Origin of the sequence: Acrocarpospora pleiomorpha (genome assembly GCF_009687885.1) — a bacterium.
Taxonomy (GTDB): Bacteria; Actinomycetota; Actinomycetes; order Streptosporangiales; family Streptosporangiaceae; genus Acrocarpospora; species Acrocarpospora pleiomorpha.
This window is the reverse complement of sequence record NZ_BLAF01000046.1, coordinates 1-57,671: the sequence shown is the minus strand read 5'-3', so window position 1 is coordinate 57,671 and position 57,671 is coordinate 1. Positions and strand designations below refer to the sequence as shown.

The 57,671-nt window shown below is 65.8% G+C and carries 44 protein-coding genes and 1 pseudogene (1 of these 45 running past the window's edge); 17 read left to right on the top strand and 28 right to left on the bottom strand.

Annotation, left to right across the window (positions count from 1 at the left end; translation table 11 throughout):
* Positions 1–96, bottom strand: the 5' end (the start) of a protein-coding gene (locus Aple_RS33745; protein WP_155348782.1) for a DUF397 domain-containing protein. 108 nt of this gene lie to the left of the window's left edge; the window shows 96 of its 204 coding nt (coding positions 1–96); its start codon is at positions 94–96; the stop codon falls past the left edge of the window.
* A 104-nt stretch (positions 97–200) separates the two neighbouring features.
* Between Aple_RS33745 and Aple_RS33740 the strand changes: the two genes are divergently transcribed.
* Genes Aple_RS33740 through Aple_RS33725 form a run of 4 tightly spaced genes read left to right on the top strand, consistent with a single transcriptional unit; the run spans position 201 to position 5,013 of the window.
* Positions 201–1,217, top strand: coding sequence for an AfsR/SARP family transcriptional regulator (locus tag Aple_RS33740; protein ID WP_155348781.1), 1,017 nt, complete (start codon positions 201–203; stop codon positions 1,215–1,217).
* The gene (locus tag Aple_RS33735) at positions 1,217–3,457 is read left to right on the top strand and encodes a hypothetical protein (RefSeq protein WP_155348780.1); all 2,241 of its coding nucleotides are present in this window, start codon (positions 1,217–1,219) and stop codon (positions 3,455–3,457) included. Before Aple_RS33740 ends, Aple_RS33735 begins: the two co-directional genes overlap by 1 nt.
* A gap of 5 nt (positions 3,458–3,462) precedes the next feature.
* Complete coding sequence (locus Aple_RS33730; protein WP_218038624.1) at positions 3,463–4,269, top strand: hypothetical protein; 807 nt, start codon at positions 3,463–3,465, stop codon at positions 4,267–4,269.
* A gap of 9 nt (positions 4,270–4,278) precedes the next feature.
* The gene (locus Aple_RS33725; protein WP_155348778.1) at positions 4,279–5,013 is read left to right on the top strand and encodes a hypothetical protein; all 735 of its coding nucleotides are present in this window, start codon (positions 4,279–4,281) and stop codon (positions 5,011–5,013) included.
* A gap of 3 nt (positions 5,014–5,016) precedes the next feature.
* On the opposite strand, the gene Aple_RS33720 is transcribed toward Aple_RS33725, so the two are convergent.
* The 3 genes from Aple_RS33720 to Aple_RS33710 form a co-directional block, all read right to left on the bottom strand.
* Positions 5,017–6,198, bottom strand: coding sequence for a zinc-dependent alcohol dehydrogenase (locus Aple_RS33720; RefSeq protein ID WP_155348777.1), 1,182 nt, complete (start codon positions 6,196–6,198; stop codon positions 5,017–5,019).
* A 36-nt stretch (positions 6,199–6,234) separates the two neighbouring features.
* Positions 6,235–6,792, bottom strand: a complete 558-nt coding sequence (locus tag Aple_RS33715; RefSeq protein ID WP_155348776.1) for a hemerythrin domain-containing protein — start codon at positions 6,790–6,792, stop codon at positions 6,235–6,237.
* Between the two features lie 159 nt (positions 6,793–6,951).
* Complete coding sequence (locus Aple_RS33710; protein ID WP_155348775.1) at positions 6,952–7,839, bottom strand: metallophosphoesterase family protein; 888 nt, start codon at positions 7,837–7,839, stop codon at positions 6,952–6,954.
* Positions 7,840–8,112: 273 nt separating this feature from the next.
* Between Aple_RS33710 and Aple_RS56425 the strand changes: the two are divergent.
* The 4 genes and pseudogenes from Aple_RS56425 to Aple_RS33695 form a co-directional block, all read left to right on the top strand.
* Positions 8,113–8,865 (top strand): annotated as a pseudogene (locus Aple_RS56425) (serine/threonine-protein kinase); the annotation flags it as partial.
* A 543-nt stretch (positions 8,866–9,408) separates the two neighbouring features.
* The gene (locus tag Aple_RS54905) at positions 9,409–10,464 is read left to right on the top strand and encodes a WD40 repeat domain-containing protein (RefSeq protein ID WP_246264968.1); all 1,056 of its coding nucleotides are present in this window, start codon (positions 9,409–9,411) and stop codon (positions 10,462–10,464) included.
* Positions 10,465–10,786: 322 nt separating this feature from the next.
* Positions 10,787–11,428, top strand: a complete 642-nt coding sequence (locus Aple_RS33700) for a hypothetical protein (protein ID WP_155348773.1) — start codon at positions 10,787–10,789, stop codon at positions 11,426–11,428.
* 36 nt (positions 11,429–11,464) lie between these two features.
* A complete protein-coding gene (locus Aple_RS33695; protein WP_155348772.1) occupies positions 11,465–11,824 on the top strand; it encodes a hypothetical protein in 360 nt (119 codons plus the stop codon).
* A gap of 81 nt (positions 11,825–11,905) precedes the next feature.
* On the opposite strand, the gene Aple_RS33690 is transcribed toward Aple_RS33695, so the two are convergent.
* The 11 genes from Aple_RS33690 to Aple_RS33640 all read right to left on the bottom strand — a co-directional run bounded on the left by Aple_RS33690 (position 11,906) and on the right by Aple_RS33640 (position 23,545).
* The gene (locus Aple_RS33690) at positions 11,906–12,457 is read right to left on the bottom strand and encodes a hypothetical protein (protein ID WP_155348771.1); all 552 of its coding nucleotides are present in this window, start codon (positions 12,455–12,457) and stop codon (positions 11,906–11,908) included.
* Positions 12,454–14,136 (bottom strand): PHP domain-containing protein, encoded by a 1,683-nt coding sequence (locus Aple_RS33685; protein WP_155348770.1) that lies wholly within the window; start codon positions 14,134–14,136, stop codon positions 12,454–12,456. Before Aple_RS33685 ends, Aple_RS33690 begins: the two co-directional genes overlap by 4 nt.
* 177 nt (positions 14,137–14,313) lie before the next feature.
* The gene (locus Aple_RS33680) at positions 14,314–15,450 is read right to left on the bottom strand and encodes a Gfo/Idh/MocA family protein (protein ID WP_170321784.1); all 1,137 of its coding nucleotides are present in this window, start codon (positions 15,448–15,450) and stop codon (positions 14,314–14,316) included.
* Positions 15,451–15,470: 20 nt separating this feature from the next.
* Positions 15,471–16,235 (bottom strand): triose-phosphate isomerase family protein, encoded by a 765-nt coding sequence (locus Aple_RS33675; RefSeq protein WP_155348768.1) that lies wholly within the window; start codon positions 16,233–16,235, stop codon positions 15,471–15,473.
* Positions 16,213–16,698 (bottom strand): ribose-5-phosphate isomerase, encoded by a 486-nt coding sequence (locus Aple_RS33670; RefSeq protein WP_281361634.1) that lies wholly within the window; start codon positions 16,696–16,698, stop codon positions 16,213–16,215. Before Aple_RS33670 ends, Aple_RS33675 begins: the two co-directional genes overlap by 23 nt.
* Positions 16,677–18,347 carry a dihydroxyacetone kinase family protein gene (locus tag Aple_RS33665; protein ID WP_246264967.1) on the bottom strand — a complete coding sequence of 557 codons (1,671 nt, stop codon included), beginning with the start codon at positions 18,345–18,347 and terminating at the stop codon, positions 16,677–16,679. Before Aple_RS33665 ends, Aple_RS33670 begins: the two co-directional genes overlap by 22 nt.
* Positions 18,322–19,443 (bottom strand): serine hydrolase domain-containing protein, encoded by a 1,122-nt coding sequence (locus Aple_RS33660; protein ID WP_155348766.1) that lies wholly within the window; start codon positions 19,441–19,443, stop codon positions 18,322–18,324. The genes Aple_RS33665 and Aple_RS33660 overlap by 26 nt, the downstream gene beginning before the upstream one ends.
* Positions 19,436–20,398: a sugar phosphate isomerase/epimerase family protein gene (locus Aple_RS33655; RefSeq protein ID WP_170321783.1), complete on the bottom strand. Its 963-nt coding sequence runs from the start codon at positions 20,396–20,398 to the stop codon at positions 19,436–19,438. Before Aple_RS33655 ends, Aple_RS33660 begins: the two co-directional genes overlap by 8 nt.
* Positions 20,399–20,443: 45 nt before the next feature.
* Entirely contained in the window at positions 20,444–21,718 is a 1,275-nt protein-coding gene (locus Aple_RS33650) for an ABC transporter substrate-binding protein (protein ID WP_170321782.1), read from the bottom strand.
* Between the two features lie 52 nt (positions 21,719–21,770).
* On the bottom strand, positions 21,771–22,619 hold the full coding sequence (locus Aple_RS33645; protein ID WP_246264966.1) for a carbohydrate ABC transporter permease: 849 nt from the start codon (positions 22,617–22,619) through the stop codon (positions 21,771–21,773).
* On the bottom strand, positions 22,616–23,545 hold the full coding sequence (locus Aple_RS33640; protein WP_155348763.1) for a carbohydrate ABC transporter permease: 930 nt from the start codon (positions 23,543–23,545) through the stop codon (positions 22,616–22,618). The genes Aple_RS33645 and Aple_RS33640 overlap by 4 nt, the downstream gene beginning before the upstream one ends.
* A gap of 279 nt (positions 23,546–23,824) precedes the next feature.
* On the opposite strand from Aple_RS33640, the gene Aple_RS33635 reads away from it, so the two are divergent.
* The gene (locus Aple_RS33635; RefSeq protein WP_170321781.1) at positions 23,825–24,631 is read left to right on the top strand and encodes a DeoR/GlpR family DNA-binding transcription regulator; all 807 of its coding nucleotides are present in this window, start codon (positions 23,825–23,827) and stop codon (positions 24,629–24,631) included.
* An 8-nt stretch (positions 24,632–24,639) separates the two neighbouring features.
* Here the strand turns inward: Aple_RS33635 and Aple_RS33630 are convergent, their stop codons facing one another.
* Genes Aple_RS33630 through Aple_RS33605 form a run of 6 tightly spaced genes read right to left on the bottom strand, consistent with a single transcriptional unit; the run spans position 24,640 to position 30,045 of the window.
* Entirely contained in the window at positions 24,640–25,317 is a 678-nt protein-coding gene (locus tag Aple_RS33630; RefSeq protein ID WP_155348761.1) for a GntR family transcriptional regulator, read from the bottom strand.
* Complete coding sequence (locus Aple_RS33625) at positions 25,314–26,087, bottom strand: enoyl-CoA hydratase/isomerase family protein (RefSeq protein WP_218038623.1); 774 nt, start codon at positions 26,085–26,087, stop codon at positions 25,314–25,316. The genes Aple_RS33630 and Aple_RS33625 overlap by 4 nt, the downstream gene beginning before the upstream one ends.
* The gene (locus tag Aple_RS33620) at positions 26,072–26,599 is read right to left on the bottom strand and encodes a VOC family protein (protein ID WP_170321780.1); all 528 of its coding nucleotides are present in this window, start codon (positions 26,597–26,599) and stop codon (positions 26,072–26,074) included. Before Aple_RS33620 ends, Aple_RS33625 begins: the two co-directional genes overlap by 16 nt.
* Before the next feature lie 16 nt (positions 26,600–26,615).
* On the bottom strand, positions 26,616–27,452 hold the full coding sequence (locus Aple_RS33615; protein WP_218038622.1) for a DUF6282 family protein: 837 nt from the start codon (positions 27,450–27,452) through the stop codon (positions 26,616–26,618).
* Positions 27,449–28,894 (bottom strand): class I adenylate-forming enzyme family protein, encoded by a 1,446-nt coding sequence (locus Aple_RS33610; protein WP_155348759.1) that lies wholly within the window; start codon positions 28,892–28,894, stop codon positions 27,449–27,451. The genes Aple_RS33615 and Aple_RS33610 overlap by 4 nt, the downstream gene beginning before the upstream one ends.
* A complete protein-coding gene (locus Aple_RS33605; protein WP_155348758.1) occupies positions 28,891–30,045 on the bottom strand; it encodes an acyl-CoA dehydrogenase family protein in 1,155 nt (384 codons plus the stop codon). Before Aple_RS33605 ends, Aple_RS33610 begins: the two co-directional genes overlap by 4 nt.
* Positions 30,046–30,122: 77 nt before the next feature.
* Between Aple_RS33605 and Aple_RS33600 the strand changes: the two genes are divergently transcribed.
* Positions 30,123–31,055, top strand: a complete 933-nt coding sequence (locus Aple_RS33600; RefSeq protein ID WP_155348757.1) for an NAD(P)-dependent oxidoreductase — start codon at positions 30,123–30,125, stop codon at positions 31,053–31,055.
* A gap of 98 nt (positions 31,056–31,153) precedes the next feature.
* Here the strand turns inward: Aple_RS33600 and Aple_RS33595 are convergent, their stop codons facing one another.
* From Aple_RS33595 to Aple_RS33585, 3 genes are all read right to left on the bottom strand, one after another.
* Positions 31,154–32,218, bottom strand: coding sequence for a small ribosomal subunit Rsm22 family protein (locus tag Aple_RS33595; RefSeq protein ID WP_218038621.1), 1,065 nt, complete (start codon positions 32,216–32,218; stop codon positions 31,154–31,156).
* A 234-nt stretch (positions 32,219–32,452) separates the two neighbouring features.
* Entirely contained in the window at positions 32,453–32,938 is a 486-nt protein-coding gene (locus Aple_RS33590; protein WP_155348756.1) for an RloB family protein, read from the bottom strand.
* Positions 32,939–32,965: 27 nt separating this feature from the next.
* The gene (locus Aple_RS33585) at positions 32,966–34,207 is read right to left on the bottom strand and encodes an AAA family ATPase (protein WP_246264974.1); all 1,242 of its coding nucleotides are present in this window, start codon (positions 34,205–34,207) and stop codon (positions 32,966–32,968) included.
* A gap of 142 nt (positions 34,208–34,349) precedes the next feature.
* Here Aple_RS33585 and Aple_RS33580 point away from each other — a divergent pair, with 142 nt between their 5' ends.
* The 6 genes from Aple_RS33580 to Aple_RS52890 all read left to right on the top strand — a co-directional run bounded on the left by Aple_RS33580 (position 34,350) and on the right by Aple_RS52890 (position 52,189).
* A complete protein-coding gene (locus Aple_RS33580) occupies positions 34,350–34,751 on the top strand; it encodes a VOC family protein (protein WP_246264965.1) in 402 nt (133 codons plus the stop codon).
* A 58-nt stretch (positions 34,752–34,809) separates the two neighbouring features.
* Positions 34,810–35,382, top strand: a complete 573-nt coding sequence (locus tag Aple_RS33575) for an RNA polymerase sigma factor (RefSeq protein ID WP_155348754.1) — start codon at positions 34,810–34,812, stop codon at positions 35,380–35,382.
* Positions 35,379–35,990: a hypothetical protein gene (locus Aple_RS33570; RefSeq protein ID WP_155348753.1), complete on the top strand. Its 612-nt coding sequence runs from the start codon at positions 35,379–35,381 to the stop codon at positions 35,988–35,990. The genes Aple_RS33575 and Aple_RS33570 overlap by 4 nt, the downstream gene beginning before the upstream one ends.
* A gap of 59 nt (positions 35,991–36,049) precedes the next feature.
* Positions 36,050–37,264, top strand: a complete 1,215-nt coding sequence (locus Aple_RS33565; protein WP_246264964.1) for an ROK family transcriptional regulator — start codon at positions 36,050–36,052, stop codon at positions 37,262–37,264.
* A 129-nt stretch (positions 37,265–37,393) separates the two neighbouring features.
* On the top strand, positions 37,394–50,395 hold the full coding sequence (locus Aple_RS33560; RefSeq protein WP_155348751.1) for a hemopexin repeat-containing protein: 13,002 nt from the start codon (positions 37,394–37,396) through the stop codon (positions 50,393–50,395).
* A 474-nt stretch (positions 50,396–50,869) separates the two neighbouring features.
* Complete coding sequence (locus Aple_RS52890) at positions 50,870–52,189, top strand: T3SS effector HopA1 family protein (protein WP_174889912.1); 1,320 nt, start codon at positions 50,870–50,872, stop codon at positions 52,187–52,189.
* Positions 52,190–52,249: 60 nt separating this feature from the next.
* On the opposite strand, the gene Aple_RS52350 is transcribed toward Aple_RS52890, so the two are convergent.
* Complete coding sequence (locus tag Aple_RS52350) at positions 52,250–52,675, bottom strand: BBE domain-containing protein (RefSeq protein ID WP_170321779.1); 426 nt, start codon at positions 52,673–52,675, stop codon at positions 52,250–52,252.
* A gap of 471 nt (positions 52,676–53,146) precedes the next feature.
* Between Aple_RS52350 and Aple_RS33545 the strand changes: the two genes are divergently transcribed.
* Entirely contained in the window at positions 53,147–54,094 is a 948-nt protein-coding gene (locus Aple_RS33545; protein WP_155348749.1) for a hypothetical protein, read from the top strand.
* Here Aple_RS33545 and Aple_RS33540 read toward each other — a convergent pair.
* From Aple_RS33540 to Aple_RS33530, 3 genes are all read right to left on the bottom strand, one after another.
* Entirely contained in the window at positions 54,091–54,543 is a 453-nt protein-coding gene (locus Aple_RS33540) for a very short patch repair endonuclease (protein ID WP_155348748.1), read from the bottom strand. The genes Aple_RS33545 and Aple_RS33540 overlap by 4 nt on opposite strands.
* Before the next feature lie 28 nt (positions 54,544–54,571).
* Entirely contained in the window at positions 54,572–55,384 is an 813-nt protein-coding gene (locus tag Aple_RS33535; protein WP_218038619.1) for a GIY-YIG nuclease family protein, read from the bottom strand.
* A 71-nt stretch (positions 55,385–55,455) separates the two neighbouring features.
* Positions 55,456–56,634 carry a DNA cytosine methyltransferase gene (locus Aple_RS33530; protein ID WP_246264963.1) on the bottom strand — a complete coding sequence of 393 codons (1,179 nt, stop codon included), beginning with the start codon at positions 56,632–56,634 and terminating at the stop codon, positions 55,456–55,458.
* Between the last annotated feature and the right edge of the window lie 1,037 nt (positions 56,635–57,671).

Below are 57,671 nucleotides of genomic sequence, written 5' to 3'. Positions count from 1 at the left end.
CGAATCGCGAACCGCGATCGTGTTCAGCACCGCGACCTCCACGCACTCGCCGACGGACCCGCTGAAGGTGCTCTTGCGCCAGCCCTTGCTTTCCATGATGTTTCCCCTTCCACGGCCGGTCCTTCCGGCCGTGGCACCAGCATCGACGCCGTGGTTAGCCGAAAGGCTCGCGGAAACCTCGCCTTGGATGGTGGATTCGTATGACCGACCTCAACAAAAGTCCCCTGCTTGACGTTTCGCTCCTCGGACGGGTCAAGGTTCACGTCTGCGGCGAACCGGTTGACCTGCCGCCCAAGTCCCAGCTGCTGCTGGCTTCCCTGATCGAACTCCGGGGTGGCGCGCTCTCCGCCGCGCAGCTGACGGAACGGCTCAGCGAGGAAGGCCGAAGGAAGGCGGACAATCCGATCGGGTTGTTCTACAGCCATATGGACAAGCTGCGCACGAAGCTGCGTGTCGCGCATCCGGCCGCGGGGGCTCTGATCCCGGACAACCACAAGCGGGAGGGGTATCGCCTGCTCGTCGGCCCCGAGGTGGCGGTTGACGCCTACCGGTTCGAGGATCTGGTGAAACTGGCCCAGGCCGCCAAGGACAAGGGTGAGTTCGTCCGGATCGCCGAGCAAGCCCTGCGGCTGTGGGGCGAGATCCCCCAAGGGCTGCGCGGGGGTGAACCGCTGGAGGGTCTCACTGGTCTGTGGGCGGCCGGTTACCGGGGCTCGCTCCAGCAGAGCTACCAGAACATCCTGATCGCCTGGCTGGAGGCCCGGACCGAGATGGGCCACCACGTGGCGCTGCTTCCCGCGCTCACCCAGCTCTCCAGCGAACCGGTGCCGAACGACATCGTCACCGGCCTGTACATGCAATCACTCAGCCGGACCGGTGGCGCCGGTGACGCTATCCGCGCGTTCGAGCAGATCGAGGACCGCCTGACCGACCTCGGCCTGGTCGCCGCGCCGGAACTCCGACGCCTCAACCGTCAGCTCAAGACCCAAGGCGCCACCATCACCCTGGTCGATCAGCCAAAGGAGCGTTCCATGACCGAAAACGAATCCGAGCAGACCGCGGAGACGATCCAGCCGACGATCGAGAAGGTGGACGTGCTCGCCACCGGGGAGCACGGCACCGCCATCAGGAACCAGTGGAACGTGCCCGGAACGCACGCGCGGATCAACTACAGCGAAGGCTCCATGGAGGTCACCGAAACGCAGGCGGACGAGTAATGAACGAGATCGACCCGCCCCCAAAGGACCCGGATCCCGATAAGCCAGAGCCGGATAAGCCGGACTCGGATAAGCGGGGCTCCGATGAGCCGCGGCTTGAGGCCGAGAAGGGCGAATCCTCGCGGCAGGACGAGCAGTTGGCGCAGGAGATCCGCGAACGCCTGCTCCGCCTGGAAGGCCTGTCCCGGCTTTATCCGGAATCCGTCGGAGCGGCGGCTTTCGGCGACGGCACCGCGATCAAGAACCAGTTCAACGTCCCCCAGGGCGGGCGGATCTATCACGCGGACGGCGATATCACCTTCGGCCCGACCGCCCAGGAGCAGCGGCCCGAGCCGATCCCGCTGACCGAGGACGAGCTGGCCCGCCTCGACCCGGAATACCTCGTCGTCACCGACACTCTCACCACCCTCGTCGAGGCCATGCGACCCGGCCGGGTCTACGGGCTGGCCGGGCCGCCGGGCTCGGGCCGCACCACGCTCGCCCGGGCGGCCCTGGCCCGGTTCGGAACCCGGCCCCAAGTCGTCACCCTGCCCGGCGGCACCGATCCCCGGCGGCTCCGCCTCGCCGACGCGAAGGCCGAGACCGGCTACCTGATCGACGCCGGCGACGCCGACTGGACCAGGAGCAAGAACCAGGCGGTCTTCCAGCACCTGACCCACCTGGCCACCCAGGCCAAATGCGTCTTCGTGGTGCTCCTGGACGAGCGCGCCCACCTCACCCCCGTCCAGCGCTCGACCTACGTGGTGAGCCACCTCGCGCCGCACGCGATCCGCGTGTTCGAGCGCTGCCTGGCGTACGGGCTGCGCGACCAGGGCCGCTTCGAAGCCGACCGGCAGGCCAGGCGGCTGGCGGAGCATCAGCGCATCCGGGAGGAGCTCGACAGCGATACCCGGCCGCGGGAGGCGTACGCGCTGGCCATGTCGGTTCTGAAACGGCTGCGCCAGGGCCGGGACCTGGACGAGGTGATCAACGAGGTCTGCGACGAGCGGCCGTTCCGGCTCCGCGAGCGCGCCCAGAGCCTGCTCGCTCCCGGCGGCCCGGCCGTATCGGCCGACAAGGACCTCTGGTCGCAGGCCAGGGAGTCCATCTACCGCCGGAGCTTCCTGCTGGCCCTGGCCGTCCTGGACGGCAAGTCCATGGTCACGATCACCGCTGCCGCGCTCCGGCTGGCCAAGAAGGTCGACGCCGAGCGGGAGAGCCCGGCGTCCGCGGAAACCACCTGGTCGGCGTTCGACGAGACCCTGTCCGGCTGGCTCGAGTACGCCCACGCCGAGGACGACCACGTTAAGGACGATCATCAGGACGAGGGCGCCGAGCGCCGCATCCGGCTGCGCGTGCCCGCACTGGTCCCGGTGATCCTCGACGTGGCATGGCACAACCATCCGACCGTGCGCGGGCCGCTCATCGACTGGCTGTCCGATCTCACCCAGGATGATGACACCCAGGTCAGGATCGCGGCCGCGCAGGCCATCGGCAAGCTCGCCGGCTACGACTACACGGCGATCGACGAGGAGTTCATCCAGCCGTGGGCGCGCGCCTACCGCGTGGCCGGTCACCGGCTGGCGGCGTGGGCGCTGGAGACCGCCGCCCTGGAGGCCAGGTCCGCCGCCCCCCGGGTGCGGAAGCGGCTGCGGACGTGGGCCCGCGGCACCCTGCCGCAGCGGTCGGTGGCCGTGCGCGCCTACGCCACCTCACTCGGGCTCATGGACATCGGCGACACGCTGTCCGGCCTACGCGGAATCGCCGGCACCGCCCACGCCGACCTGCGCACGCAGGCCGCCCGCGCGATGGCGGAACTCGCGCTCAGCGGGGTACATCGCGAGATCGTCCGGGAGCTGGCCGACTGGACCAGGGCCGGGAACACCGGCCTGCGCGTGGCCGCCGTCGAAGCCATGCTTCGCCTCGCCGTGGCCACCCTGGATCACGAGCCGGACCGGCCGTTGCTGCTCGGCATGCTCGTCGAGGGTGAGGCCCGGGTCCGGGCCGAGATCGCGCAGCTGTGGCGGAACGCGCTCGCCGACCAGCGCGGCCGGGCCTGGCCATCCTTCGGCATGTGGGCGCGACACGCCGACACCGATCCGGAACTGATCCCGCTCCTGGGCGACCTCGTCGCCGGACTCGGCGCCGACCCGCGGCTGCGCCGGGCGCTGCGCTTCTACCTCAGCTGGTGGCGGGACCGGGTGATCTCCGCGGCCACCGCGAACACCTTCCTCGCCTACCTCGATCGGAGAAGTCCCTGATGTCCATGACGCGCCAGGAAAGGACCGGGTGGACCAGCGTCATCCGGTCCTGGTTCCGGTCCACCCCCATTCTGGAATCGAGCTCCACCCATGTGATCGATCCGCCGTTCACCTTCGAGACGCCCGCGTTCAACGACAGCTTCCACTTTCCGGTGTCGGTCCGGCTCCAGTGGCGCGCGACCGGCAACTGCCCGGAGGGCACGCTGTCCAGCGAGGTCAACCTCTGCCGCGAGCGGTTCCGCTACTTCGTGGAGGACACCATCCGCTTCTACGCCCGCGGTTTCGAGCCGCATCGGGCGGCGGATGCGGAGGCCACGGTCAACGAGAAGCTGAAGGGCGTCCGGGTCGTCGACCACGGGGTCCAGCTGGAATGCACGGCGGTGATCCGGCTGCTGCCGCCGCTGCCGGTGGTCCAGCAGCAGCAACAGTTCCTGCACCAGCGGCTGGAACGCGAGGCCGGCCATGAGGCGACCAAGCGGCAGATCGAGGTGATGACCGACCTGCGCCGGCGCTGGCGGGAGTTCCTGTCCGAGGGCCTGGACGACTGGATCACCCCGCACGCGGTCCGTCTCGCCGAGACCTCGACCGGGATCGCCAACGTCACCGACACCATGCTCGGCGAGCGGCGCGACGAGGCCGAGGCGTTCCTTGGCATGGTCCAGCGAGTGGTCGAGGCGCAGCGGGCCGCCAACGTCTTCGACTTCGTCACGAGCAGCGAGACGGTCATGCGCAACACGCTGAAGATGATGGGGCTCCCCGTGCCCGATCTTGTTCCCGGGTCGGTGTTCGGCGACCCGGACGATGCCAGGTAGGAGGATGTTGTGGCGATTGCGCAAACCACCGGCTGGCTGTGCGGGCAGTGCGGCAACGACGCGGGCGAGCAGACCACCTGCCCGCACTGCGACGCGGCGCTGCTCGTCGCCGAACTGCCCGCGTTCCGGCGGCGCGCGGCCCCGGCTGTTCCCTTCCTGGTGACCCTCACGCTGCTGGGAGTCCTCGTCACCGCGATCCTGCTGAGCGGCGACGAGACCCCCGTCACCTCCGTCGCTCCCGTTACGACTGGTTCGCTGGTGAGCGAGACCAGTCCGGCGCCCGTGCCGTCGCCGTCACCCTCTCCGCCGGACTTGTCCGTTGAGCAGGCCACGGCGATCGACGACCTGCTCGCCAACAGCCAGGCCAGCCGGCTGGATCTGGGTGCGGCGATCGCCGACGTGACCAGGTGCCGGTCCAGCGCGATCGGCGTCATCTCCGACATCACCGACGCGCGCCGGGCCCAGCTGACGTCGGCCCGGGACCTGCGGGTCGACTTCCTGCCCGATGGCACGGTGCTCAAGGGGCATCTCGTCAGCGCGCTCGACTCCTCGTACAAGGCCGATGCCGCCTACCAGGCGGCGGCTGAGGACTTCCTCGCCGCCGGGTGTTCGGGCAGTCCCGCCTTCGGCGCGGGCAACTGGAACTCCGAGCGGGCGACCACGCACAAGACGCGATTCGTGGCGATCTGGAATCCGATCGCGTCGAGCTTCGGGCTGCCCACCCGGAAGGTGGGCGAGATCTGACCCTTACGGCTTGAGCATGATCTTGATGGCGCCGTCCTGCTTCTTCTGGAAGATCTCGTAAGCGTGCGGGGCCTGGTCCAGGGGCAGCTGATGGGTGGTGAAGTCCATCAGGCCCAGCGGGTCGGTCTCGTCGTTCACGAGCGGGAGCAGGGCGTCGGTCCAGCGCCGGACGTGGGCCTGGCCCATGCGTACGGTGATGCCCTTGTCGAACATCCGTTGCATGGGAAGCGGGTCGGCGGTGCCGACGTACAGGCCGGAGATGGACAGGGTGCCGCCGCGGCGGACGATGTCGATGCCCAGGGTGAGGGCGGCGATGCGGTCGACGCTCGCGTTGGTCATCAGGGTCGCGGCGAGCTTGTCCGGGAGCAGGCTCGTGATCGTGTGGGCGAACTTGGCGGCCGGTGAGCCGTGGGCTTCCATGCCGACGGCGTCGATGACGGCGTCGGTGCCCCGGCCGTCGGTGAACTCGCGCACGGCGTCGGCGACGTGGTGGGTCTCGCTGGCGTCGATCAGCTCGGCGCCGTGGCGGCGGGCCATGGCCAGGCGTTCCATCACGCCGTCCACGGCGATGACGCGGTAGCCGAGGTGGCGGGCGATCCTGGCCGACATCTGGCCGATCGGGCCGAGGCCGAGGACGGTGACGCTGCCGCCGTCCGGGATGTTGGCGTACTGCACAGCCTGCCAGGCGGTGGGCAGGACGTCGGAAAGGTAGAGGTAACGCTCGTCGGGCGGGCCGTCAGGCACCTTGATCGGGCCGAACTGGGCCTGCGGGACACGAAGGTATTCGGCCTGGCCGCCGGGGACCTGGCCGTAGAGCTTGGTGTAGCCGAACAGGGCGGCGCCGGTGCCATGCTCAGGGCTCTGGGTGGTCTCGCACTGGGCGTACAGGCGGTTGTCGCACATCACGCAGTGCCCGCACGAGATGTTGAACGGGACGACCACCCGGTCGCCGGGCTTGAGGTTGGTGACATCGGAGCCCACCTCTTCCACGATGCCCATCGCCTCGTGGCCGAGAATGTCGCCTTCGGCCAGGAACGGGCCGAGCACCTCGTAGAGGTGCAGGTCGGAGCCGCAGATCCCGCTCGAGGTGACCCTGATGATCGCATCGTTGGGTTCCTTGATCGCCGGGTCCGGGACTTCGTCGACGCGGACGTCGCGCTTTCCGTGCCAGGTGAGAGCCTTCACGTCTCCTCCTCGGTTAGCTCAGGTAGCTCAGACGGCTCAGGACTTGCCCATCGCGGCCCGGATGGCGTCTCGGGTGCGGTCCATGATCGCGGTCGGCGGGCCAAGCAGTACGTTCTTGGTGGCGGACTCGACGCCCGGGTGGGGGCGGGTCGGGGCCAGGGCCTCGGCGGCCTTCACGCCCGCGGTCATCGCGCGCAGCTGCGGGCCGCTGGCCTTCTCGCGCAGCTTGGCGAACTCGAACTTCTCCTCGGCTTCGGCGTGGGCGAGCACGTCGGTGCGGAGCTCGTCGAAGTATTTGAGGAAGTCGGGGTGGTCGGTGCCCATGTCGTCGAGGCGGCTCAGCAGTTCCTTCGCCGAGTTCTCCTCCTGGAGCCGCTGGTCCACCACCTTGTCGCCGCCGGGGAAGGCCTTGCGGGCGTACGGGTGGACGAGTTCCTCCTCGGCGGTCTCGTGGATGGCGAGCAGGCGGACGAGATGATGGAAGACGTCCCGCTGGCCGGGACCCTTGGTGTTGACGACTTCCTCGAACAGTTCCCGGATCTCGTCGTGCTGGCGCATGAGGAACGTAATGACGTCCATGTCGGTGTCCTTCATGACCCTTCTTCCCTATTCGCGTTATTTGCAGTTAAGGGTCACGCATGCCCAGGTATGTCGGATCGAACCGGGTGGGCACCGCTCCCACGCCCGAATTGGGTACGCGTTTGGGGAAGTTTGGGGGAGTGCGCATCATCCGGTGGGTGTGGCTTGAGGAGTTCAGCCGTGATCTTCCGGGTTGTGGATGAGCTTGGTCAGGTCGAGGTCGTCGCCGCTGACCTCGGCCAGCCAGGGGTCGTGGATGTAGTCGAACGCGCCGGTGTCGGTGTCGAGGAGGGCGATGCTGCCGGGGGCGACTTGTTGCCGGGGGTTGACCGGGTTGGGGTCCCATCGGGTGATCTTGGGTGGGACGAGTTGGGCGAGGGCGTACGAGATGGTTCGGCCGTAGTGGCGGTGGCCGTTTTCGTGGTGGTAGTGGCCGCTGACGTGCAGGCTTGGTTGTAGATGTTCGATTAGCTTGGTCAGTTTCGTGGATCCTTGGATGTGGCCGTGGGCGTTGCGCGACATGCCGTGCGGGCCCTCGTGGGTGATCAGGATGTCCACGCTGGCCGGTTCGGCGGTGAGGAAGTGCGCGTACGCGTCGGGGTCGAAGTCCATTTTGCCGGGCACGTCGACCATGCCGAGGAAGCCGACCCGCTGACCGGCGAGGTCCAGGACCTGGCCGCAGGCGACATGGTGGTAGGCGGCGAGCGGATCCACGGGGGTCACGTCGGCGCCGGATGTTTGGTGCAGGGTGGCGAGCCACTCGTGGTCTTCGTGGTTGCCGCTGACGAACAGGAATGGCGGGAGTTCCGCGAGCGCGAGCCGTACTCCGTCGGCGAGGTGGGGTGAGGGGTCGAGCAGGCGGAAGAAATCGCCCTGGGCCGGGGAGTCCGCGCCGAAGCGGCGGCTGGGCTCGTCCCAGCGTTCTGGCGAGGGGAACGCGCCCAGGTCGCCGACCTGGATCAACGCGTCGAGGGTGATTCCCCGCCGGTTCTGGAGCAGGACCGCCGCGCCCAGCGCGTGCAGCACATAGCCATGGACATCACCAAAGAATGCGATCTTCATCGCTGTCCTCCAACGTTCGAGGACCCGGCGACGCGGGAGTGGCGCAACGATACGGCGTCAGCCACCGGTTCACGCCCGGTAACTCACGTCCAACCGCTCCACCGCTCCTCAGCGGCCAGGCCTGATCTTTCGTGCTTCTTGCGATCAGTGTATGCGTGGGCGGCCGGCCATGCCATTGATGTACGGACGAACAATTCTGAGCCAATCGGAGGTGAATTAACGGGTAATGGAGGATTCGGCGACTGACTGTCGCGGGATGGTCGGCGCGTATTATTGGGTGGCCGATCGACCGGTTTATTGAAGAGGTGGCTCTTGCCCAGTGCCGAACCCCGTGACCTGGGTGACTATCGGCTGACCAGCCGGATCGGGAGCGGCGGGCAGGGCGAAGTCCATCGGGCCATCGCGCCGTCGGGGGTCGAGGTCGCGGTCAAGATATTGCATGCGACGCTTTCTGAGGACGATGGTGCGCGCCGCCGATTCTTCCGGGAAGTGGAACTCGCGCGGCGGGTGGCGCCTTTCTGCACGGCCCGGGTTCTGGATGTGGGCGTCCATGACAATCAGCCGTTCATTGTCAGCGAATTCGTGCCCGGGGCGTCGTTGCATCATGTCGTACGGCAGGAGGGGCCGCGCACGGGCGGAGGGCTCGAGCGGCTTGCCGTGGCTACCGCGACCGCGCTGGCCGCTATTCATCGGGCCGGGGTCGTGCATCGGGATTTCAAGCCGAGCAATGTCATCATGGGTCCGGAGGGACCGGTGGTCATTGACTTCGGTATCTCGCGGGCGCTTGACCATACGGTCACGCATACGGGGTCGATGGGGACGCCCGGCTACATGGCGCCCGAGCAGGTCGCGTCCGGCGAGGTGGGTCCGGCCGCCGACGTCTTCAGCTGGGGCGCCACGATGGTGTACGCGGCGCCCGGCCGCCCGGCCTTCCAGGGCGACTCGGTGCCGGTGGTTTTACACGCCCTCCTGTACGGCAACCCGGACATCTCCGGCGTCCCCGACAGCCTGCGCCCATTAATTACGAAATGTCTGGATAAATCCCCCGAGAACCGGCCTACGGCGGCCGACCTCGTCAGAACTTTGACTGGCGACGACACCCCTGCCCCTCCCGCGAGCGCTGCGCCTTTCCCGGGTGCCGCGCCTGTCCCGAGCATCGCTCCGGTCGCGGGTGCTTTCCCGGTCGCGGCTCCGGTCGAGGGTGTTTCCCGGGGCGCCGCTCCGGTCGCGGGTGCTTTCCCGAGTGCCGCTCCGGTCGAGGGTGCTTTTCCGGGCGTCGCGCCGGGCGCGGGCACCGCACCTCCCGGAAGCGCCCCGCCCGATATTTCATCTCTTTCGACCGCGAACCTTCCCCCCACGGATCGACCTTCCGCGCACGTTTCCCCCACGGATCGGTCTTCCGCCAACCCGTCCTCCATGGATCGGCCCTTCCCGGATCTCCCCTCTACGCGCGTTACGTCCACAGATCTCGCGTCTACGTATGCTTCGTCCGGGCACCCCCCGCCCGCGAATGGCCTTCCGTACACCCAGCCGGTTCGTAAATCCCGGCGCACGCCGATCCTGCTCGTCTTGGGCAGCATTCTCGTGGTCGCCGCCGTCCTGGCAGCCGTCACCCTGTGGCCGAAGAACAACACCCCCGCAAACCAGTCCCGCACCAGCACAACCCTCGAACCCTCCACATTCGGCACCCCCGTCGGTGACCCCATCCGCGTCCACACCGACGACGTTCGCTCGATCGCGATCGGCCAGCTCGACGGCCCCATCTCCGTGAGCGGCTCCGACGACGACACCGCCCGCGTCGTCGACCTGGTCCAAGGGGTAGAACTCACCCCCACCCTCACCGGGCACACCAAATGGGTACGCTCCGTCGCCATCGGCACCCTCGACAACGAACCGATCGCGCTCACCGGCAGCGACGACGGCACCGCCCTGGTCTGGAATCTCAACACCCGCCAGCGCACCGGCCCATCCATCGCCGGAAACCCCGGCGGCATCAAAGCCGTCGCCCTGGGCGACCTCGACGGCACCCCCATCGCCATCACCGCCGGAGTCGACAAAACCGCCCGAATCTGGGATCTCCGCACCCGCGAACAGATCGGCGCCCCCCTCACCGGCCACACCAGCACTATCTGGTCCGTAGCCCTGACCATGCTCAACAACACCCCGATCGCGGTGACCACCAGCGACGACAGCACGGTACGCCTCTGGGATCTCCGTACCAGAAAACAGCTCGGCGCCCCCATGACCGGACATCAAGGATGGGTACGCTCCGTCGCCGTAGCCGACCTCGACGGCAAGCCCATCGCCCTCACCGGCGGCGAAGACAACACCGCCAGAATCTGGGACCTCACCACCCAAACCCAACTCGGCACCCCCCTCACCGGCCACACCGGCTGGATCTGGTCGGTAGCCCTCACCAAAACCGGCGACAACCTCATCGCTCTCACCGGCAGCGAAGACGACACCGCCCGCGCCTGGGACATCTCCACCCGAAAGCTCCTCGGCCCCCCACTAACCGGCCACACCGACTGCATCTGGACCGTCACCTTCGCCGAACTCAACGGCAAACCCATCGCCGTCACCGGCAGCAAAGACGAAACAATCAGACTCTGGAACCTCAGTTAGCGTGGCGCCGGTGCGGCGAGAACTATCCGCGTGAACGCCGCCAGAGAACGGTGTGCAACCCGGCGACCTGCCCACTGTGTTAGGCGTTTTCGCATCACGGCAAAACTGGACGTCCCAAATCTTTAAAGTGCGGTGGTTGAGGCACTTCCGCACCGTGCATTAGCGTGGACAGGGCCCAGCCCAGACGGAGCGAAATTCCGGCTCACGATCCCTGAAACCTAGGGCGGGTCAGCAAGATTGGGGCATGGCTCGACATATCGAGCGAATGGGTCCCCACCGTCGCATTGGGCTAGTCCTTCGTATAGACGAGCTGGCGATATTCATGTTTGAAGCAACCAGCAAACGAAGATATGCAAAGAGGGCGACGGCCGTTTTCACCACCACGGTGGCATCGGTTCTGCTGGGATTGGGTCCATGTGATGCGGCCTCACTTGATCACGCGGTGATCGGGAGTACCTCGGGTGCGGCGGCGGAGTTCTCCTCTACCCTTGACCGCTCCGCGAAGCACATGACACCGGGCTTCGAGCAGGCCATGGCGGTCAACGCCATACTGCTCAGCATGAGCGGCACGCGTTCTGAACTCGCCCCTGCGCTGGATCAGATACGGAGCTGTGGAGCGCCTCAGGCTGGGATGGCAACTCTCAGCATGGTCGCGGAATCTCGGCGCAACCAACTCGACACCGTCCGGGCCCTTCAAGTAGACGCACTTCCCGGAGGGGCCATCCTTCGATCTGCTTTGGACGATGCGTTGACTATGTCACTCAATGCCGACGAAGCCTTTGTTGAGTGGGCTCGACACCGATCAACCGGCGGCTGCTCCGCGAGCCTGACAGAGGACTCCGCCTACCAAAGCGGCCTCTCCTTCTCCGAACGTGCCACCCAGGCGAAACAGAGATTCGTGGACCTATGGAATCCAGTTGCCCAACTGTACGGTCTCTCGCAGCGGACAGCGGATGACATCTGACCGATACCGGACCTTCTCGATAAAGGAGGAATCGACATGCGTGACGTTCGCGCGACAATTGGCTGCGCCGTAATCGTCACTGCCACCCTGTGGCCGATCGCCAGTTCGGAGGCGTCGACCGACTCTACGCCGTCCAAGGCCATCACCTCGATGACGGCGGCTCCGAGCACCGATCCACCATCGCCTTACCAAGAGGGCTACGCGGAAGGGACACGCAACGGTAGGGCGGCCGCCGATCAGGATGCTTGGCAACGTTGCCAGTACGACACGAACAAGGCGTACGCCATGGCTTATGCGGACAAGGAGGGTGCTTGGTGGGTGGGGTACAGAGCAGGCTACGGCTCTGGATACGTCGAGGGATACGAGACCTCTTCCAAGAAGCACTGCGTCCCATGAGGTCGGCGCGGCGCTCGTAGCGACGGTGAAGACCCATGAACGCCGTCACGACGATAGATCACCAACAAGGCACGGTCTTAGTTAGTGCCCTCCGCAGCACGCTCGCACATCGAGAATTTCAAACGGCACCAGCCCTACAGAGCCATCCGGCAACAATCCTGGCGTCGTGGCGAGGGTCAGGACTCCGCCCTTCCGTTCTGGCCGCAGATATCCGCGCGTGTCCAGCACGACCTCCGGTCCGGCCGGGGACGGCGACGCCAGCACTGACACCTGGTCGATCGCTGATCGCTCGACCAACTCGGCTACCGTCAGCACGCCACTGATTCCAGCGGATCCGGCGAAAACCACCGCTCGCCCGCCTCCGGCCTCGAATTCGGCCACCGCCTGCGACGCCCCCGCCGCCAGCTCCTCCGGCCCGGTGCGCCGGTCGCCCCACGCAACGCCGTACTCCGCCAACTGCTCGGGGCGGACATCAGGGTCCACGACGAGGGTGACCGCCACGTGGGGGCGGCCGGTGCGCACGAAGTGCGTGCAGGCCAGGGCCGGCGGGCCGAGCATCGTCACCAGGTCGTGGATCAGATGCTCGGCCGCCGCGACGTCGGGGGTGCCCGCGTCGATTCCCAGGATGGTCATCCGCGCGGACGCACCCAGAGCGGGTTGCTGTAGAACCACAGGTCAAGCCACGGGTCGGCGTCGCCGAGCACGTCCATCTGGGGCCCGGCCGGGTCCACGCCCGCGCCGAGCAGGCCGACCGCGGAACGTTTGCCGTCCGTGCCGCGCACCCGCAGGTAGATCGGCCGATCGACCGGCCCGATCCCGTACACGAACCGGACGGATCCCTTCGCCCCGGACGTGACCTCGAAGGACTTGGCGACCTTCGTGCTCGGCGTGGTGAACACGTCGGGATTGGCGGCCGGTCCGGTGACGTCGCCCTGGATGACGTCCACCTGGGCCAGCACCGGCACGAACTGCGCCCAGTTCGGCTCGGAAGCCAGATCGATCTCGATGACCAGCTCGACCGGCGTGCCCTTGCGGACCACCAGCGTGTCGCCGAGCGTGATGCCCGAGTCCGACCGGTTCCCCGCGACGCGGGCGCGTACGTTCAGGCCCTTGATGAGGTGGCCGTGGTCGACCCAGACCCTGCCTGCGCGCAGGCCGCGCATGACGGCGGCGTAGGAGAAGTCCTCGGCGCCGACGTTGGTGCGGCTGTAGAAGCCGGGCCAGAAGTCACCCGCCGTGACCTGCGTGGGCTGCCCGTAGACGGGGTCGTTGTAGCGCCCGTTGGCCTCGAAGTCGCTGTTCGGGCCGCGCGTCGCGGTGTCCCCGTACACCGTGTGCGAGTCCGAGTTCGCGCTGATCCACCACGGTTTGCCCTCAGCGAGCAAGCTGTCCCAGAGCCCGCCGACGGTGGAGGTCATCCAGTCGAAACCGCCGAACGTACGGTAGCTCTCGACCGGATACGCCGGGAACGAGGCCGCGCTCGGGCTGCCGCTGTAGAAGCCACGCCCGCTGCCCGGCCCGAGCGGCGCCTTGATCCCTGCGGCCTGGTGGCCGGGCGCGCCCTCGAAACCGACCGCGATCGACGGGTCCGAGTCCCGCCAGGCGCGGATCTCGTGCGGCGAGTCGACGCCCCGCCGCGCCGGGTGGTTGGCGAAGAACAGCGCGTCCGGAATACGCCGCCGCCGCACCTGCTCACCCAGGAACGCGATCCCCGCCACAGCCAGCGCCTCGTTGGCCGGCGTGCTGTCGTTGGCGTTCTTGACCGACCCGTCGTAGGAGTTCTCGAACTCCTTCAGCACCGCGACCTCGTTGCGGCCCGGGTGCACGAAAACGGTGGCATGCTCAGCCGCCGGAATGTTCCACTCCAGCCCCTGAAAAACCAGCACATCCTCGTACGCCTCACGCGCCTGGACGATGTCCGGATTCACCTTCTCCACACCGATCCTGGCATGCGCCGCGCCACCATGGTCGGTGATGACCATCCAGTCCAGCCCGTACGCGTTGGCGTGCCGCACGTGGTCGATCACGCGGTATACCGCGTCACTGCTGTACTGCGTGTGAATGTGGTGATCGCCCGCCAGCCACTGGTACCCGTGCCGCGGCTCCCGCCCCGGATGGTGAGGCGTCGCCGCGGCGGCCGGACTCGCCGTCGCCCCCGCTGCCACCGCCGCCGCACCGAGCAACCCCGCCCGCCGCATCAGCGACCGCCGGTTCAACTCACCCGGCTCCAGTTCCCGCTCCGGCACGGACAGGTCGCCCGCATGATCGTGCTCGTGCTCGTGCTGGTCATGATGGTGGTGATGGTGGCCCATCGTCGCCTCCGTATCCGTCTGGTACGGAACAGACCATGGGCCACCTGAAAAAACGCCCGGTGACGCTAATCAATCCACCGAGTGAAGCGTCACCACCCGAACCACCCGATTCCCGGCCATCACCCCTCGCCGTACACGCTCACACCAGCACCGACTCGTTTAAGATCACGTGCGATGTCACGGCGAGGGCGGAACGTCCACCCACTGGCCCGTCGAAGCGGACCGCGAGATGGCCTCGACCACCTCCTGGACGTGCGTAGCTTCCGCGGCACTCGGATGTGCCTGCTCTCCCTTCACGATGGCGCTGAAGAATGAATGGAACTGGCTCGCGCTCACATCGACGTATCCGCTGCCGAGGCCTGCGAGCTTCCAATGGCCGTTGGGGTGTTCGAGACTCGTGTGCACGGTCTTGAAACCGGCGTCGACGGGCGCGTCGGCGACGCGCGAGATTCGGAACTCCTCACGATGGTTCCAATCGAAGTCGACCGCGGCCTTCGTCGCGTCGAAGGAGAAGCGGTACTGGTTCTTTCGACCGGACGCGTAGAAGCTCACTGCGAAGCTGCCGATAACGCCGTTCGCGAATTCCGCGATCCACACGGCGGCATCATCGAGAAGGTCTTCGGAGATCCGTGTGCTCTCGGGCATCCACCCCTGCGAGCGATCTTCATGCATGGCGCGCGCAAGGGCGTTGAGTCGAAGGATCGGTCCGTTGAAGAACTCGGCGACGTCGACGATGTGCGAGCCGATGTCCCCCGACGCACCCGAGCCACCGGTGCCGCGCGAGTTGCGCCAGCGTCCAGGCGTCTTCCCCCAGAGCAGCCCCGTTTCCTGCAGGTACGTTGCCCGGAACTGCAGCGGCACGCCCAGTTCACCTGCTTCGAGCAGTGCTTTGGTGTATTGCACGGCCGCCGTATGCCGGTAATTGAAGCCCACCTGGACGAGGACGGCCGCCTCCTCCGCGGCGCGAGCTATCCGCCACCCCGAGGCCGCATCGTTCGTGATGGGTTTCTCGCAGAAGACGTGCTTGCCCGCGGCGATCGCCGCGAGCGTGACCTCCTCGTGCAGATCCGGCGGGGTGACGATGTCGACGACGTCCACGTCCTCGCGTGCGACGACCTCTCGCCAGTCGGTGGACGCCTCGCTCCAGCCGAGCTCCTCGGCAGCCGAGCGCGCGACACCGGGATCGGGCTCAACGAGAACGTGTCGATTGATCCGCACACCGAGACCGGATAGATCCGCCAACCCGAGCGCCGAGCTGTGGGCATGACCCATGAAGCCAGCACCCCCGATGATGGCAATGTTGATCTTGTCCATGGATAGATCACACCTCTCCCTCATGCCGCCAGCTCCCGCACTTCGTCCATGATCCGTTCCAGTTGCCGTGTGTCGTGGGCGAAACGTCCGAGGAAAAGGCCATCCGCCGCGCGCAATCCCGTCATTGTTCCGATGCCCGCACTCCCGCCATAGAGAAGGGGCGCGTCATTGTTCCGATCATCCAGCCGTGCGCGTAGGTGCCGGAGCACGCCATCCACGTAATCGGCTGGTGCCGGCGATTGCGTGCCGATGGCCCACGCGGGCTCATATGCCACGATCAGCGGTGCTGTTTCCGGCACGACCTTGAGCACGGTGTCGAGCTGGAGAGAACAGATCTTTGCCGCCCCGGCCGGAGTCATCTTCGTGGTTTCGCCCACGCATAGCAGAGGCGTGAGGCCTACTTCCGCCGCTAACCGCGCCTTCGCGGCGATTATCGAGTCCGTCTCCCCAAAGAGTGTTCGTCGTTCCGCGTGACCGAGCTCGACTGAGCGGCAACCGAGCTGGGCGAGACTGCGAGCCGATACTTCCCCGGTAAAGGCGCCGGACAATGCCGCCGCCGCGTTCTGCGCGCCGACCTCCACACGCGATCGGCGGGTGAGCGCGAGAGCCGCGGGAACCTCGGTAAGGCTGGGGAAGATCAGCACGCGTAGCGACCCGAATCGGTCGTGATCGCTCAGCTGTACGACTCGGCGGATCCAAGCGAGGGTTTCGGGGCGGTCGAGGTACATTTTCAGCGAGATCGCCACCATCGGGTTTCTCACGTCACACCGCAGGATTGTGCTCATAATTGGAGATCGCCGCGACCTTTGGGGCCGACGCCGATTGTGGATCGAAGGTGTAGTCGAGCCATTCCCGCGCCAGCCTTCGGGCGAGTTCGAGGCCGATCACGCGCTGCCCCATGCACAGCATCTGCGCGTTGTTACTCAGGACTGAGCGTTCCACGGAATAACTGTCGTGTGCGGTGACAGCGCGGATGCCCGCGACTTTGTTGGCCGCGATCGCAACGCCCAGTCCGGTGCCACAGATAAGGACTGCCCGATCGGCCTCCCCACGGGCGACCATGCGCGCGGCCTGCACAGCGATATGGGGGTACGGGGTGTCGTCACCCGGTGGCACGCCCAGATCGACAATGCTGACGACCCTCGCGTCGCTCGCATAATCTCGGGCGATCGCCAGCCTGTAGTCGGCTCCTGCCGAGTCGCTCCCCACGACAATCCGCCAACCCATCACGACCTGCTTTCCATCCATCGACCAACCTCTTCAACGATGAGGGCAAAGGACATCGCTCCGGCGTCTGGATGTCCCAGGCTCCGACCCGGATGCGTCCTGGCGCGACCCAGTCGCGGTATCAGTTCGCTCGTGCGCTCGGCCGCGTTCCGCGCAACCGCCGCCGCCTGCCGCCAGACCACAGCAGGTGGGCCCGGAGCATCCAGCGCGGATGCGAAGGGGGCGACGGCGTCGAGCATGGTCTTGTCTCCCAGCCGGGCGCCGCCCTGTTCAGCAAGCTGTGTGGCGGCCGCCGCGGCGGCCGCCTTGAGAGAGAAGTGCGGGCGGGACGGGTCGACGGACTTCGCCGCGCTGGTGAGCATCGCCTCCCACAACGCGCCCGAGGTGCCGCCGGCTCGCGCTGCCCATGCCTTGCCCGCGGCGGTGAGCGCCGCTCCGATGTCGTGGATTCCCCCGCATGCGTCACGGGCCGCCCGGGCGCCGGCCAGCATCCCGCGACCATGGTCTCCATCGCCGGCCAACGCATCCAGCGCGCCAAGCTCCTGCTCAGAACGCTCCAGCACCGCCACGACATAGTCGAAGACCTCCGCGACGAGGCCGCCGCGTTCGAGCCGTTCGGATGTGGGCCGCCATGTCAACGGGGGCCGCTCGGCCACCTCGCCGTCCGGGCGGTGCACTGCCGCGCTATGTGCGGGGTCGAGCCACAACGCTTCGAGTTCATCGTCCAACTGGCACACGCTCAAGGACAGGCCGGTCATGTCGAGAGAGGAGACGTAGGACCCCACCAGGGGCGCGATGGATTGGTACCCTCTGGCCTGGAGTTCATCGAGGACCAGCGGCCAGATGGCGAAGAGGGTCTCGGGACCGGCGGAGCCCATGCCATTTAGGAGAACTCCCAGTCGTGGTGACCGACGCGCCGGCAACTCTGCTGTCACTCGATCGACGAGGAGACCGGCAAGCTCGGATTCCGTTGGCACGGGGAGCGTCTCGATACCGGGCTCGCCATGAATCCCCAGCCCCAGAGCAATCTCGCCGGGGTTCACGGTGAAGAGCGGGCCTGGTGCGCCTGGGATAGTGCAGCCGGAGAAAGCGACTCCGATGGTGCGCGTCGCGGAATTGGCGCGAGCGGCCACCGTCACCGCCTCGTCGAGGCCGGCGCCGCGCAGGATCCCCGCCCCGCAGATCTTGAAAACGATGAGATCTCCCGCGATTCCGCGACGCTCGTTGTGCTGCGGAGAACTGGCCACATCATCCGTGACGACGATGTGGCGTACGCGGTAGCCCAGGTATTCGAGTTCGGCGGCGGCGGCGTTGAAATTTAGGCGATCACCGGCGTAGTTCCCGTACCCGAGAATCACATCTCCTGCCGGTGCGAGATCTCGCACCACTCCTACGATCGCGGCTTCGGAGGGGGAGGCGAACACATCGCCCAGCACGGCGGCCGCGGCCAAGCCGCTACCCACGTATCCTGCGAAGGCCGGGTAGTGTCCGGAGCCTCCGCCGACAACCAGAAGTGGTGCACCGTCCGGAGGGGTGCGGGTCGCGACAACCCCGGATGGGACCTGCCGCACTATTGCCGAGTAGATGTGGGCGAAGCTGGCGATTGCCCGGCCCGCGAATGTGGTCCCGTCTTGTTGGAGCAAGTTAGTTCCCCCTGCCGAGTTCTGCACAATGCCGGATCGCCGACAACAAGGGTTGGATTCCGCTGGATGCTCCCTTGACGCCTATAAGGACGTTTGTGGTGTAACCGATCGCCAGGCCGAGGTGGGGCACGCCCACGGCCATGGCCCCGCCTGCCCCTTCGTGACCGAACGAGCCGGGTCCCAGCATCGGTATTTGCACGCTCGGGAGTTGAACGCCGAGGCCGTAGTGCGTTCGCGTGCCCAGCACACGGTCTCGACCTCGAGATCGGGTTGCGGTCAGTTCAGACAGAGTCGAAGGCCGTATCAACCGTCCGCTGACCACTCCGTCAACGACTCGGGCGATGTCGATGGCGGTCGCCATCATGTTGGAAGCAGGCCAGTTCGCTTCCGCGACCCGGGGATCGTTGAACACGCGAATATCGGCGAGAGCCCCCCTGGCCAGCGCATCGAAGCGACTCTGCGAACTCTCGGCCCACGCCCGTTGCAAGGGGGTCGGGGTGAGGTGCTGAACGATGAGCGGCGCCAGGTCGAGGGCGGAACCGCCGACGCCGAGTTGGATATCCGACGCTGCGGCAGGATTTACGTACCGCCTCAGAAAGGTCGCAACGTCGAGCCCCGTACGTCGAGCCATCGCGCCGCTGATCAACGCGCCGAAGCTCCATGCGTGGTAACCATGATCGGTGTCAGGCTCCCAGACAGGGTTGGTTTCCTCCCCAAGCCGTCGTTCAAGACCGCCATCGATCAGTTCTTCGACAGGTATGTCGCGATGCAACCCCACCAGACCCGAGCGATGCCCGAGCACCATGCGCAGGGTGATTCCACGCGTAGCTTGCCGGTCGAACTCGGGCCAGAAACGGTGGAGCGGCTCATCGATGTCCAGGAGGCCTCGTTCCACGGCCATGGCGCAGACGACTGCGGTGATCAGCTTCGATACGGAGAACAGGAGTTGACGTCCGCCCTGGATCGCGTGATCTCCCGCCCGTAGGTCGACCAGCACCTCCCCGTCGCGTAGGACGGCGAGGGCGGCGCCACCCACCTGCTGGCGCGAGAACTCGCGGGCGAAGACATCGACGAGAGGTTCGAGGTCGGGCGCGGCTCGGCCCTCGATGCGCAGCTCAGCCATGAGCGCGACCGACAGACTTGTCGATGACCGCACGTCCGAACGTGAGGACCTCCGCCACGTCGGCGACCGGTGCGTCGGCGAAATCGACTTCGGCGACGGCCCAGCGCGGGGTTGGGTTTCGGATGAACTCGTCGGCGAACCGCGGCCAGTCGACGATGCCGTGTCCCGCGCGTCGGAACGATTCGATCATGCGGCCATGGCGGATATGCCCCGTGGAAATGTCACCCGAGACGGGCGCGGCGCAATCCTTCCAATGCGCGATCGGGACTCGGGCCGCATGACGGCGGAGGATGGACACAGCGTCCCCGCCGTCAAGCGTGATGTGCCCCGCGTCTGGGCAGAGCAGGACGAGTTCGGGATCGGTTCTGGCCATCATGGCGTCGACGTCTGTGTCACGTGCGACGAGAGAGTACGCCTCGGTGTGAATGGCGTATCGAGTGCCGCCCGCGCGGGCCGCGCGGGCCATGTCCTCGACGATGTCCGCGACGGCATCGCGGAACTCAGGTGCGACGTGCTCCGACGGCCCTTCTTCGGTGAGGGCGCGTTTAGCGGGGCCCTGCAATATGAGGTCACCGCTCAGCTCGGCGATGAAACTCGCATGGTCATGAACAAGCTCGCGCAGGCGGGATCGCTCCGCGCTGTTGTTCACCGCATCCGAGATGGGATGTCCCGTCATGTAGCTAGATGAGATCGCCAGGCCGCGGCGGGCGAGCGCCCTCCGCACTCCGGCGGCTCCTCCGTATGCGTGGCGTGCCGTCGCCCAGTCGCCCGGAGGGATGCTGAACTCGACTGCTCGCGCGCCCGACGCGGCCACGCCGTCGAGGAGCCGATCCCAGAACCGCTGCGGGTCCTCACCAACCACTTCGACGAGCGCTGGGAGATCCTCGCTGCCGAGTCGCTGAGGCTTGTAGAAGGTGATAGTGCTGGTAGACCAGAGGGGTGGGGTGACGCTCACGCAAGCAGCTCCTTTCGGGGACATTCCACCGTGGACCGTGAGGTCCTACTTGCCTGTGGTGTATGCCACGTCCATGATCTTGAGGACTTCGCCGATGCTGCTCTTGTCCGCCATGAGCTGCTGCACGGCGGAAACAAGCCGTTCCTGGACGACGGCGTTTGGCCAGTTCTGATCCAGGAGCGGGCTCACCCGGTTCTCCTTGTACATCTTTGCGACCTCAGCGACGAGGTCGGACGGCTGGTAGAGGTCGCCGCTCATCGGAGGTACCTGCTTGCTGCCCCCGGCGTATGCCGTCTGTCCCTCGGCCGAGCCCATCCAGTCCACGAATTCCAACGCGAGTTCCATGTTGCCGGTCTTCGCATTGACCGCTGGGCCCGCACCCGAACTACCAGAGATCCGGGTCTCGGACGGATCGTTGGTAGCCGGCAGCGGGAAAAACTTGAGGGTGGTGTTGGGCGCCGCCTTCGTGAATTGACCCAGTGTCGTGGTGATGTTGATTACCGCGAGCGCGGAACCGTCCGCGATGTGCGTGACAGTGTCCGCGAGAACGGTACCGGTGGGCACGGACCCGAAACAGCCTGCGTCGCGCATTTCGATCTCCTGCTCCAGGCTCTTCTTGTAGCCGGGCGACGATTCGAAACTCGATTTGCCCGCCGCCTGCTCAGCGTCAAAGTCGGGAGTCGTCGTATACACGTTTGTGGCGACGAGCGCGTAGGGAACCATGATCGCGAAAATGTCGGCGACGCCGACATCGTAGGGAATCTTGCCCGCTGCCTTGGCCTTGGCGCAGTATTCGAGCACGCTGTCCCAGGTATCCGGCACCTTGATGCCGAGCTTACCCATGAGATCCATGTTGTAGATCGCGCCGATGCCGTTGGTGGCCATGGGGGCGAAGTAGGTCGTGCCGTCTACCTCGGTGCGCGACTTGATCGACCCTGGGATGTTGGCCACCCAGGCGCGGCCGGAAAGGTCGGCGAGATAGCCCCCGGGGGCCAATGCCTCGATCGCTCCAGGGTTACCGTTGCCGGGCCATACGTAGAACACGTCGGGCGCTGTTCCCGAAGAGAGTTGCGTGCGGATGAGGGCCTGGTAGTCGGCGACGTCAGCGCTGGTCAGCTTGATTTCGACATCAGGATGCGACTTCTTGAAGGCGGCGACCGCGGCGTCGATGCCAGGTCGATCGAGTGAGTTCCAGCCGATCGTGAGTGTCCGGCCGCCCCCCGAGCCGGTGGTGCTTGTGCTGCAGCCGGCCAGTACGGCCGCCGCGAGTGTGGTAATTGCCGTGAGTGTGATCAGCGACGTCGCTGTGTTCTTCCTCATCACGGGCCTTTCCTTTCCTGATGTGATCATCAGCCGGGCGTGCCGGGGGAGGCTAACCTTTGAGTCCGCCCGCGAATCCCTGGATGATGTTTTTCTGCATGGCGAAGTAGACGATGAGCAAGGGGAGAGCGCTCAGAATGAGGCCCGCGAAGACTAGGTTCCATTCGGCGTAGTAGGTGCCGACGAACCCGTACAGGGCGATGGGAACGGTTCCCTCTCCACCGCTGAGGTAGATGAGTGGAGCAAAGAAGTCATTCCATACATGGATGCCGGTGAGGATCACGACCGTTCCGGTAATGGGACGTGACATCGGCAGCACGATGTGCCAGTACTTGCCGAGTTGGCCGCACCCGTCTATCTCGGCCGCCTCTTCGTATTCGCGTTGCATGTTCCGCATGAAAGTCGTGTACATGAACACGGCGAAGGGCAACTGTGCCCCTCCATAGAAGATGATCATTGCTGGCAGCGTCCCGAGGAGACCCAGATCACGGAAGGTCGTGTACAGCGGGACCATGGCCAACTGGAAGGGAATGATCATCCCGAGGATGAAGGCGTAGTAGGTGGCGGACGACCACCTGGACGTCGACCGGGCGAGGGGGTAGGCCGCCAGGGACGCGCAAATGACGACGATGATCGTGCTTGCCGCTGTGACGATGGTGCTGTTGATGAGCGCAGGGCCGAGAAGGGCCTGGTTCCACGCCGCGAAGAAGTTCTCGAGCGTGGGCCGAACGGCTGGCTCGAGCGGGAATGCGGAGCCGCCGGGTGGCTTCAATGAAAGGTTGATGAGGATATAGATCGGGAACATGTAGGCGACAGCTGCGGCCAGGACGGCGATCTGCAGTGTCCACGTACCTGCCGACATGCGCCGACGGTGTGTGGGGACGGTGGTGGCATCGCTCATGCGCTTGTTCTCCTGTTCGCAACCCGCTGCTGGATGATCGCGATCACTGCGACGATGAGCGAGAGCGCGACCGCGAGCGTGACGCCGTAGCTGAACTCGCCGAACGCGAACGAGGTCCGGTAGATCGTCGTGGCGAGCGTGTCGGTGGAGTTCGCCGGGCCACCTTGGGTCAGCACCCAAACCTGATCGAAGAGCTTGAGACTGCCGATGAGGACGAGCAGGGTCGCGACACTGGTCGCCGGACGCAACAGTGGCATCGTGATGTACCACAGGCGCGCCCACGGACCTGCGCCATCGAGGTCGACGGCCTCCCGGATCTCCCGGGGAATGGTTTGCAGGCCGGCAAGGTAGATCGCCATGGTCACCCCGGCTCCCTGCCATACCGCGACGAGAATGATCCAGACGAGCGCGGTCTCCCGCTGACCGAGCCAGGGCTGCGCCACCTGCGACAGGCCAACGGCCTGGAGAATCTGATTGAGAGCCCCGCTGCCGCCCAGGATGTACTTCCAGAGGTACGACGTCACCACCGGCATGACCATGACCGGCGCGAAGAACAGCACGCGGAGGAAGTTCCGCCCTTTGATCGCCGAGTTCAGCGCGAGGGCGAGGAGCAGACCCGTGATGACCTGCAGCACGGTGATGCCGGTGGCGAGCAGCACGGTGTTCATGACTGCCCCGCGCCCGAAGGGATCGGTCACCAGCCGAGCGAAGTTGTCGAGGCCGACAAAGTTGAAGGCCGCGCTCACCCCGTTCCAGTCGGTGAAGGAGTACGCGATGCCCCGGAGGCTGGGAATCACCAGGATGAATACGTAGAGCGCGAGCGCGGGCACCAGGAAGAGCCAGCTAGGGCTCCGGCGAGGCGCCGACCGTTCGTGCCGCGCGGGCACGAAGGACGGTGCCTCTTTCCCCAGGCCCTGCTGTGCCATGCCCGCTCCGATCATCGGACGCCGATGCGGAGGTGCATCTTCGCGCCATCGGCCCCGCCGACTGCCGCAATGCTAGGCACCCCCTGATACATCCGCAAGCATTTGTCTCATATGATCACGAGATGGGCGTTGCGGTCGGGTACGTCGCGAACGTATCATGCGGCTCGGCGTTCGACTTTTGCCAGCAAGAATGATGTTCAATCCAAAATCTCTGTTGATTGAATTCAATTTGCGATGTACATAAATTCATCGAATGTCACACGCAGGAGAGTTGATCGCATGGTTGAGATGTCCGGACCATACGTGGACCAGTCCGCTCGGTTGACCTGGATTCAAGAGCAACTCGTCGAGCATGGGCATGTCACCGTCAGCCACGTGGCACACGCGCTTCGGGTCAGTCGCATGACCGTGCATCGCGACTTCGATGTGCTTCACGAGCGCGGTGTGCTGCGGAAGGTTCGTGGTGGAGCGACCGCCGCCCGTTCCTCGTCGTTTGAGAGCGAGGCCAGCTACCGAGAAGGGGCCGCGCGCATCCAGAAGCACGCCATCGCCAAGGCGGCCGCGGGTCTCGTGGCACCGGGGAATGTCATCCTGCTCGATGAGTCGACCACGGCGCTCGGCCTCGTGCAGCGGCTCAAACCCACGGATGCGGTGACCGTGGTGACCAATTTCCAGCTCGCCATCGACCAGCTCATAGCGAAGCCCGAGATTCGGCTGATCACGGTGGGAGGCGACTACCAGCCCCGCTACCGCGCGACAATGGGAACGTTAGCCGAACGCTTCCTCGCCGATGTCCACGCCGACATCCTTTTCGCCTCGTGCACGGGTCTGCATAACGGAGACCTCTACCATCAGGACCAGCAGATCGTGGCAATCAAGCGTCGCATGCTGGCGAGCGCCACCACCCGCGTGCTTCTGCTCGATAGCAGCAAGCTCGGGCAGGTCGCTCTGTACCGGGTGTGCTCGGTTTCAGAATTCACTCACGTTGTCGTGGATGATGCCGTCTCCGCGCGCGACATCGCGGCGTTGCGAGACGCGGGGCTCACCGTGCACGTGGCGAAGACGGTCATCCCGAACGAATTGTGAGCGCTGGATCAGGAATGCTCCGTGAGATCTCGGCCATGCCGACGGAGCAGCTGCAGCGTTTGCATGACACGGTTCTGGCCGGTGACGCGGTGGTGGTCGATCGTTGCGAGCAAGCCATCGATGTCATGCGTTCGAATCTGCTCGATCATGATGAGATGCTCGTCGAAGATGCGGGGGGCCTGCTCAGGAGCGCTCAGGACCAGGATGTGATACGGCGCGGCACGCGCCCACGCCATCTCGACGAAGCTCGTGACGAGGCTCAATCCGCAGAGGTCGAAGATCTTGAAATGAAATCGTCGGTTCGTCACATTGGCGGCGCCGACATTCCCCGCCGATACATAGGCTGCCATCTCGTCGTTCAGAGTGCGCAGGATGTCGAGGTCGATCTCCTCCACCTCGGGCATCGCGCGGATGAGCTCGGTCTCCAGAGCCTCACGGACGATGTAGGTCTGTTTGAGTTCCGACTCCGTCAGCTTCGTGATGGTGTACCCGGCGTTAGGGGTGTGTTTGACGATGCCCTCGGATTCGAGCATCCGCAACGCTTCACGCACCGGGACACGGCTGACACCGAAATGCTTAGCCAGTGCCTCCTGGCGCACCGGCTCCCCGGGCGCTAGCTCACCATCGAGCAGCATCTCGCGCAACTGTGAACTCAAGGAGGTGGCAACCGACACCACGCTCGTCATACGCTCCGCTTTCCCTTCGCGCGTCGTCGCAACGACCACATCTGAGCGCTGCGCTCGATGTGCCGCGCCGAGTCCCACGGTACTCCAGAGGCTTCCATACGAAAGGACAGGACAAGCTGACGCGCCAGCGCGGGATCCGCCGCTACGCGCGCCGCCAGGCTAAGGGCCTCCTCCTCCAACTGTGCACTGGTCACGCACGACCATGCCAGACCGAGTTCTACCGCCCGTGATCCTCGTACATCCGCTCCGAAAACACCGATTGCGGCAGCGGTGCCGCGTCCAATCTGCCGCTCGAGCAGATGGAGGTGGCCGCCGCCGGGATGGATGCCGATCTCCATGAACCCGGAACGGAACATCGCGTTCGCTGTGACGATGCGGATGTCGGTGGCCAGCGCAAGGTTCATCCCAGCACCGACCGCTGCCCCATCGAGGGCGGCGATGGTCGGAACAGGAAGCTCACCGACGGCTGTGAAGGCATGGTAGATGCGTGAGATGTCGTCCCAGCGGCCCTCCTCTGCCGGATCTTCGCCGGCATGAGCCAGCACGTCACGAACCGCACCCGAGCAGAAACCGGCACCGCTGCCGAAGATCACGGCCGCCCCGCAGGACTCGTCGCGGGCGATGATGCCGCAGGCAGCGACGAGGTCATCTGCCATCTCCGGATCGAGGGCGTTGCGACGTTCCGGCGCATGAAGGCGAATCACCGCGACGGCACCGTGCCGTTCGAGGAGGATACGTCCGGTAGGCATCGCGCTCATGTCGGTGGCCATAGGGTCTTCCTGCCGTCCGTGGTGCGCCAGAGTTCCCCGCCGTCGTCCCGCACCGTCGGCTGCTCACGCGGGGAGACAAACTCGAGCCGAATCCCGTCGAGGTCACGCTTGTCGGTGAACCACAGCAGCGGACGGCCTTCCTCGTCAAGTGACTCGCCGTCGGCACGTATGCCGAGGGCCGAGAGGCGCTCCCGCTCCTCTTCTGAATCCTCGACGCCGAGAAACCCGAAGTGGTGGACACCGCTTTCGGACAGCGTATGCGTTCCCGAGCCAGTGGCCTCCATGAGCTCGATGCGGGGTGGACCTTCCCGGGAGAATGCGATGCGCGCGTCATGAGCGTGCGGCTCAGGGTCAGAGTTGTCGACGTACCGTGATGTTCGGTATCGGGCGATCGGGCTGAAGGTGTAGCCGGTAACCGCCTCCCAGCGTGCGATGGCCGCCTCCAGATCCGGCACGATAAACCCGATATGGTCGATAAGCCGGTAAGGCCGGTGGGGTCGCTCCATGTTCATCGGACCTCCTCGCATGTCATGGCAGAATCAGCTCCCGCCCCTGTGACGTCATGATGGCTCGCGCCGCGCTCGCGCCCGCCCTGGCCTCGAGTTCGGCGAGCCACGGTGGGAGCGCCTCCGACATGTCGGGATGATGCGCGTGCCCGAGATCGCCGCCGAAGATGAGCAGCTCGTGCGGATACTCTTCGAGCAGTCGCAGGCTCGTGTGCTCCGGTGAGCCCAGCAGATCGGGCAGAATGCCGAGCTCCAGCCGGGCATCCAGTTTGCGTAGCTTCTTGGACGCATCCTCGTGCCATCCGAGAAACACCATTTTGGGGTGATTCACCAGCAGCCTCTCCACGCCGCGTCGTCGAGCTTCCGTGAAGAGTTGCACGGTCTCGTCCGCCGAGAGGTGACCGCTCGCGAGCACCATGTTGTAGTGCGCGATCACATCCAGCACGTCCAGCCAGGCCGGGAGGATTCTGCCGTCGACGATCACGTCGACCAGACGGAGTGAGAACCCGCTGTGGACTCGCAGTTCGGTATTGGCGGAGCCGCGTTTATGGGTCGCTGACGAGACCGTGGGCATCCAGACGATGCGGCCCCCCAAGCGCGCGGCGACCTCGGCGGCATCCGCGTTCGCCCCGCCCACTGCGCTGTTGAGTACGATTCCGCCGATTGCGCCGTCACCAGCGGTCATGGCCCGCTCGACGGTGGACCCTTCGTGCGACTTGAGCACGAGGGCTACGAAACCGAGCGAGCGTCCGAGTCTGACCGTTTCGCGATCACCCGCGTGCCGTGGCAGAAGACTCGGTGCGGCGTGCACGTGAAGATCCGTCATGCCGACGGCCCAATCGGGCAGCGTCGTGCTCACAGGGGCACCTCCTCGAGGATGGGCTGCTCGCCGAGGAGTCGCCGCTGGACTTTCCCGGCCGCGGCGTCTCGTGGCAACCGCGCTGTGCGGATGACCGCACGAGGGCGCATGAAGGCGGGCAACTCCGCAGATGCCTGTCTGAGTGCGGCGAGCGGAATCGAGTCCGTCACCACGTACAGGACGACCTCGTCGTCTACCAGCGTCCCCGGCCGCTTCCACAGTGCGAGATCGTCGATCCCGTGCACCCGGCCGATATGGTCCTCGACAAAGTGGATGGGGACGAACTCTCCCTTGACCCGGATGGACTCCGAGGCACGCTCCACGAAGACCAGGTTGCCGTCCTCGTCCCGTCGGCCGAAGTCGCCCGTGGGGAACCATCCGTTGTCGTCGAAGGGGGCCGAGAGTTGTCCGTCTTGCAGGTAACCATCGAACAGGACGCCGGGCCGGGTTGCCCGCACCAGGATCTGGCCGACGCCGTCGAGACGCCACTGGATGTTCTTTCGCGGGGGTCCCCCATGTCGGCTGGCATCCTCGGGAATGTCGTCATCGGCGCGCCATTCCTTCAGATGCGACAGTCCGCCGGCCTCGGTTGAGCCGTACCCCGATACGGCGTGTGGGATACCGAACCGTCGCATGAAGGTCGCGTCCGCGTAGAACATCGTGCGCACCCGCTTCGGGACCTCGCTCTCCGACGCGTCACGGCGATTGAGGATCGCGACGGGCGGGGCATGCAGAACGAGTGCGGTGATCCTCTCTTCTGACACGATCTGCCAGAACATGCTCGCCGAGAACTTGCGTACGGCGAGGACATCAGCACCCGCGGTGAGGGCGCCGAACAGTCCGTAGCCGAGGGGGTTGATATGGAACATGGGCAAGGGCGCAAAGACGCGGTCCTGCGCGGTGAGACTCATCGCTGCGGCGACATCCGCACCGAGGCGAAGAAAGTAAGCATGTGATTGAGCGCAGAACTTCGGACGGCCCGTCGTCCCCGACGTGTGCATGAAAGACACTGTGGCTAGCGGGTCGGATGCCAGGCCGGGCTGAACTTCGACCCCGCCTTTCCCGTTCCGCGCGCCCTCGATCGACATGACGGGCCCAGTCCAGCCGATCTCCGGGGCGAGTTCGGGGGAGCTCAGCAGCACAGTCGGCCGGAAATCCTCGATCATCTCGCTGAGCAAGCCGACGGGGTAGGTGGGGTTGATGAGCGCCACCGGAGTTCCGGCCAGAACGCATGCCATCCAGGTGATGAGATAGTCGGTGCTCGTCTCGCCAACCATGGCGACGAGGCGCCCCGCTTCGGTCAGACGTAGGAGCGCGCTGGCGCGCCCGGCCGCACAACGTATGGCGTCGGCGAGTCGAATGGGGTCGTCATGCGTACCCAAAACAAGATCTGGTCGCTCGACGGCGCGCGAAGTCAGCAGCTGAGCGACGTTCTCGGTCACGCTATTCCCTCGAGGGCGTTGTGCTTGAGCACGCGTGTGGCAATGTAGTTGCGAAGGATTTCCGAGGAGCCGCCCGCGACCTTGAGCACCTTGATGTCGTTGAGTATCGCGGTGTACGGCTGGTCGAAATAGAGCCCGTGACCTCCGACGATGGAGTAGGCCGAGGTGCTGGCAAGCTCGGCCGCGTCGATGGCGAGGCGTTTGGCCAGGCTCGTTTCGAGCGCCACGGATCCCGTGCGCTCATAGGTCAGCACAGCGTTGTCGCGAGCGAGGGAGGCGGCCGCGAGCGCCTGCCAGGCGTCCGCGATCATCCACTGGATGCCTTGGAACGAGGTGACGACGGACTCTCCGACGATGCGCTGTTTGGCGTACTCAACCGCGTGCGCCATCGCGCGTCGGCCGAGACCGATGAGTTCGGAGGCGTTGCCTAGCCGGCTCACGTTGAAAGTCGACAGGAAGGTTTGCAGACCCCCGCCAGGTTCGCCCAGGATTGCCGAGGCCGGAATCCGGACGTCGATGAAGCTCATGTCGGCGGTGGGGACGAGCCGGAGACCAACTGGATCGGTCTGCCGGCGCTCGACCCCCGGAAGCGAGGCGTCTACGAGGAAGCTCGTGAGGCCTTCTTCCGCGATCGCGTAGACGAGCGTCACGTCGGAGTCGGCACCCATGTTCACATGGGTCTTCTGAGCATTGATGATCCAATCGGAGCCCGCACGCGTCGCTGTGGCTTTCATCGTCTTGAACGACGAACCTGCGTTCTTCTCCGAGATGGACTCGGAGAAGATCTTCTCCCCCGAGGAGATCGCCGCAAGCCACTCGTCCTTCTGCTCTGACGTGCCCCAGTCGAGAAGCCAACGCTCGCCCTGAGCGGCGATCTGACCGCTCACCAGGCCGTGCCGGCCGACTTCTTCGGCGATGACGGCGTACTCGGCAATCCCGCCCCCGAGGCCGCCGTATTCCTTCGGTACGAAGGGGGCGAGGTAGCCTCGACGCCCGAACTCGAGGTACAGGTCCCGGGGGAAACGCCCAGCCGCGTTCGCCGCGTCGAGTTCGGCGCGATGTTGGGAGGCGAAGGCGGCGAGCTCACGCTGGCTCTCTTCGGTCCAGCGTGCAAGGTCGGTGGTCTCATCAGTGCTGAGGAGAGGGTACATCGGCCACCCTTCGTTAGTATCTGATGCAATCCTATGGCAGATAGAATACAATCGGCTACAAGATTGAAGGAGATAAGGTGAGCAAGATACCGATCGTCACCCTGCCCGACGCGAGCCTCCTCGCGGACATCTCCATCCCTTCCGGCGTCGAGGCCCGGATATGGGACTGGGAGACGCCCCCCGCATCCTTGGGTGACGATCTGAACCGAGTGCAGATGGTCATCCAGCCGATGATGGGATGGCCCGCCTCCGTCGAGCGACTGGCCGAGTTCCCTTCACTGCGTGTTGTGCAGACGATGTCCGCGGGAGTCAACGCCATCCAGTCCCTCATCCCCGCAGGTGTGTTGCTGCACCGACTCGCCAACGTTCATCACGTCGGCACCTCCGAGGTCGCGATGGCACTGCTGCTGGCCAGCCTGCGTCGGATCGACAAGGCAGTTCTTGATGGGAAGCAGCGGATTTGGGACCCCTACGACGCAGAAGCCCTCGCTGACCAGCGGGTGCTGATCATCGGCACCGGGAACATCGGCGAGGCATTGCGACAGCGCATCGCGGCCTTCGACGCGCCGGTGACGCGGCTGGCTCGAACTGGTCGCGAAGACGAGCATGGTCGCGTCCATGGGCTGGAGGAGCTGCATGCTCTCCTACCCCACCACGACGTGGTGATCATTATCATCCCGCTCAACGCGTCGACCGCGAAGCTCGTGAACGACGACTTCTTCCGTCACATGAAGGTGGGCGCACTTTTCATGAACGTCGCCCGCGGGGGGATCGTCGATACTGACGCACTGGTTGCGCACCTGAAGGCGGGGCGCATCCGCGCAGCCCTGGATGTGGTGGATCCTGAACCCTTGCCCGCCGATCACCCCATCTGGGATTGCCCGAATCTCATCATGACTCCACATGTCGGTGGAATGGTGCCCACCGCTCGTGCGGGCGCGCTACGGGTGTTGGAAAGGCAGATCGCGGCGTTCGCAGCCGGAGAGCCATTGTCGTACCTGGTGTCATGACGGTCGTATGCCGCTGAGGGCAACACCGCTCAGACGAGAGCGACAGCGCGTGTGGCTGGGTGGCCGAGCTGGCATCTACCTGCCTGAGCCCCGGAGGTTCACCGTGCTTGTTCCTCCGCCGTGGCCGGTGGCCATTGGTTTCCCCAGGAGATGTCGCGGGCGTGCTGGTAGAGGTCGCGCTGGCGTTTGGAGACGATGGTGTCGGTCAGGCCGTGTTCGTCTGTGCACAGGCGCATGGAGACCATTCCCTTGCGTTGGGTGGGATGGCGTAGGACTCGGTTGGCAGCCCGGGGCCAGGGGTGGCGGGAGGCGGCGACATAGGAGAACTTCTCGTCTTCGAAGCTGAGGGTGCCTACCTTGATCTGCCGGTGCAGGGCTGTGCGGTTCAGCCGTACCGAGAAATGGCACCAGTCCCGGCCGCGGAGGATCGGGCATGCGCGGTCATGCGGGCACGGAGCCACCACCGACAGGCCATGATTTATCAGCACATCGCGGGCAGCGAGGATCCTGCCGTATCCCGCCGGAGTGCCAGGCTCGATCAACACGACCATCTCGGCGTCCGCGGCCAGCGACACGACGACGCTCTCCTGCACAGTGGAGGGCAACTCACCCAGCACGTACGACATGGTGACCAGATCTGCCGCAGGTTTATCCACAGCCTTGTGGATAACTCCGCGCTTCCACTGACCGCGACGCACAGCCGAACTTTCCGACCGTTTCGCCAGCCACTCACCCATGGCGATCGCCTTAGGCGACTGCTCCAGAACCGTCACCTTCTCTAGCGACTCCCAGACACGCGCCGCCGCCCACACCGAGGCCCCGGTCCCACCACCAACATCCACATGGCTACGCGGCAAGAAGCCCGGCGCCAACTCCGCCGTATGACGCAAAGCCGCCGACACCGCCGCGAACGTAGCAGGCATCCGATACCCGGCATACGCCGCAACATCGATCTCCGAGTCGAGGATGACATCAGCGGGAGCAACCCCATCCCGATACTGCCGCATCAGATCCTGCACGGATCGTGCCATATCAGCGGGAGCGAATCTCCTGAGCGCGGCATCGAGCGCGTCGTCGAGATCGCCCGGCAAACTAGCCGTGACGGCCATAACGTAGTGCTCCAAGTTCCAGTCCATCAGCACCTGGCACCCGCCGTCGGCCATGCGCCAATTAAGTGTAGTGCTGAACCGGCACCGGTCCGAGAAGCTCCGTTGCCGGATCGGCTGTTCACCAAGATACGATCCCGAGCTCCGCCAGGAACTCCCACACCTCGGTGGACGGGATGCGGTCGAGCGCCCGGCAGTCTTTCGCGTGGCCACTCTTGGCTGTGCATATCAAACTCGGACAGTTGGCGATCAGCGTCTTCGCCCGCCTGGCGGCTACCGCCTCTTGCCCATTCAGTGCCCGCTGGTGAGGTGTTGCAAGGCTCTTGCCGAAGTCGCGGAACGCTTGGTGAGCCGCGCGCAGCTTATCCTGGACGTTTTCGACGTTTGGCCACCAGAAACGCCAGACACAAAGTGCAGCAGGAGCCAAAGTTCGAAACACGGGTTGGAGAAGGCGGTTCGCACACCAGCGGATTCCGCTCGCCCGTACGACTCCTCAAGACGACTATGTTCGTCTCTGTCAAAGAACGCCCATACCTGCTCGCGCCGTGGATCGTCGAGTTCGTCGAGCTCCGCAATCGCACGGTTCACCACATCGTGCGGCTTCAGCCCATTGCGCTCCCAGACGATCTTGATCTCAAACGTACGTGGATCGCCGGCGAACCTGTCCACCAGGTATTCCAGGTAGTCGCGCTCGGTGTTCTCGCCCTCGACAACTGCATAGATCACCCGACGTTGACCGGCCCTCGGAGACAGCACGGGGAATTCGCGCTGCGCCACTCGGTGGGCCTTTTCTCCTGACTTTGCTCACAGGTTGGCTCCAGGAGACCGCTTCTCGATCTCCACCGCTATACCGCCGAGCCCGATGCGGGGCACTCCGCCGTACCTGCCTCGTAGGTAGCCACGTTCCAGGCTCTCGTCGGCGCGTACACCGACGTCGGTGAGTGGGTAGAGCTCGGACTCACCGGATTTGCGTTTTTCGGTAATCCACACATGTTCACGGTCGAGTGGGCGCTCGACATGGGCTTTGCTCAGCAGTGTCGCGTCATGGCCGGTGAATATGAGCTGCGCCCCTCGTGGATTGGCGACCGGGTCCTCGAAGAGGCGGATCACCTCGGCCACCAACACGGGATGCAGGCTGGAGTCCAGTTCGTCGACGAGCAATACGGCGCCATCGTCGAGGGCCTTGAGCAGCGGTCCCAGGAAGGCGAACCAGGCGAGCGTGCCGAATGACTCCTGCTGGCCCAGGTCGAACGGCATCGGGCCGTCCTTGCCGTGATGTGTCAAAGAGACCTCGGGCAGTTCCTCGCCTCGATCCTCGACCACTACACCGGCTACGCCCAGGTCGGCCACCGACAACAATCCTTCGACGCGTTCGCGGAAGGCGGGCTTGAGAAGCTCCCAGCGCGTGTACGCGTCACGTTGGCGCAGATCGTCATCCGGGCTGACCAGCCAAAGATTGGCTTTGAACCAGTCGTGCAACGGCACCAGCTGTTTCATCTGGAAAGATCCGGCGGCGGTGAGGAAGAGAGCGTTGGGCCGGGTGTATTCGATCACGGGCTTTTTGGCGCCCTTGAGGCGATCGCTTGGGAAGCGATACTCCTCCTCGCCCCGCTTCGGCCGCTCGGCGTCTCGATCAAACCAGACCTGCCGCCGACGGCTCCTCTCAGGGAAAACATGCAACCACTCCGTCTCCACTCGCTGATCGGACACCTCGAACCCGTAAACGTAACGGTCGCCTCGAATGACCACGTCGACTTCGAACAGGGACGCTTCCTGGATAGCCTCGCGGTCCAGCACGAAGGGCCGCCTCGGCACGCCCTTGAGCCTTACCCAGTCGGCCACGGAATCGAGAACGGCGTGGCGCATCCAGCGCATCGCCGAAAGCACGTTCGTCTTCCCGGACGCGTTGGCGCCGAAGACCGCGGCCACAGGGGAGACACGCAGGCCATCGAGAGCTCGCGCGGCCCGGTCAGCTCCATCCGGAGCGAGCAGTGACAGCTCGAACTCTCGGCGGAACGACAGAACGTTCGCTGCTCGGAATCCCACCAGCAAGTCGAGCCTCCGTACGGAGATGAGGAATCCTTCCGTATCCTACGCCCTGTTTCGTAGAAAATCCGCGCGAGGAGGCTCAGAATCCGGTCACTGTTCGAGGTCTGGACGTCCATGCGCTCGATTGAAGGTGGCTAGGGTGGCTGCGGTGTTCATTGAATTGCTGGCCATCATCGTTGATGACTATGACCGGGCGATCGAGTTTTTCACCGAGAGCCTGGGGTTTGATCTCGTTGAGGATTCGCCTTCGCTGACCAACGATGGTCGTCCCAAGCGGTGGGTTGTGGTGCGGCCGCCGGGTGGGGGTGCGGGGATTCTGCTGGCTCGTGCGGACGGGGAGCGGCAGGTGCCGGCGATCGGGGATCAGGTCGCCGGGCGGGTTGGGTTCTTTCTGCGGGTGGATGATTTCGACGCCGCCTATGAGCGGATGGTCGCCGCGGGGGTCGAGTTCGTTGCGTCGCCGCGTGCGGAGCCGTACGGGAGGGTTGTCGTGTTCCTCGACATCGCCGGCAATCGGTGGGATCTCCTGGGTCCCGTGTAACGGTCGGGAGGGCTTCGTCCAAGTAGGGGCGTGTTTGGACGAAGTTGTGGAGGGAGCGATGCCGGTGCGCCGAGATCGCATGGGGCTGGCTGACATCGCCCGTGATCCTGAGGCCTTCGAAGGCTTCTACCGGCGGCACTTCGATGCCGTGACGCGTTTTCTGGCCAGGCGTGTTGAGGACCCGCACCTGGTGGCCGATCTCACCGCGAACGTGTTTCTCGCTGTGCTGGATTCGGCCCATACGTATCGGTCCGACCGGGGTAGCGAGATCGCGTGGCTGTTCGGGGTGACGCGGAACACGTTGCTGGCGGAGCAGCGGCGCGCGGCCCGGGAGCTGCGGGCGACCAGCAGGATCGCGGGGCGTCGGCTGCTCGACGGCGACGATGTGGCCCGGCTGGAGGAGCGAATCGACGCGGAGGAACCGGCGCGCCGGGCGCTCGCGGCCATCGCGGGGCTGCCGGAACTGGACAGAGCGCTGCTCGGGCTGGTGGCCGTCGATGGGCTGACCACGGCCGAGGCGGCTGTCGTCCTCGGCATCAGGCAGGGTACGGCCCGGGTTCGGCTGCATCGGGCCAGAAGGTCGATTCAACAACTCCCCGGCGTTATGCCGGTGATGGGAGGGACGAAGTGAACGGCACGTTCGAGGACAAACTTCTCGCGGAGCTGAAGAAGGAAATCCCCGCGGCCCGGCCGATGCGGACGCGCCGGATCGTCGGGTGGGGGCTCGCGGCCGCGGCGGCTGCGGCGGTCGCCGTGCCGATGGTGTCGACGGGGCAGTCGCCGGCGTACGCCCTGGTGGCCTATCCGAACGGGTCGATCAATCTCAAGATCAACGAACTCCGGGACGCCGACCAGGTCGTACGCGATCTGGCGGAGCTGGGGGTGCGTGCCGACATCGTCTACCTGCCGCTGGGCAAACGGTGCGCGGACGGGCGTGCGCCCTTCGTGGCGGGCGATGACACGCCGATCACGCCGGAGATGATGGCCGATGACGACCCCGCCACGCAGCGGAAAATCAGGGAGTGGGCTTCCCACACCGATTCGGCCAGGGCGATTCAGCCGAAAGACGGCATCACCATCAATCCGCAGTTCATCGGGCCGGGGCAGATCGTGATGATCGAGGTCGCGGAGAACGTCGACAAGCCGGCGGGCAGCCCCGGCGTGGTGTGGATGTTCACGGGTCGCCTCACGCCCGGGCCGATCCAGCCCTGCCGGATCGTCGACAATCCGGACGAGTGACAGCGTGAATGGTGTTGTGCTCTTACCAGATTGCAAGATGGTGGGAGTACAACACCCACATGCGGCAGGATCTTGTGATGCTGAAGTCCGGACGGTCCCAGGAGCGGAGCAATCTCGGCGATTTGCTGAGGCATGTGCACCTGGAGGGGTCGCTGTCCCGTTCGGCGCTGGCCGAGCGGATGGGGCTGAACCGGAGCACGATCATGGCGTTGACGGCGGAGCTCACCGGCGCGGGGCTGGTTCGGGAGGAGTTGCCCAGGGAGACCGGGAGGGCCGGGCGGCCGTCGCTTGTGGTTCGGCCGGAGACCGACCGGGTTTATGTGCTGGCCTTTGATGTGCGGGTGGACCGGCTGGTCGCCGCCCGGGTCGGGCTGGGCGGCAAGGTGCTGGACCGGCGGGAGGCGGTGCGCCAGCGGGCGGGGGCCGACCTGGACGACGTCGTCGGGGTGCTCGCGGGGTTCGCGCGTGAGCTGTGCGGGCAGGCGGATTCGGTGTGTGTCGGGATCGGTGCGGCTTACTGCGGCATGATCCGGCCTGGTGATGGCATGGTACGGTTCGGGCCGGATATGGGCTGGGTGGATCAGGCGTTCGGCACCGAACTCGGGCAGCGGCTGGGGCTGGGATTGCCGGTGGCGGTGGGCAACGAAGCTCATCTGGGGGCGCTGGCCGAACACGAACGCGGCGTGGGTGTCGGCTACCAGAATCTGATCTATCTGCACGGGGACGTCGGGGTCGGCGGCGGGATCATCGTCGGCGGCAAGCTGCTCGACGGAGACGGCGGGTACGGCTGCGAGCTCGGCCACATGATCGTGAACCCGTACGACGGGAGGCCGTGCGGCTGCGGCTCGCGAGGGTGCCTGGAGGCCGAGGTGGGGGAGCGGGCGCTGCTGGACGCCGCCGGACGGTCGGCCGAACTGATGGGCCACGACGGCATCCGCGCCGTGGTGGACGCCGCCGAGGAAGGGGACGAAGCGGCCAGGGAGGCGCTGCGCCGGATCGGGGACTGGCTCGGTATCGGAGTGGCGAACCTGATCAACCTCTTCAACCCGGGCATGGTCATCTTTGGCGGGATGTTGCCGGACATCTATCGGGGTTCTGCGGCTCAGGTGCACAGCCGGGTGGCGGCCAACGTGCTGGTCATCTCCCGCGAAGCGGTGCAACTGCGCACGGCGGCTCTCGGCGACGACGCCACCCTGATCGGCGCGGCCGAACTGGCCTTCGCCGAACTCCTCGCCAGCCCGCTGGACGCGCTCGCCCATAGCGCCCTTCGCTAGCTCTATGCTCATGGACAAGGCCCAGAGATGGATTGGTACTTGTCACCTTTTCGGTAGGTAGTTCTCACACGCCGGATCGGCGACCATGAGTCGGCCGATCGGGGGCATTTACTGAGGGGACAATGCCGCGTGCGAAGCGATGCCTCATTACCCAGTTACGAACGACTCTTCGGAGAACTCGACTTCAGGGAAGGCGATGAGGCACGGTCGGTCTACTCGCCGGCCGCCTACCTCAATGACCTGCTCAAACTGCTGCAGGAAACGTTCGACGACACCTCGCTGCTGCGGCGCAGGCCCGATCTCGGGCGCATCCCTCTGGACGCGAAGAACACCTTCACGCTCACCGCGTACCTAGACATCGTCAACGAGGTGCTGGAGGCGCTCGTCGGCGACGCGCCGTACGAGAAGCTGAACGAGCTGAAACACCCGTTCGGGCTGCCGTTCTCGTTACGAAACGCGCGGCTGGCCACCTACCTGCGCCACTTGGACATCGACCCGGTCGAGTTCTACCGGCTGTTCGCGGCGCGAGTGGACCGGGACATGGTCGCCCGCGAGTACCTCAGGTTGACGCCGGGGGACGTCGAGATGGTCACCACCGTGCGCGCCGACGACCTCGCGGGGGTCTACGGCCTCGCGCCGGGGGAGACCACGGCCGTGCTCGCCGACGTGGAGCGGTTCCTGGCCGCCACCTCGATGACCGGTGCGGAACTACGCGAACTGCTCTACCAGGATCCCCTTCTGGAGCGTTCCCCCGCGACGTTCTTCGTCCACCAGGGCGATCAGGTCGTGACCGTCGCCCCCGACGACCGCACCCTCATCTGGTCCGGCGGCCCGATCCCGGCCGCCTGGTTCGACCGCGCCAACCGTTTCGTACGGCTTGCCCGCCGCACCGGCCTCTCCTTCACCGACCTGGACCTCATCCTCACCTCCTGCTGCGGCAACACCCTCGACACCACCGCCCTGCGCGCCGTGGCCGCCGCCGTGCACCTGCACCGCGTCCACAACCTGCCCTTCGACACGATCGCCGCACTGACCGCCCGCACGCTGCCGGTGACGGTGAACGACGTCCCGATCCCGCCCGGCGACATCCAGAATCCGGACTATCGGCGTCATTTGGCACGATCCATCGACCTGGCCGAGGCCGACATCGCCGAGGTCGTCCGGCGTTTCCGCGACCGCTACGCCGACCCGGACGAGACCAGCCCCTTCGACCGGCCGCTCGGCGAGGACGGGCTCTCGCTGCTGCACCGCGTCGGCCGTCTCGTCGACGCGCTCGGCATCTCGGTATCCGAGCTGTTCGGCGTGCTGGCCGCGCTGGAGGCCGACCCGTCGATCCAGCGCTACACGACCTTCCCCGTCCTGCCGGTGATCGAGCCCGGCACTCACGACTGCCATCGCATCCTGGAGGGCACCGACGCCGCCTCCAGCCTGTGGCTGGCGCAGACGTTGCTGGCGGTCGTCGGCTGGATGCGGACCTGGGGTTTCAGCGGTCAGGAGCTGACCGAAATCCTGGGCGAGCCGGCCAAGGCGGAGGCCGAGGACGAGCAGCTCACGGTGCTGGCCGGGATCAGGGACCGGTTCGAGACGGCCGCGCTGTCGCCCGAGGTGTTCGTCTCCGACCGGTTCGACGAGCGGGCCGCGCAGGTCATCCACGACGTGCTCATCTCCTACGAGGACGGTGTCGTCTCCCCGCGCGACGCCCGGATGCTCCGGCTCGACCGGGCGAAGGCGACAACCGCGGCCTGTGACGCGGTCGCCGATCTCGCCGTGCTGACCCGGGAGGACTTCCTGGGTCTTGGCCTGGACGAGCGGCTGGCCACGAAGATCTTCACCAACCTGGTCATCTCCGGGCTCCTGCAGGCGGACGGCCTGCTCACCATCGACAGCGTGCCCGACGGGCTGGTGCTCTCCAGCGACTTCGACGCGCTGGCGGCCGACCTCTTCGCGGATCTGGCCGGGCTCGACGGCGGGTTCTACCCCTCCGACCTGGCCACCCTCCTGCCCGACCTGACCGAGGCCGAGCAGGCCGAGCTGTACGACAACCTGATCTACCACGGCTACCTCGACGAATCCGGCGAGATGCTCGACCCGGACTTCTTCGCCGACCCCGGCAACATGGAGCTGTTCACGGCCAGCGCCGCCCTCGACGACGTGACAGCCGACGTGCTGGCCGTGCTCCAGGAGCGCGTCGACGGCTTCCGGCAGGCCGACATCCCGCTCGACCCGGGGATCTTCGCGGAGCTGCGGCTGACCGAGACCCAGCTGGCCGCGCTCACCGAAAGCCTGCGCTTCAACGGCATCCTCGACCAGCACGACAAGATCGCCATCGCGGCGCTGGACGTGGCCGAAATCGGCGTGGCGCTGGAGTTCTACCCGATGCGCCGCCCCATCCTGGACGCGCTGAAAGGCCAGGTCGCCGCCACCAAGGCGGAGCTGTACACGTTCACGCCCGGCGACTTCGCCGAGGCCGCCGACGACGTGATGGGGCAGCGGGTCGCCGCCCGGCTCGACGGCACGGTCACCGAGGGAGGCCGGATCCGCGAGGAGGTCAGGGAGCTCTTCACCGACCCGGAGGGCTGGCTCGACCTCGGCGACGGCTTCACCGCGAGCGACGGCACGCTCGTGTACCGGCGGATCGTGTCGATCATGGCCGGGCAGGCGCCGTACCGGCTGGATCTGGCGGCGGTCACCGAGCTGGGCTTCGACGACGAGGAGCGGGCCCTGCTCGTCGGCATGCTCGTCGACGCCGGGCATCTCGACGAGGCGCTGGCCGTGCCGGAGGGCCGGCTGGCCTACTTCCGGACCATCACCAACGCGCTCGACTTCACGCTGCCCAGCGTCGAGGACTACAACAAGGACGTCTTCTTCCTGCTGCACGCCGTCGCCAAGGAATTCGCCGCCGGCGTCGCCGAGGTCGTCGACCGCCTCGACGAGCTGGCCGCCCGGCAGCGCCGGGCCGTGCTCACGGTGCTGCAGGACGTGTTCGGGGTGTCCGCCCCCGCCCTCGAAGCCATCTGTACGGCGGTCACGCCGGACGCGCTCGACATCCTCGTGGCCCCCGCGCTCACCGAATCCGCCATCGCCGACGATCCGCACTTCCGCCGCTCCTACCGGCGGATCCGCCGCTTCGCCCGGCTGGCCGGAAAGTTCGGCCTGGACGCCACCGAGATCGGCGTGGCCTTCCACGACCAGGATCTGGCGGGCAAGTTCCCCGAGCCACTGGCCCTACCGCCTGGCGTCGACCGTTTCGACGCCCTGCTGACCGGCTGGGACGGCAAGATCTACCTGTTCCAGGGCCAGAGCTATTGGGTCTACTCGGCCACCACGTACACGCTGGCGGATCCCCGGCAGAAGCCGCTCACCGAGCTGTCCCCCCGGTTCGGGGGGCTGGCGGGGATAGATGCCGCCTTCGTCCAGCCCGAGGGCGCCGAGTGGATCATCGGCCGGGGCATCGACGGGGTCTCACGGGCGTTCGTCCGGCTCCCCAAAGAGACCCGCTGGGCGGCCAAGGAGCAGATCTGGGGCAAGGTCAGGAACAACTTCGCCGAGCCCAAGCGGATCGACAGCGCCTTCGTCGACGTCGAAGGCCGGACCTACCTGTTCTGCGGCGATCAGTATCTGCGCTACTCGGGATCGGACTATTCGGTCGCCGACGAGGGCTACCCGCGCGCGATCACCGAGTGGTGGGAGGGCGACACGCCGCTGCCCGACGCGTTCCGTAAGGCTGTGGACGCGTCCTTCCAGGGCCGCGACGGCCGCACCCACCTGTTCACCGGTGAAAGGTGGCTTTCGGTCGGCGACACCGAGCAGCCCCTGGTCGAGCGGTGGGGGCGGCTGCGCAACACGTTCGCAACCGCGGAACGCATCGACGCGGCCTACGCCGACGGCTCCGGTTACCTGCTGTTCGCCGGGAACCAGGTCGTCCGCTACACCGACAGCCTGGAGAACGACGGAGTCAGGGTCGCCGACGGCTACCCGAAGCGGATCGAGGCGTGGCGGCCGGACGTGCCGGTCGAGTTCGAGGGCGCGGTCGAGGCCGCGTTCGCCGACGCCTCCGGAACCGTGCACCTGTTCAAGGACGGCAAGACGGTCGCGCTGGGCGTGACCGGCGGCTCGGTGGAGCCGACCGCCGAGCGGTGGGGAGTGCTCGCGCCGGTCCTGCCGAGCGGCACCGTCGACGCCGCGTTCGTCGGGCTGGACGGCAAGACCTACCTGTTCAGTGGCGACCGCTACCTGCGTTACTCCACGGCCGACTACTCGGTGGTGGATCTCGGCTACCCGCGCGGGATCGCCGGGGACTGGGGCGGCCTCGACCGGGTGGACGCCGCGTTCGTGATGGACGGCGCGACCCACCTGTTCGGCCCGGTCGGCCAGATCCTCGACCTGCCCGCCGACTACGAGGCCGAACTCGCCTCCGGACGGCTGTCGCCCGCGCTGCGTCGCCGCCTCGCCGAGCACGGCGTCACCGTCGCCGCCGACGCGCCCGTCACCGGCCAGTCGCCGCAGTGGCAGGTCACGGCCAGCGGGCCGATCCAGCTCACCATCCGCCGCGCCGGCGAGCGCATCAAGGTGTACGGCGACGACACCCCCTTCTACGTGCGCTACTCCACCAGGAACTACACGGTCCCCGACGTCGGCTACCCGAAGCCGCTGGCCGACAACTGGTGGAACCTGCCCGTGACGCTGGCCGACGACCCCGGCTTCGCCCGCATCGACGCCGTGTTCACCGGCCGCGACAACCAGACGTGCCTGTTCTCCGGGGACCGTTTCGTGGTGTTCGACACCCGGCACCGCTGGTGGTCGGAGCCGCGCACGCTGCGCGACCGCTGGGACAGCATCCCGTTCACGAAGGTGGACGCCGCGTTCGTCGGCAAGGACGGCAAGACGTACGTGTTCTCGGGGGAGCGGTATGTCCGCTACTCCACCGCCGACTACACCCAGGTGGATGATCGTTATCCGGCGACCGTGGCCGCGTTCTGGGGCAATGTCGTCAACGCCATCACCAGGACCGGTCGCGTTGACGCGACGCTGGTCATGGACGCGGTGGAGCTCGTCGACGGCGTCGAGGTGACCCGGACCTACACGTACCTGTTCTCGGGCGACCAGTATGTCCGTTACCAGGGCCACAATTACACGACCGTCGAGAACGGCTACCCGCGCGCGATCTCGGCGCTGTCGGGGGAGCCGAGGCTGGCCGCGCTCAAGACGCCGCTCGATGGTGTCGACGCGGCGTTCGCGGATCGGCGCAACGTCTACCTGTTCCGTGGCGGGCAGTGGCATGTCGTCTCCGACACGCTTTACCGGAAATATGCTGACCTGGATCTTGCCGGGATCTCGTGTGCGTACGTCGAGAACGGCGCGGTCCTCGTCGAAGGCCCCGGTGGATGGCGCAGGCAGTCCGCGCTGGAAGGGCCCGCCGGGTCCACGCCGGTACGGCCGCTGGCGCTGCGCACGGTGCCCGCCGAGTTCCGGTCCGGCCTGGACGCGGTGCTGACCGGCGCGGACGGCACGACCTACCTGTTCAAAGGCCCGTCCTGCTACAACACCCGCATCAACCGCGACTACCCGCTCACCGAGGAGTGGGGCCGACCGCGTAACACGATTTATCAGGACAACGTGGTGGATGCCGCGTTCGTGGGTCGGGATGGGAAGACCTATCTGTTCAGTGGCGACCAGTTCGTCACGTACAGCACGAGCGCCGACACCATCGACGGCGAGCCGCGGACGATCAGCGAGCACTGGGGTGGGCTGGAGAGCGTCGCGCTCGCCTACGTCAGGAACGGCGTCACCTACCTCTTCGAGCACGCCGACGAGACCGGCATGATGCGACATGTCGTCTACACCGGCGAGGACGGCCCCTACGGGGAGCCCGACCCCGGCTACCCCGCCGCGGCGGACGAGACGTTCTGGAAGGCCCCCGACGGTTTCCCCGCGCCCGACGCCGTGCTGTTCGAGGGCGACACGATGCTCCTGCTCAGCGGCGAACGCTGCGTGCAGTTCAGCGAGGCCACCGGCCAGTGGTCCTACCCGCGCCCGACCGAGCGCATCTGGCGTGGCTTCGGAAGGGGCCTGGAGCCCGGCGACGGCCTGCGCGCCGCGTTCACGGCTCTCGACGGCGCGACGTATTTCTTCTTCGCCGAGCAGTACGCCCGCTACGCCGACCGAGCATTCGGCCCACTAACCCCAATCCGGGAACGCTGGGGCAAGTCGGTCAACCCCTTCGTCCCCGACGACGGCACCGGCACGGTCGACGCCGCGATCGTCTTCGGCGACAACACGACGTTCCTGTTCTCAGGCAGCCAGTACGTCCGATACACCGGCACCGAATACCGCTACGTGGACCCCGGCTACCCGAAGGCGATCGCGGCCAACCTGCGCGCCGAACCCGCGTTCGCCAACCTGACCGAGGCGTTCGAGGACGCCGTCGCCGACCGGGGCACCGGCAAGGTGCTGGACGCGGCGGTCGCCAACGGCCGCACGGCCTACCTGGTGGTGGGCGGCGCACTCCATGCCGTCTCCCGCACATCGACGGCGACCTACGGGATCGACGTCGTCGGCCGGGTCCGCAACACGATCGCCGACCGGCGGAAGGTCGACGCCGCGCTGGTCCGCGACAAGTACACGTTCCTGTTCTCCGGCGACCAGTACGTGCGGTATTCGGGCACCGAGTACACCTACGTGGACGAGGGCTACCCGCGCACGATCGCCCCTTCCCTGGCCGCCGAACTCGGCCTCACAACATTGCCCGAAGAGTTCGAGGACGGCCTCGACGCGGCCTTCCGCGCCGCCGACGGACGCGTCTACCTGTTCAAAGGCACCCAGTTCCTCGTCGGCGACTCCGTCCAACCGGTGACCTCCCTCTGGGGAAAGATCCGCAACGAGTTCACCGCAAGCCCCACCATCGACGCCGCGTTCATCTCCCCCACCGGCGAGCTGTACGCCTTCCGCGCCGGCCAGTACATCCGCTACCGCCCCGGCGTACTCGACCTCGTCGAAGAGGGATACCCCCGAACCATCAAGGACGACTGGGGCGACCTCCCCGCTTCCTTCGAAGCCGGAATCACCGGCGCTTTCGTCCTGGAAGGCGCCACCTACCTCACCAAGGACGACCAGTACGTCCGCTACACCAGCCGCTACGACGTCCTGGACCGGACCTTCCCGCAGGCATTCCGTCACCGCTGGTCCGACACCGCCGACTACCGCCTGAGCGACGTGCACACCATCGTCCGATTCGCCGACCTGGCCAGGACTCGCCCAGGCTTGGCCGCTTTGCTCGGGGAGGGCGCCGCAGACCCGTACGAGCGACTGGCCGGGCTCTTCGGCTGGGACGTGGACGAGCTGCGCTGGGTCAAGCGCAACGCGGGGGCGCTCACCGAGTTCCCGCTGGAAGAAGAGCGCTTCGAGATCGAGTTCGTGCTCAAGCTGGTCGAGGTGTTCGCGCTCGCCGCGAAGGCGGGAACCGGGCCATCCCTGCTCTATCCGGATGTGTGGACACGCGTGTGGTCCCGTACCGACCTGGACGGGGCGGCGGACGCGCTGCTGCGCCTGCTGGAACGCAAACACAGCCCGGAAGCCTGGCTGATTCTCTCCAAGACCATCCACGACGAGCTCAATGTGCTCAAACGCGACGCCCTGCTGCCCGCCGCGCTACACCTGCACCCCGACATCCAGACGGCCAGAGAGCTCTACGAGCACCTGCTCGTAGACGTCGAGATGGGTTCGGTCGCCACCACCTCGCGCGTCCGTGAGGCCATCGCCGCCACCCAGCTCTACCTGCACCGCTACCTGCTCGACCTGGAACAGGTGACCCCGCCGTTCGGCGTGGACGAGGAGGAGATCAGGCAGAAGATCAGAACCTGGTGGTCGTGGCTGAAGAACTACCGGATCTGGGAGGCCAACCGGAAGGTCTTCCTCTACCCGGAGAACTACATCCGCCCCGAACTCCGCGACACCAAGACTCCGGCGTTCGAGGAGCTGGAGAACGACCTGCTCCAGGGTGAGATCAACGCCGAGTCGGTGCAGCGCGCCTACAAGCGTTACCTCGACGAGTACACCGAGGTGTCCCGGCTGGCCATCGCGGGCGCCTACGTCTACAGCGAGGACGGCGCCCCCGCCAACACCCGCCGCCTGGTGCTGTTCGGCCGGACCAGGACCGAGCCGCGCCGCTACTACTACCGGGAAGCCGAGTTCCGCGACGGCGAGCGGCTGTCCGCGACGTGGGAGCCGTGGCTGAAGGTCGACACCCAGATCGAGGCCGAGCGGGTCGACCCCGTGCACGCGTTCGGCCGGGTGTTCGTCTTCTGGACGGTCGTCGAGACCATTCCGCCGGAGAACACCGGCGCCACCACCATCGTCACGAAAGTGGACGGCGACAAGCAGAACGTCGCCGCGCCGCCGCCCAAGTACCGGGTCCGGATCTCCTACTCCTTCTACAACCTGAACCAGGAGTGGGTGGCCGCCCAGGTGCTGCCCTTCGGCCCGGCGGAAGACGGACCGATCAGCGACGTGCGCCTGTTCGTGCAGGCGTCCGCCACTCTCTCCGGCGACACCCACGACTCCATCGTGGTCACCTGCAGCTACACGGTGGCCACCGCGTCCGGGCCGGTCTCCCGCCAGGTCGCGTTCGCGCTCACCCCCGAGCTGTACGCGGTGCCGGTGCCCCCCGCCGTCGAACCGCCCAGGATCATCGAGCTGTCGAGGATCTTCAAGGAGCCGGTCGAGGACAGGACCCTGGTCCGTTTCAACACCCCCGCCAAGTCCACCGACGGCCCCTGGTTCAGCGTTGACCACAAGGGCGGCAGCCTGCTCTGCCGGCCGATCCTCGTCAACCCGGGCGACGACCCTCCCGTACTGGACCTGAAGGGCAACAGCCACCGCCTGCCCGCCTGGGAGCGCGTCGACGCCGCCTTCGAACTCCCCGATGGCACCCGTTACTTCTTCGACAACCTCGCCCAGCAGTTCCTGGTCACCAAGACCAAGGGCAAGCTGAACACCACCAAGGAGTCCACCCCGGCCCGGTGGGGCGTCATCAGAAACGGGCTCACGTCGACCGGAATCGTCGACGCGGTGCTCGTACGCAAGGACTACACCTACCTCTTCTCCGGCCACGAGTACTACCGCTACCGGGGCGGACGGCCGTTCGGTCCGGTCGACCCGGGCTACCCGAAGGCCATCGAATCCAACACCGAGGACCTGCCGCGCTGGTCCAGGATCGACGCCGCGTACACGGCGGCCAACGGCACCGAGTATTTCTTCTCCCACGAGCGCGACGGCTACGTCGAGTCGGGCGCGCTCGACCAGCTCAAGCCGGTCAAGGACAAGTGGGCGGTTCCCTCCAAGTCCCGCGTCGACGCCGTGCTCGTGCGGCGCAACCAGCTGTTCGTGTTCTTCGGCGAGCACTACCTGCGCTACTCGGGTGAGGGCCGCGCCGACGAGGGCTACCCGAAGCGGCTCGCCGACAACGAGGACGGGCTGCCGCGCTGGCAGCGCATGGGCGCGGCCGTCAACTACCGCAACACGCCTTACTACTTCGACAACTCCGACGGCAGTTACGTCGTGCAGGGGTCCGGCGGTCTTGAACGGCCGCAACCGAGCCGTGAGCTCGGTCGTATCCCGACCGCGATCACGCGCACGGGGTCTGTCGACGCCGCGTACCTCTCCAACGGGTACCTGTATCTGACCAGCGGTGAGGAGTATGTCCGCTATACGGTCGGCGGCGACGGGGTCATCCCTGACGCCATCGACGGCGGTTACCCCAAGACGCTGACCCGCCGGGTGAAGGCCGTCTTCCAGCGTGGTGACGTCCGGTATGTGTTCAGCGGCGGTCACTACGCGATGCTCGAAGGGTCCCAGGAGCTCGACACGCTGAAGCCGCAGTCGTTCGTCGGCATCGGTGACAACTGGCGCGGGCTGCCGCCCGACTTCCAGACCCGGTTTACGGGCGCGCTGGACTCCCCGGGCGAGCTCTACCTGTTCCTCGGCGATCGTTACGTGGCCAATTCCAAGAGCGCGTCGGTGCCCCGGCCATACGAGTTCGCCAACCTGCCGCACGAGATCGTGCGGCTCACCTCCAGCACGGCTTTCGAGCTCAACAGGAAGCTGCTCACGCGCGGGGTGCCCGCCCTGCTCGCCCCAGAGACACAGGAGATCAACGAGCTACCCGCGTTCCGGCGGACCGGCTCCGCCGACGCCACCACGATCCTGGTCCAGCCCTGGGTCGCGGACGTGCCCGCCAGCTCGCATCTCGACTTCCAGAGCCCGAGCGGACGCTACTACTGGGAGATCTTCTTCCACGCGCCGCTGCTGATCGCGCAGGCGCTCAACGCGGCTCAGCGCTTCGAGGACGCCCGGCAGTGGTACGAGTACGTCTTCGACCCCACCGAGCAGGACAGATACTGGCGCTTCCTGCCGTTCCTCGCGGTCGACGTTCGGGCACTGGTCGCGGCGTGCAGGGCTGACCTGGAAGCGCTCGGTGGGCAGGCCGCCTCCGTGGCCGGGGTCCTGACCGAGGTACTGAACGACGTGGAGACCGTCGCCCCGGCGTTCGAGCAGGCCCGCCCGCTCACCTCGCAGGAAGCCACGATGCTCGCCACGCTGGCCACGACCAGGCTGAACACCATCGAAGGCCAACTCATCGCCCTGCCCGCATTGCAGGAGAAGACCAGCATGCTGGGGCGGCTCTACCGGCAGTACGAGTTGATGGGGGACCGGGAGGCGCTGCTCAAGGCGTACCTGGACGATCCGTTCGATCCGCACGCGATCGCCGAGTTGCGGCCGACGGCCTACCGGCGGGCGGTCGTGATGGCCTACATCGACAATCTGCTCGACTGGGGCGACATGCTCTTCCGGCAGTACACGATGGAGAGCATCGACGAGGCGCGGATGCTCTACATCTTCGCCTACGACCTGCTGGGGCAACGCCCGGAGGGCATCGGGACGCGTACGCTGCCCGCCACCCTCACCTACGACGAGCTGTGCCGCTGGGAAGGGGGAGAGAACCCCTACGCGGAACGGGTGAGCGCGGGCGGGACCATGCTCGACGGCATGGGCGCCATCCACGGCAGCGTCGCCAACTCCTACTTCTACATCCCCGACAACACCCTGCTGGAGGACTACTGGACCCGGGTCGAGGACCGGCTGCGCAAGATCAGGCAGTCGCTCAACATCCTGGGTGTCAGCCAGCCGCTGCCGCTGTTCGAGCCGCCGGTGGACGTGATGGCGCTGGTCCGGGGCGCAGCCGCCGGGCTCACCCCCGACCAGGTCACGGCCGGGCTGGCGGTGGCGGTGCCGCACTACCGGTTCTCGTTCCTGCACCGGAAGGCGCAGGACCTGGTCGATCGGCTGCGCCAGTTCGGCAACGATCTGCTCGGCGTGCTGGAACGGCGGGACAACGAGGAGCTCACCCTGCTCCAGAACCGGCAGGAAGGGACGATCTACGCGCTGACCCGCGGGATCAGGGAGGCGCAGGTCAAGGTCGCCACCGAGAACCTGGCGGAGGCGGAGACGTCGCTGGCGCAGGCGAAGACGCGGGCTCGCTACTACGAGGATCTGATCGCGGCCGGGCTCACGTCGCTGCAGCAGGCCCAGATCGACACGATGACCGCCGCCGCGATCTCGCACTTCGTCTCCAGCGGCCTCAAGATCGGCTCGGCGATCGCGTTCGCGCTGCCCCAGATCCTGGCGGGGCCGTTCATCATGGGCACCGAGATCGGTGGCGAGCAGGTGGGCGAGGCGCTCGACAAGGGCGCCGAGGTCGCCGAATCGCTCGGCGAGGCGCTCAGCGTGCTGGGTGAGCTGTACGGGGTGCGGGTCGAGCAGGAGCGGCAGGAAGGTGACTGGAAATATCAGCTCATGATGGCCGAGTCCGACATCGTGCAGCTGGGGCATCAGGTCGCCGGGGCCGAGCATCAGGTCGCGATCGCGCAGCGCGAGCTGGAGATCATCAACCAGGAGATCGCCCACAACAAGGCGGTCGCGTCGTTCCTCACCGACAAGTTCACCAACGCCCAGCTTTATCAGTGGATGTCGGGGCGGTTGTCGGGGCTGTTCTTCCAGTCGTACAACATGGCCCACGAGATGGCGAAGTCCGCCGAACGCGCGTACCAGTACGAGCGGGGTGTCAACGACGCCTTCATCCAGCCGGTCTACTGGGAGAGCCGTCGCAACGGCCTGCTCGCGGGTGAGACCCTCAGCGTCGACCTGGAACGGCTCGGCAAGGCGTACGTCGACAACGACAGCAGGGGACTGGAGATCACCAAGCGGGTGTCGCTGCTGCAACTCGACCCGCTCGCCGTGCTCGCGCTCCGGAACGAGGGTCGCTGCGAGTTCGCGTTGACCGAGGCGCTGTTCGCCCGCGACTTCCCCGGGCACTACCGGCGCAGGATCAGGACCCTGTCGGTCAGCTTCGACGGGTACGAAGGGCCGCTCGGCGTCAACGCCACCCTCACCCAGATCGGCCACAAGACGGTCCTGTCGGCCGACCCGAAGGCCGCCAAGTTCCTGCTCGACGCGAAGGGCACCCCGCCCGCGTCGGTACGCGCCGACTGGCGGCCCAGCCAGCAGATCGCCCTGTCCGACCTGGAGGAAGGCCGGGACAACAACGGGCTGTTCGAACTCCGCTACGACGACGACAGGTATCTGCCGTTCGAAGGAACCGGGGCGGTGTCCACCTGGCGGCTGGAGGCGGCGGGGCGGCATCCCGATCTGTTCGACGTCACCATCGTCGTGAAGTACACGGCGGAGCAGGGTGGCGACGTGTTCGGGAACGCGGTGAAGGGGATGCTGAAGCCGTACTCGGCGGCGCGGTATGTGGACGTGGCCGGGGAGTTCCCGCAGGAGTGGACGGAGTTCCTCGAAAGCGAGGACGGGACGCTGGTGCTGCCGTTGGTGCCGGAGATGTTCGCCAACATGAGTGGGCGGCAGATCACGGGCATCTATCCGACGTACGAGCTGGTCGAGGGGGGTGCGGCCCGGTTCCTGCTCAACGGGGACCAGCGCCTGGCCCTCGACGACGGCAAGCTGCTCCGCACGCCCGGCCTCAGCGTCGGCGGGCCCACCTGGGCTCTGGTCGTGGAAGGCGATCGGGAAGCCCTCGTGAATGTCGGCCTGATTCTCCAGTACCGCGCGCAATAGGCACCCGGGACGGGACAGATGCACAAGAAGAAACCGGCGAAATCCAAGAGTCCGGACAAGCCTGACGAGTCTGGATCGTCCACGCCGTCGACCACGACTGCGGCGAAGACGACACCCCCCAAGGTTTCGCCGAAGCCAACCAAGAAGGTGACCTTCACGACCCCGGCCCCTCGGTCGCAGCTACTGCCTCCTAGGCCCACCACTGCCGGGTCTGCCCCGGTCAAGCCCGACACCGTCAAGCCCGCCGCTGCCGGGTCCGACCCGGTTAAGCCCACCCCCGCCAAGCTCACGGGGTCCACCACGCCGACGCCGGGCGTTGCCAAGACGCCCGCGTTGGTGGTCCCTCGCAAACCACTGCCTACCGTGCCTGCTCAGGCAAAGCCGACTCCGACGGGGACACTCTCCAGCAAGCCTCTTCCACCCATACCGGCCCCCGCGAAGACCCAAACCCTGGTCCCGGCCAAGCTGACGGTCATGAAACCGCCGCCACCGGGGGATCCGCTCACCACCACCGGGGGCACCCTGCTCAAGGCACCGGCCAAGTCGGACTCACCGCCGCCGCTCAGCCGGACACCCCTGCCGAGAATCACGATCCCCACCCAACGATTCACCTCCGATCGGGCGGCCTCCCCGACCGGAGCCTCCGCACTGTCCAAGACCAAACGCGGCCAGGGCTACGTGGACGACGCGGTGCGCCGCAGGCTCAACGACGAACGCGACATGCTCTTCTTCGTCGATCTCTACAACCGCTGGTACGACGACAAGGGCAACCTCAAGCCGCTCGCCCACAACAGCACGCGCCAGAAAGAGATCTACTCCATGATGGGCCTCGGCGGTGTCGGCTATCTCGAGGACGCCATCACGCTCAAGGAGTTCCGCGAATTCGCCGGCGGGGGCAAAGGAACTTACTCGGTCCGGCAGCAGAGCACCGACAGGTACCCGCGCTGGAATGACGCGCTGACGGCGGGCGACTACTTCTACGTCGACAACCGGAAGTACCCCCCGAAATGGGATGATCTCGCATGGACTGAGTCCATCAAGAACCGGACCCGGCGCCTCATCGTCAATGTACGGTCGCAGGGCGCGGGGCTACGTGCCGCGGACGCCCTGACCAGGCTGATCGGCGACCCGGTCGTCGGCCCCAACTTCTACCAGTTCAAGGTCTTCCTCTCCACCACGCCCCAACCCGAGCGCAACATCAAGAACGACAAGCTGGTGGTCTACTACATCGTCGGCCCCGACAGCGCGGACGGCGCCGACGTCGTCGGCGACCAACTCGTGGCCGCCATGACCAGCGTGCTCGAGGCAGCTGACGCCGACCCGGCCACCAGCCCGTTCTACTCCACGGTGACCACTCCCATCTCCTGGGCGGAGGAGGCGGAGGACTACCTCACCGGCTACACCGGCAAGAGCTTCACCCAAACCCGCTCAATGATCATTGCCGGCGTAATCAACAACACCCCTCACGTCGGCGACGCCGCCCAACTGGCCTTCCACATCCTCCTCGCCTTCGAGGACAAGGGCGTCAGCGCCCCCAGCCGCCACCGCCACACCGGCAGAACCGGCCCCACCGGCCCCACAGGAATCACCGCACCCAGCGAAACCCTGACCACCACGACCACAGAAAGCCTCAGCACGACAACCTCAGATCCAACCGCCACCCTCACCACCACAACCACGACGCCGCCACCCCCGAGCACCACCACCACAACGACGTCGAGTCCCACAACAACCACCACAACCCAGCAGTCCGGCACCGGCGTCGGTCCGCCGCCGACCGAATCCGGCGTCTGACGTCCAGGCTGACCGAACATGATCGCGAATGTGGCCGGGGAGATCCCCGGCCACTGCGGATCATCCAGCCGGGGGCACATTCTGGTTGAGCCGGAAGACGTTCTCCGGGTCCCACCTCCGCTTGACCTCGGCCAGCGGCTGCGGGTGGAAGAAGCACGGCCACGCTGCGAAGTTGTCGCTCCAATCCCTGTGGGTGGCGAAGCGATGATGGATCCGGCCGGTCGCCGTGTCGTACAGCTGGACGGGCCTCTCGGTGACGAGGGCGAGGTTTCGGCCGTCGGGACTGAATTCCCACACGTTGACGTGGACGGGGGAGGGGACGCGATCATCGGCGATCTGGAGGCGCTCCTGTCCTGTCCTCGTGTTCCAGATCCGATCGCCATCGTAGGAACCGGTGGCGAAGGTCCGGCCATCGGGGGTGAACCCACGCTCTCGGCGTAGTACGACGAAATTTGCTGACGCGGATGGCTGGTGGCCACGTCCCACAGCCAGACAGTGCCGCTGATCGCGCTTACAGCGGCGAAAGTCCGGCCGACCGGGCTGAACACGGCCGACTGGACATGGTGAGTGGCGTCGGTGAACGGCCACGGACGTCGCTTGCCGGTGGCGACATCCCAGAACGAGAGCCAGGGTACCGACCTCGTGATCCTCGACCCAAACCTCCAGGTCACAGGAGTCATGAAACAGGGCACCTGGATCTCCAAACCCTGAGCTGCCCAGCTTCGGCGAGGACTTCGATGAGCAACTTGGTCGCCGGCATCCCCAGGCGAAGCGTCTGACCGTTCGCAAGTGCGCATTCGCTATGGCGCAGGGGTGACCGAGGCCGCTTATCGCCCCCTGCACAGGCAGCAAGCTGGTCGACTGGTATCTCGAAATGTCGTTCCAGGGGGATAGCATCCGCTTTGCATATATCTGCTTGATCCATGACTGACCTGAGCCCTGGAGACGATCGAGCCAATGGCGATCATCGAGAACCGCCCGACAAAAGACAGCCTTCCTTGCGAACATGTGTTCCCAAAGGATTTGATTGATCCAGTCATCGCGATCATTAAATCTCTCAGCGGCACCCACCCGGAACTTCTCGCTGCAGCTGGCATCGATCCTGATGACTGGTCTCCGCTTCTACGAGCCGCCATCGAGCGCATGCGAGGTTCCTCGGCTGCCGACGAAACTGAAAAACGGAGATTTGTCCATGCAATCCTGCAGTTCTGCCAGGAGCAAGGAACTATCACCAGATGGGAGTTCATTGGCGGCAAAGGCCGCCAGGACTACAAGGTCGAACTCCCTGACGGCACTCTTGTCGCCATCGAGTCGAAGGGGTGTCCCGACGGGAACAACACCACGATCTGGGATCGACCGACGTGGGCGAATGAATTCATCGTCTGGAGCCAGTGTCCAGAAAGTTTGACCAACCCGCCAGGGACCGGGGCGTGGAGCGGCGTCGCCAACCGGCTTCTCCCGGACATTGTCGCCAAGCAGAAGGCAGTGGACGCATTCATCACGTGGGATGGCCGCTGCGGAACGCCTAGGCGTCCATGTCCAAAGGAGTACGGCATTGCCGGGACGTTAAGATCGGGAGCCACCGATCTTCGAGGGCAGTTCGGGCAGGAAGACTGGTTGCCGGCCCCGTGCATCTATCTCCTCCCCCGCTCAGCCCCAACCGTGCCGAACAACACCCAACCCTCAGTTCACACCACGACGACTTGCAGGTTTGCCAGTGCATTGATGAAAGCCTTCGGAATCCCTGCAACCGATATGGAAAAATATGCCCATTCGGCCCACGCCTCGGTTCGCGGAACGTCCAGAGGAACCGAGATTCTAATCAAGACAATCTCTAGGGGATGGCCGGACGGGAACGAACGTTCAAGGTCTTCCGATTGGAAAGACGTGAAGCGGGAGGCTTAATCCCTTCGAGGAGCCGCGACGTCCGGGCGCCTCTGGTGCACGGCATCCACGACCCTTTGGGCGGCCTCCTGAGGGCCCTCATGCTCCCAAATCCGAACGACCACCCAACCGGCTTCGTCCAGGAGCCGGTCAATGTGGGCATCACGCTCGCGGTTCCGGCGCACCTTCTCTGCCCAGTAGGTCGCGTTGGTCACGGCGACGGTGTGATGTTCCGGACATCCGTGCCAGAAGCAGCCGTCCAAGAAGACCGCAACCTTGGCACGGGTGAACACTAGATCCGCCGTACGCCGAACGGTCTTCAAAGGCCGAAAGGCCACCCGATACCTCAAGCCGAGAGCGTGCACTGCCCGCCGCAGAGCGAGCTCGGGTTTCGTGTCGCGACTCTTGTTCGCGCGCATGCTGGCTCTCACAGCCTCGCTGGAGGCCCAGGACTGAGACGCGTTGCTCATCCACCGCATACTACGCCCGCATGCCGGATCACCCTTCCGCGTCTTCGCTCGAGAGCATCTCGTCAGTGTCGGTCGGTCCGCTAGGGTCCGAGAACTCCTGAAGCACCGACCCGACCAGCGCGGGAACATTGATCAGCGAGGCATCCGGCGTATCGCGTCCTTCGACGAAAGCCAAACGCGTCGCGGCAAGATAAGCAAGACGCACCGCCTGGATAACGATCACTCGGCGCAGGCCCGGAGAGACCTCGCCTCTCTCGTGTGCCACAGCCGCAAGTCTGGCCAGGGTCTCAGCGCGCCGGGCGATGCGTGTATCCGGGTGACCACGCTCATTCCGCGCTTCCTGACTGATCAGTTGAAACCGCATCGAAGTCGGGAGCACGATTCGGTCGCCGACCGGGGGGATCTTCTCGTTGAGGATTGCGTGGAACTTAGAGTTCTCAATGGCCTGTAGGTAGGCCGAGTACTCGACGGCGTTCAGGCGTGTTCGTGCCGGCTGATCCTTCTTCGATGCTCCTTCTAATTCCCATAGCGGCCAAATTTCCAGCTCGGCGACTTCGAAAACATCTAAAATGCGCATGGCCACTGCATCGGTTCGCTGATTGGTCAAATGCCGCCGCACACGTACCCGTAACTGCTCGTTGGTCTGCCCGACGTAGATCGGCTCCCCGTCGTAATCGAAGAATGCGTACACACCCCACTGTGCATTGGCCCATAGCCGACCTTGATCGTCCGATGTGTTAAGAGCATCGTCCAATGATTCCCGGAATGCCTTGACCACGGGTGCCGGCAACTCGTTCTTCGCTGGCTTACGACGATTGCCGACGGGGGACTCTCCAACCACTCCGACGCCCTCCTCAACATCGACAAGGATTCGCCATCATACGACCTATACCGGACCCGTCGCGCCCGCCATCATCCGGCCAGCGCCTCGACAAGATCCACAGCCGGTCGGGAAGCCTGCTGGACGAGCGGATAGAGGTAGTGTTCTGCCAACCATGCGACAACGTCGACGCAAACTGCATCGCCGAATCCAAAGAGAGCTTGGTTCCGGCGCAAACGGCTTAGATCGTAGCCTTCGGCTCCCATGAGCTTGCCGTACTCGCTCCCCGTCATCCATCGGACCTGAACCGTTTTGCCGGTCACCTTGACCAGCGCTTGCTTGGAAGATCCACCACGCGCGGTTCGCAGACATCCTGAAATCTCGTCTGCGCGTATCTCCCAGGTTGGCTTTCCCTGGCGAGTACGACGATATGCCGTTCGATACACAGTATTCTCGGACGCAATCAATTCATCCAGACGCGTCCGTTGAATCGGGGAGAGCGAACCCAAGAACGCCGCCGTTCTATTTTCATCCCACCATAGAGGATCGTCAGCGGCAATGACATCTACGTAATCCAAGAGGCCGCTGCTCCGCAACTCACCTAGCTTTGGAAGAACCGCTTGATGCGTACGCAAAGCAGGGTTCTCAAAGATTGGTCGAATTCGAGCAGGGCGGAGAACAGGATCGTCCACACTGGTTGACTCAGGCGGCTCTAGCGCTCCTACCAAGAACAGTCGCGGTCGCGACTGCGGAACGAAGTGCCGAGCGTCAAGCGACAGGACATCCACGGAGTAGCCGAGTTCGTTAAGCGCAGCGACCGCGTCGACCAGGTCTTGACCGCCATGGCTGGTTGCCAGACCACTTACGTTCTCCAGAGCGACGACTGGAGGCAGACGGTTCTCTTCTCGCATCTCCTTGAGAACTCGGATGAACTGCCAGAAAGTTCCCGTATGTTCTCCGTTGAGGCCTCGTCGCCAACCCGCCAAGGACACGTCGATACAGGGGAAGGAGGCCCAGGCCAATGCCACCCGAGGAATTTTCGCAATACGGACTTCAGCGATGTCCCGGCAGAAATAGTGGTCCTTTTTATCCTTGAAGTGACCTTCATACATCTGCTTCTTGTCGCGCTCGATGTCATTGGCCCACGCCACCTTAAAGCCAGCGCGTTCCAAGCCGATCCGGACCAGCCCGATTCCGGCGAAAAATTCTGCGACAGCAGGGGCATGATCGATCTGTTGAGGCTCGACCATTGGTCCACGCGCAAGAGTCACAGGAGTGACCATAGAGCACCCTCCGCCCACCTTGAAGCCGAACGTGCCGAGTGTAGATCACTCAAGCACCTGTACGCACACTTGTTCTATCGGGTCCCACTGACAAAACTCGGCAGTCGAGGCTCCGGCTGATGTAGATCTTCTACGGCGAATGTCGAGCCGAAGCGTCAGCGTCCGCCACGAGATCATGTCCTGCCTGTCCTGTGCTCGCCGCAACCGGTGCCGACATGGCCGGGGTGCAGGCCAGTAGGCAGAGACCATCTGAATTGGCGGCGGTGCGCCCCTGCATCGAATGTTGCTGCGCCTACCAGGACGTCACCGTGTGCGTCACCAACGAATGGACAAACGCGGCATCAATCGTGCAGGGATGGGGGCGCGGGATGCCGGGGCGGAGGTCATGGTCGCTGAGCAACTCTAGGTGACCGAAGAGCTTAAAAGGGATCATCGCGGGTCCCTTTGTGACGGTTGGGTTGGTTGTAGGTTTGGGGCGGAACCCTCCGCGGATGGTGGCTGGCTTCAGCGCTAGGAGACGACGCCCCTGCGGCGGACTCGTTGGCCGTGGTTCACAGGAGTGCGGGTGGGCATACGTCGAGGTCAAGGGGCCAGTTGGGCCTGCGGGAATTGGGGACGCGGGTCGTCGGGTGGGGGTGCCTTTCCGTGGAGGTCCTCTCGGGGCCAGTGGCTGAACGAGGCGGCTTTGCGCGTGCGCTGCTCGTGGACTCGGCCGACCTCGACTGCACCTCGTCAAGCAGTTTTCGGTCTTCTACGATGAGCGCGGCGAGGTTGTCGCCGCCACGGACGATGGGACCGAGCGTCGCTACCAGACGATCTCCACGTGTAAGGCGCATGACTCTGGCAAGGACTCGCCCAACATTCCCGCCGTCAGGACCGGCCACGGGATCGGCGACGATGACAGTGCGGCTGTCAGGGTTGAACATCGCCTGGCCGGTGTGCGCATCGATTCCGGCGGTCAGCAGATGGCGCGCTCGTCCGATCCTGGTATCCCACAGCTACTGCGGTACGGTGCCCCCAGACCT

What these genes read in the sequence shown, in the direction of transcription:
- Aple_RS33620 (WP_170321780.1), bottom strand. Translation starts at nt 26,599, where the DNA reads ATGAACATGGAGCGACCCCACCGGCCTTACCGGCTTATCGACCATATC.
- Aple_RS33575 (WP_155348754.1), top strand. Translation starts at nt 34,810, where the DNA reads ATGCCGGTGCGCCGAGATCGCATGGGGCTGGCTGACATCGCCCGTGAT.
- Aple_RS33645 (WP_246264966.1), bottom strand. Translation starts at nt 22,619, where the DNA reads ATGAGCGATGCCACCACCGTCCCCACACACCGTCGGCGCATGTCGGCA.
- Aple_RS33670 (WP_281361634.1), bottom strand. Translation starts at nt 16,698, where the DNA reads ATGGATGGAAAGCAGGTCGTGATGGGTTGGCGGATTGTCGTGGGGAGC.
- Aple_RS33735 (WP_155348780.1), top strand. Translation starts at nt 1,217, where the DNA reads ATGAACGAGATCGACCCGCCCCCAAAGGACCCGGATCCCGATAAGCCA.
- Aple_RS33635 (WP_170321781.1), top strand. Translation starts at nt 23,825, where the DNA reads ATGGTTGAGATGTCCGGACCATACGTGGACCAGTCCGCTCGGTTGACC.
- Aple_RS33695 (WP_155348772.1), top strand. Translation starts at nt 11,465, where the DNA reads ATGCGTGACGTTCGCGCGACAATTGGCTGCGCCGTAATCGTCACTGCC.
- Aple_RS33625 (WP_218038623.1), bottom strand. Translation starts at nt 26,087, where the DNA reads ATGGCCACCGACATGAGCGCGATGCCTACCGGACGTATCCTCCTCGAA.
- Aple_RS33680 (WP_170321784.1), bottom strand. Translation starts at nt 15,450, where the DNA reads ATGGACAAGATCAACATTGCCATCATCGGGGGTGCTGGCTTCATGGGT.
- Aple_RS33690 (WP_155348771.1), bottom strand. Translation starts at nt 12,457, where the DNA reads ATGACCATCCTGGGAATCGACGCGGGCACCCCCGACGTCGCGGCGGCC.
- Aple_RS33710 (WP_155348775.1), bottom strand. Translation starts at nt 7,839, where the DNA reads ATGAAGATCGCATTCTTTGGTGATGTCCATGGCTATGTGCTGCACGCG.
- Aple_RS33540 (WP_155348748.1), bottom strand. Translation starts at nt 54,543, where the DNA reads ATGAGCAACGCGTCTCAGTCCTGGGCCTCCAGCGAGGCTGTGAGAGCC.
- Aple_RS33650 (WP_170321782.1), bottom strand. Translation starts at nt 21,718, where the DNA reads ATGAGGAAGAACACAGCGACGTCGCTGATCACACTCACGGCAATTACC.
- Aple_RS33730 (WP_218038624.1), top strand. Translation starts at nt 3,463, where the DNA reads ATGACGCGCCAGGAAAGGACCGGGTGGACCAGCGTCATCCGGTCCTGG.
- Aple_RS33565 (WP_246264964.1), top strand. Translation starts at nt 36,050, where the DNA reads ATGCGGCAGGATCTTGTGATGCTGAAGTCCGGACGGTCCCAGGAGCGG.
- Aple_RS33595 (WP_218038621.1), bottom strand. Translation starts at nt 32,218, where the DNA reads ATGGCCGACGGCGGGTGCCAGGTGCTGATGGACTGGAACTTGGAGCAC.
- Aple_RS33605 (WP_155348758.1), bottom strand. Translation starts at nt 30,045, where the DNA reads ATGTACCCTCTCCTCAGCACTGATGAGACCACCGACCTTGCACGCTGG.
- Aple_RS33660 (WP_155348766.1), bottom strand. Translation starts at nt 19,443, where the DNA reads ATGGCTGAGCTGCGCATCGAGGGCCGAGCCGCGCCCGACCTCGAACCT.
- Aple_RS52890 (WP_174889912.1), top strand. Translation starts at nt 50,870, where the DNA reads ATGAAACCGCCGCCACCGGGGGATCCGCTCACCACCACCGGGGGCACC.
- Aple_RS33715 (WP_155348776.1), bottom strand. Translation starts at nt 6,792, where the DNA reads ATGAAGGACACCGACATGGACGTCATTACGTTCCTCATGCGCCAGCAC.
- Aple_RS33700 (WP_155348773.1), top strand. Translation starts at nt 10,787, where the DNA reads ATGTTTGAAGCAACCAGCAAACGAAGATATGCAAAGAGGGCGACGGCC.
- Aple_RS33685 (WP_155348770.1), bottom strand. Translation starts at nt 14,136, where the DNA reads ATGGGCCACCATCACCACCATCATGACCAGCACGAGCACGAGCACGAT.
- Aple_RS33630 (WP_155348761.1), bottom strand. Translation starts at nt 25,317, where the DNA reads ATGACGAGCGTGGTGTCGGTTGCCACCTCCTTGAGTTCACAGTTGCGC.
- Aple_RS33740 (WP_155348781.1), top strand. Translation starts at nt 201, where the DNA reads ATGACCGACCTCAACAAAAGTCCCCTGCTTGACGTTTCGCTCCTCGGA.
- Aple_RS33545 (WP_155348749.1), top strand. Translation starts at nt 53,147, where the DNA reads ATGGCGATCATCGAGAACCGCCCGACAAAAGACAGCCTTCCTTGCGAA.
- Aple_RS33640 (WP_155348763.1), bottom strand. Translation starts at nt 23,545, where the DNA reads ATGGCACAGCAGGGCCTGGGGAAAGAGGCACCGTCCTTCGTGCCCGCG.
- Aple_RS33675 (WP_155348768.1), bottom strand. Translation starts at nt 16,235, where the DNA reads ATGAGCACAATCCTGCGGTGTGACGTGAGAAACCCGATGGTGGCGATC.